30 protein-coding genes (1 of these 30 cut by a window edge) are annotated in these 57,671 nt (G+C 62.7%); 7 read left to right on the plus strand and 23 right to left on the minus strand.

Translation table 11 applies throughout. The features are described 5' to 3' along the window. Nucleotides 1-410 precede the first annotated feature (410 nt). Nucleotides 411-755 (plus strand): hypothetical protein, encoded by a 345-nt coding sequence (locus J3P88_RS29095; protein ID WP_434573112.1) that lies wholly within the window; start codon nucleotides 411-413, stop codon nucleotides 753-755. Between the two features lie 219 nt (nucleotides 756-974). Here the strand turns inward: J3P88_RS29095 and cadR are convergent, their stop codons facing one another. After that, entirely contained in the window at nucleotides 975-1,421 is a 447-nt protein-coding gene (cadR, locus tag J3P88_RS29100) for a Cd(II)/Pb(II)-responsive transcriptional regulator (protein WP_003196623.1), read from the minus strand. Between the two features lie 86 nt (nucleotides 1,422-1,507). On the opposite strand from cadR, the gene J3P88_RS29105 reads away from it, so the two are divergent. Next, nucleotides 1,508-3,727, plus strand: coding sequence for a heavy metal translocating P-type ATPase (locus J3P88_RS29105; protein ID WP_434573114.1), 2,220 nt, complete (start codon nucleotides 1,508-1,510; stop codon nucleotides 3,725-3,727). Between the two features lie 353 nt (nucleotides 3,728-4,080). Here J3P88_RS29105 and J3P88_RS29110 read toward each other — a convergent pair whose 3' ends face one another. Genes J3P88_RS29110 through J3P88_RS29120 form a run of 3 tightly spaced genes read right to left on the minus strand, consistent with a single transcriptional unit; the run spans nucleotide 4,081 to nucleotide 9,289 of the window. Continuing rightward, nucleotides 4,081-7,128, minus strand: a complete 3,048-nt coding sequence (locus J3P88_RS29110) for an efflux RND transporter permease subunit (RefSeq protein ID WP_186730351.1) — start codon at nucleotides 7,126-7,128, stop codon at nucleotides 4,081-4,083. Next, entirely contained in the window at nucleotides 7,125-8,189 is a 1,065-nt protein-coding gene (locus J3P88_RS29115; protein ID WP_434573117.1) for an efflux RND transporter periplasmic adaptor subunit, read from the minus strand. The genes J3P88_RS29110 and J3P88_RS29115 overlap by 4 nt, the downstream gene beginning before the upstream one ends. Next, nucleotides 8,186-9,289 (minus strand): efflux RND transporter periplasmic adaptor subunit, encoded by a 1,104-nt coding sequence (locus J3P88_RS29120; protein ID WP_186709441.1) that lies wholly within the window; start codon nucleotides 9,287-9,289, stop codon nucleotides 8,186-8,188. The genes J3P88_RS29115 and J3P88_RS29120 overlap by 4 nt, the downstream gene beginning before the upstream one ends. A 240-nt stretch (nucleotides 9,290-9,529) precedes the next feature. Between J3P88_RS29120 and J3P88_RS29125 the strand changes: the two genes are divergently transcribed. Beyond that, nucleotides 9,530-10,690 (plus strand): AAA family ATPase, encoded by a 1,161-nt coding sequence (locus J3P88_RS29125; RefSeq protein ID WP_434573120.1) that lies wholly within the window; start codon nucleotides 9,530-9,532, stop codon nucleotides 10,688-10,690. 501 nt (nucleotides 10,691-11,191) lie between these two features. Here the strand turns inward: J3P88_RS29125 and J3P88_RS29130 are convergent. From J3P88_RS29130 to J3P88_RS29170, 9 genes are all read right to left on the minus strand, one after another. Next, complete coding sequence (locus J3P88_RS29130; RefSeq protein ID WP_434573122.1) at nucleotides 11,192-11,974, minus strand: MetQ/NlpA family ABC transporter substrate-binding protein; 783 nt, start codon at nucleotides 11,972-11,974, stop codon at nucleotides 11,192-11,194. A gap of 278 nt (nucleotides 11,975-12,252) precedes the next feature. Next, nucleotides 12,253-13,188 carry a sigma 54-interacting transcriptional regulator gene (locus J3P88_RS29135; protein ID WP_434573124.1) on the minus strand — a complete coding sequence of 312 codons (936 nt, stop codon included), beginning with the start codon at nucleotides 13,186-13,188 and terminating at the stop codon, nucleotides 12,253-12,255. Between the two features lie 47 nt (nucleotides 13,189-13,235). Further along, nucleotides 13,236-13,817, minus strand: a complete 582-nt coding sequence (locus J3P88_RS29140) for an alpha/beta hydrolase (RefSeq protein ID WP_186709448.1) — start codon at nucleotides 13,815-13,817, stop codon at nucleotides 13,236-13,238. Nucleotides 13,818-14,026: 209 nt separating this feature from the next. Then, nucleotides 14,027-14,272 (minus strand): DUF2789 domain-containing protein, encoded by a 246-nt coding sequence (locus tag J3P88_RS29145; RefSeq protein WP_186709449.1) that lies wholly within the window; start codon nucleotides 14,270-14,272, stop codon nucleotides 14,027-14,029. 198 nt (nucleotides 14,273-14,470) lie between these two features. Continuing rightward, a complete protein-coding gene (locus tag J3P88_RS29150; RefSeq protein WP_434573127.1) occupies nucleotides 14,471-15,412 on the minus strand; it encodes a sulfotransferase family protein in 942 nt (313 codons plus the stop codon). Next, nucleotides 15,400-16,185: an aspartyl/asparaginyl beta-hydroxylase domain-containing protein gene (locus J3P88_RS29155; RefSeq protein WP_434576646.1), complete on the minus strand. Its 786-nt coding sequence runs from the start codon at nucleotides 16,183-16,185 to the stop codon at nucleotides 15,400-15,402. Before J3P88_RS29155 ends, J3P88_RS29150 begins: the two co-directional genes overlap by 13 nt. 15 nt (nucleotides 16,186-16,200) lie before the next feature. Then, nucleotides 16,201-17,715 carry a TolC family protein gene (locus J3P88_RS29160; RefSeq protein ID WP_434573129.1) on the minus strand — a complete coding sequence of 505 codons (1,515 nt, stop codon included), beginning with the start codon at nucleotides 17,713-17,715 and terminating at the stop codon, nucleotides 16,201-16,203. A gap of 40 nt (nucleotides 17,716-17,755) precedes the next feature. After that, on the minus strand, nucleotides 17,756-24,994 hold the full coding sequence (locus J3P88_RS29165) for an Ig-like domain-containing protein (protein WP_434573131.1): 7,239 nt from the start codon (nucleotides 24,992-24,994) through the stop codon (nucleotides 17,756-17,758). 51 nt (nucleotides 24,995-25,045) lie between these two features. Beyond that, nucleotides 25,046-25,891, minus strand: a complete 846-nt coding sequence (locus J3P88_RS29170; RefSeq protein ID WP_053117203.1) for a sulfotransferase family protein — start codon at nucleotides 25,889-25,891, stop codon at nucleotides 25,046-25,048. A gap of 304 nt (nucleotides 25,892-26,195) precedes the next feature. On the opposite strand from J3P88_RS29170, the gene J3P88_RS29175 reads away from it, so the two are divergent. Together J3P88_RS29175 and J3P88_RS29180 are read left to right on the plus strand one after the other, a co-directional pair. Continuing rightward, nucleotides 26,196-26,783: a phage tail protein gene (locus tag J3P88_RS29175; RefSeq protein ID WP_411386161.1), complete on the plus strand. Its 588-nt coding sequence runs from the start codon at nucleotides 26,196-26,198 to the stop codon at nucleotides 26,781-26,783. 46 nt (nucleotides 26,784-26,829) lie between these two features. Continuing rightward, nucleotides 26,830-27,141, plus strand: a complete 312-nt coding sequence (locus J3P88_RS29180) for a DUF6916 family protein (protein WP_250964233.1) — start codon at nucleotides 26,830-26,832, stop codon at nucleotides 27,139-27,141. 253 nt (nucleotides 27,142-27,394) lie between these two features. Here the strand turns inward: J3P88_RS29180 and J3P88_RS29185 are convergent, their stop codons facing one another. The 7 genes from J3P88_RS29185 to J3P88_RS29215 all read right to left on the minus strand — a co-directional run bounded on the left by J3P88_RS29185 (nucleotide 27,395) and on the right by J3P88_RS29215 (nucleotide 36,877). Continuing rightward, nucleotides 27,395-27,886 (minus strand): GNAT family N-acetyltransferase, encoded by a 492-nt coding sequence (locus J3P88_RS29185; RefSeq protein WP_434573134.1) that lies wholly within the window; start codon nucleotides 27,884-27,886, stop codon nucleotides 27,395-27,397. 15 nt (nucleotides 27,887-27,901) lie between these two features. After that, nucleotides 27,902-29,998 carry a biotin/lipoyl-binding protein gene (locus tag J3P88_RS29190; RefSeq protein ID WP_434573136.1) on the minus strand — a complete coding sequence of 699 codons (2,097 nt, stop codon included), beginning with the start codon at nucleotides 29,996-29,998 and terminating at the stop codon, nucleotides 27,902-27,904. A gap of 1 nt (nucleotide 29,999) precedes the next feature. Beyond that, on the minus strand, nucleotides 30,000-31,319 hold the full coding sequence (locus tag J3P88_RS29195) for an HlyD family efflux transporter periplasmic adaptor subunit (RefSeq protein ID WP_186709461.1): 1,320 nt from the start codon (nucleotides 31,317-31,319) through the stop codon (nucleotides 30,000-30,002). Beyond that, on the minus strand, nucleotides 31,316-32,092 hold the full coding sequence (locus J3P88_RS29200; RefSeq protein WP_434573139.1) for an efflux RND transporter periplasmic adaptor subunit: 777 nt from the start codon (nucleotides 32,090-32,092) through the stop codon (nucleotides 31,316-31,318). Before J3P88_RS29200 ends, J3P88_RS29195 begins: the two co-directional genes overlap by 4 nt. 416 nt (nucleotides 32,093-32,508) lie before the next feature. Continuing rightward, complete coding sequence (locus J3P88_RS29205) at nucleotides 32,509-34,944, minus strand: alpha/beta hydrolase (RefSeq protein WP_434573141.1); 2,436 nt, start codon at nucleotides 34,942-34,944, stop codon at nucleotides 32,509-32,511. 9 nt (nucleotides 34,945-34,953) lie between these two features. Then, nucleotides 34,954-36,396 carry a TIGR01777 family oxidoreductase gene (locus J3P88_RS29210; RefSeq protein WP_434573143.1) on the minus strand — a complete coding sequence of 481 codons (1,443 nt, stop codon included), beginning with the start codon at nucleotides 36,394-36,396 and terminating at the stop codon, nucleotides 34,954-34,956. Continuing rightward, nucleotides 36,389-36,877: a cell division protein gene (locus tag J3P88_RS29215; RefSeq protein ID WP_434573145.1), complete on the minus strand. Its 489-nt coding sequence runs from the start codon at nucleotides 36,875-36,877 to the stop codon at nucleotides 36,389-36,391. The genes J3P88_RS29210 and J3P88_RS29215 overlap by 8 nt, the downstream gene beginning before the upstream one ends. Nucleotides 36,878-37,645: 768 nt before the next feature. On the opposite strand from J3P88_RS29215, the gene J3P88_RS29220 reads away from it, so the two are divergent. Beyond that, complete coding sequence (locus tag J3P88_RS29220) at nucleotides 37,646-38,017, plus strand: DUF6124 family protein (RefSeq protein WP_434573147.1); 372 nt, start codon at nucleotides 37,646-37,648, stop codon at nucleotides 38,015-38,017. Nucleotides 38,018-38,360: 343 nt separating this feature from the next. On the opposite strand, the gene J3P88_RS29225 is transcribed toward J3P88_RS29220, so the two are convergent. Genes J3P88_RS29225 through J3P88_RS29235 form a run of 3 tightly spaced genes read right to left on the minus strand, consistent with a single transcriptional unit; the run spans nucleotide 38,361 to nucleotide 43,261 of the window. Continuing rightward, a complete protein-coding gene (locus tag J3P88_RS29225) occupies nucleotides 38,361-39,728 on the minus strand; it encodes an HlyD family type I secretion periplasmic adaptor subunit (RefSeq protein ID WP_186709498.1) in 1,368 nt (455 codons plus the stop codon). Further along, nucleotides 39,718-41,874 carry a type I secretion system permease/ATPase gene (locus J3P88_RS29230; RefSeq protein ID WP_186709500.1) on the minus strand — a complete coding sequence of 719 codons (2,157 nt, stop codon included), beginning with the start codon at nucleotides 41,872-41,874 and terminating at the stop codon, nucleotides 39,718-39,720. The genes J3P88_RS29225 and J3P88_RS29230 overlap by 11 nt, the downstream gene beginning before the upstream one ends. Nucleotides 41,875-41,911: 37 nt before the next feature. Continuing rightward, nucleotides 41,912-43,261 carry a TolC family outer membrane protein gene (locus tag J3P88_RS29235; RefSeq protein WP_186709501.1) on the minus strand — a complete coding sequence of 450 codons (1,350 nt, stop codon included), beginning with the start codon at nucleotides 43,259-43,261 and terminating at the stop codon, nucleotides 41,912-41,914. A 357-nt stretch (nucleotides 43,262-43,618) separates the two neighbouring features. On the opposite strand from J3P88_RS29235, the gene J3P88_RS29240 reads away from it, so the two are divergent. After that, nucleotides 43,619-57,671: the 5' portion of an immunoglobulin-like domain-containing protein gene (locus J3P88_RS29240; RefSeq protein WP_434573150.1), read on the plus strand. 203 nt of this gene lie beyond the right edge of the window; 14,053 of the gene's 14,256 nt are visible here — the first part of the coding sequence; its start codon is at nucleotides 43,619-43,621; its stop codon lies beyond the right edge, outside the window.

Raw genomic sequence — 57,671 nt, forward strand, 5'->3', positions numbered from 1 at the left:
GTGGAGGCGACCAGTCGGGCCGCGAAGTACATGAAGTCAGGCGGGTATATCGGCATTGGGATTGGTGGGGTTTCTTCGTTGCTGGCCGTTCAAGAGGTGTGTAACGGAGGTTCTGAGGCGGCTTGTGAGAGAGTCAAGTTTACCGAAGGAGGGAAGTTTGCTGGGTCGACCTTCGGCGGGGTGGCCGGCGGGATAGGCGCTTCGGCGGCTAGCGGTGCTGTTTGCCTGGCGCTTGGAGTCACTACAGGCATTGGGGGTGTTCTCTGCGTCGGGGCCGTGGTGGCGACTGGCGCGTGGGGAGGCACGGCCCTTGGAGCTATAGGAGGTGAGGGAATCGGAGAAGTACTATACGAGAAAACGCTGCAATGATACCGGAGGAGTTCTGGAAGTCTTGGCTGGCTTTTTGGCTTATGGCCGGCCCCACTCTGCTGAGCTTTGTAGGTGCGGTATTTAGCTTATACCTGAGCCACCGCCATCTGGATGCGATGAAGGAGGCTTTGAAGAACAGCCGCTATATTTATCTTTGGGGCCCGAACCTGGGGAGACGGGGTTTGATCTGGTCGTTCTTGGAGATAGGAAAAATTGCCGGGATGGTGTTGTGGCCTGGAGTATCAATCCGTATTGGTGAAGTAGACCCGGTCGATATCGAGAACTTCCCGCGTTATTTGAAACGGCTCCTATTAATTGAAATGACGATAATAATCGTCGCCCTCATCTGGATGGCACTTGCAGCCGTGCTAATCCAATTTAAATAACTCGATCAAAGCCAGCTGAACTGACGCTACTCGCGTGGTGATGATGCTCGTAGCGTCGATTGGGATACTGCTCGGAGCGGTACTGGTAAAGCTCCTATAAGGAGTCCTACGGCGGTTGCTCGCGATAGCGTCCTCACATTCAATACTTATGTGACTGACCCACCGCTATCGCGAGCAGGCTCGCTCCCACATTGGATCTGCATGTGCTCCAAGATCGGCTCAATGCCCGTGGCTACGCCCCACATGTGAATGCTCCACCTCCGGCGCCACCGCCCCGCTCACCTCCAACCGCTGCAAGATCCCGCATTGATCCAGATCCGGCCCTTCGCCACAGCGATGGCGCAGGTCGATCAGTTGCGTCTGCAGGGCCAGCAGGCCATCGATGCGAGCCTTGACGTGCTGGATGTGTTCATCGATCAGCGCATTGACGCTTTCGCATTGGTCCTGGGGGCTGTCGCGCAGGGCCAGGAGGCTGCGAATTTCCTCCAGGGTCATGTCCAGGGTGCGGCAGTTGCGGATGAACGTCAGCCGTTCGGCATGGGCCTGGGTGTAGACGCGGTAGTTGCCGTCGCTGCGGGCCGGTTCCGGCAGCAGGCCTTCGCGTTCGTAGTAGCGGATGGTTTCGACCTGACAGTCGGTGATTTTCGCCAGTTCTCCGATCTTCATGGTGCGATCTCCCAAATAGGTGCTTGACCCTATAGTGGCTACAGGGTCTTTACTGCGCAACAGGCACTTTTCACGGACGTCACCCGATGAGCGATTCCCTTCACATCCAAAAACCCGACCACGGCCATGACCACGGGCATTCCTGCTGCGCCTCGAAAGCGGCACCGGCGGTGGTCGATCTCGGCAAAACGCCGACGGACGGCGCGCGGCTGAGCAGTTTCCGCATCGAAGCCATGGACTGCCCCACCGAACAGACGCTGATCCAGAACAAGCTCGGCAAACTCGAAGGCGTGCAGCGACTGGAGTTCAACCTGATCAACCGCGTCCTGGGCGTGACCCACGATCTGCCCAGCGACGCGCCGATCATCAAGGCCATCGAATCCTTAGGCATGCAGGCCGACCCGCTGATTGCGGGCGAGAAACCGCAAAGCCACGACCTGCCCGCCCCGGCCAAGCCCTGGTGGCCGTTGGCGCTGTCCGGCGTGACGGCCCTGGGCGCCGAAGTGATCCACTTCACCAATGCCGCGCCAAACTGGGTGGTCGCGCTGGTGGCGTTGGTGTCGATCCTCAGCGGTGGCCTGGGTACCTACAAGAAGGGCTGGATCGCCCTGAAGAACCGCAACCTGAACATCAACGCGCTGATGAGCATCGCCGTGACCGGCGCCGTGCTGATTGGCCAATGGCCGGAAGCGGCAATGGTGATGTTCCTGTTCACCGTGGCCGAACTGATCGAAGCCAAATCCCTGGATCGGGCGCGCAACGCCATCAGCGGCCTGATGCAGATGGCCCCGGAACAGGCCACCGTGCAGCAGGCCGATGGCACCTGGCAGGTCCAGGAGGTCAAGGCCATTGCCCTCGGCGCGCGGGTGCGGGTGCGGCCCGGCGAGCGCGTCGGCCTGGACGGTGAGGTGATCACCGGCCGCTCGACCGTCGACCAGGCACCGATTACCGGTGAAAGCCTGCCGGTGGAAAAAATCGCCGGCGACAAGGTGTTCGCCGGCACCATCAACCAGGCTGGCGAACTGGAATATCGGGTGACGGCGGCGGCCGATCAATCGACCCTGGCGCGAATCATCCACGCCGTGGAACAGGCACAGGGCTCCCGGGCGCCGACCCAGCGCTTCGTCGACCGCTTTTCGACGATCTATACCCCAGCGGTGTTTGCCCTGGCCCTGGCGGTAGCAGTCATTCCACCGCTGTTCATGGGCGCCTTGTGGTTCGACTGGATCTACCGGGCCCTGGTGCTGCTGGTGGTCGCCTGCCCGTGCGCGCTGGTGATTTCCACCCCCGTGACCATCGTCAGCGGCCTCGCCGCCGCCGCGCGCAAAGGCATCCTGGTCAAGGGCGGCGTCTATCTGGAGGGCGGCTACAAGCTCGACTATCTGGCGTTGGACAAGACCGGCACGATCACCCACGGCAAACCGGTGCAAACCGACTATGTGGCCTTGGACCCTACTCTGGACAGCACAGCCCCGGCCCTGGCCGCCAGCCTCGCCGCCCGTTCCGACCACCCGGTGTCCCGGGCGATTGCCAACGCGGCTGTGGATAAGCAAGTGGTGCAGCAGGCTGTGGATAACTTCGCGGCGCTGGCCGGGCGCGGCGTGCGCGGCGACATCGACGGCCGGACCTATCACTTGGGCAACCACCGCCTGGTGGAAGACCTCGGCCTGTGCTCTCCCGAATTGGAAGAAAAACTCTTCGCCCTGGAAAAACAAGGCAAGTCGGTGGTGCTGCTGCTCGACGCTACAGGCCCCTTGGCGTTGTTTGCCGTGGCTGACACCGTGAAGGATTCCAGCCGCGAGGCCATCCGGCAACTGCATGAACTGGGCATCAGAACCCTGATGCTCACCGGCGACAACGCCCACACCGCCGAAGCGATTGCCGCACAGGTGGGCATGGATCAGGCGCGGGGCGACCTGTTGCCGGAAGACAAGCTGCAAGCCATCGAAGCGCTGTATGCCCAGGGTCACCGCGTCGGCATGGTGGGCGACGGCATCAACGACGCCCCGGCCCTGGCCCGCTCGGAAATCGGTTTCGCCATGGCGGCGGCCGGCACCGACACGGCCATCGAGACCGCCGACGTCGCCTTGATGGACGATGACCTGCGCAAGATCCCGGCCTTCATTCGCCTGTCGCGGCAGACGTCCAGCATTCTGAAACAGAACATTGCCTTGGCCTTGGTGATCAAGGCGATCTTTCTCGGGGTCACCTTCGCCGGGTTCGCCACCATGTGGATGGCGGTGTTTGCCGACATGGGGGTGAGTTTGCTGGTGGTGTTCAATGGGTTGCGGTTGTTGCGCAAATAAAAAAACGGGGTGATTGGGCTGGACCCATCGCGAGCAAGCTCGCTCCCACAGGGAGCTCCAGTGAACACATATTCTGTGGGCAACAGAGAACCACTGTGGGAGCGAGCTTGCTCGCGATAGCGGTATGTCAGCCAACGCGGTGCTGGAGCAGGTGCAAAGCCTGTTCCAGTAACCCAGAGTTCAAGTTTGCGACGTATCCCTGTGGCGAGGGAGCTTGCTCCCGCTGGGCTGCGAAGCAGCCCAAAACCCAGACAATGAGTAACTTCAGGCAGACCGAGTCCACCGGTTCACGACTGCTGCGCAGCCGAGCGGGAGCAAGCTCCCTCGCCACAAGGGCAGCGAAGGCGGCCGCGTCAATCACGCTTCGGCTCGCGGATCTTGTACCAGGCCACATACAGCGCCGGCAGGAACAGCAGCGTCAGCAACGTGGCGATGATAATCCCGCCGATCATCGCGTAGGCCATCGGCCCCCAGAACACTTCCCGGGCAATCGGGATCATCCCCAGGCTCGCCGCGGCGGCCGTGAGCAGGATCGGCCGGCGGCGGTGTTCGGTGGCCTCCACCACCGCGTCCCAGGGTTCGTAGCCGTCACGCTCGTACTCATCGATCTGAGTCACCAGGATCACCGAGTTACGGATAATGATGCCGATCAGCGCGAGAATCCCGAGGATCGCCACGAAGCCCATGGGCGTGCCCGTCGGCACCAGCGCCAGCACCACGCCGATCAACCCGAGGGGCGCGACGCTCGCCACCAGGAACAGTTTCTGCACGCTGTGCAACTGGATCATCAGGAAAGTCGCCATCAAAAACAGCATCAGCGGCACGACGCTGGCGATCGGCCCCTGGGCCTTGCTGCTCTCCTCCACCGTACCGCCCGTGGCGACCTTGTAACCCACCGGCAGGCCGGCGGCGAACTTGTCGATGTCCGGTTGCAACTGCTTGACCAGGTCGGTGGGCTGGATCTCGTCGCGCACCGCGGCCTTGATGGTGATGGTCGGCTTGCGGTCACGACGCCACACCAGCGGTTGCTCCAGTTCATAGCGCACCGTGGCAAACGCCAGCAACGGAATCGACGTGCCACTCGGGGTGACGATCTGCAGGTTCTGCAGGGTTTCCGGCGAACCGCGCTCGGCATCCTCGGCACGGCCGACCACGTTGATCAAGTAGATATCATCGTTGACCTGGGTCACCGGCGAGCCGCTGACAATGCTGTTCATCAGCCTCGCCACATCATCGGACGACAAGCCCAATTGCCGCGCCTTGTCCTGGGCGATGTCGATACGCAGCACTTTGCCCGGCTCGTTCCAGTCGTAGATGATTTCGCCAATGTGCGAGTTCTTGTCCAGTTCGGTGGCCAGTTCGATCGCATGCTTGCGCACCAGGTCGATGTCCTTGCCGCTGACCCGATATTGGATCGGCCGGCCCACCGGCGGGCCCATTTCCAAGGCCTGGACGTAGCTGCCAATCCCGACGAAATCCTCACGCAGACGCTTTTGCAGGCGTTCGGTCAGCGCCGTGCGCGACTCCAGGCCTTTGCTGACGATCACCAATTGCGCGTAGTACGGGTTCTGCAACTGCTGGTCCAGCGGCAGGTAGAAACGAATCGCGCCTTCGCCGATGTAGGTGCTCCAGCGCTCAATGTCCGGGTCGCCCTTGAGGGTCGCCTCCAGGCGGTCGACGGCTTTGCGGGTCTCGTCCATCGAAGCGTTTTGCGGCAGGTTGAGGTCCACCAGGATTTCTGGCCGGTCCGAGGACGGGAAGAACTGGTTCTGCACAAAACGCATGCAAAACACCGCCAGCACGAACAGCAGCACGGTGATGCCGATGGCCCACCAGCGATTGCGCATCGCCCACAACAGGCCGCCGTTGAATGCCCGGCCGATCCGCCCCGGCTCGGCGCTGTGGGGTTTCACGTCAGCGCTGAGGATATGCACGCCGATCACCGGGGCAAACAGCACCGCGACGATCCATGACACCAGCATCGCCACGGCGATGACCGCAAACAGGGTGAAGGTGTATTCACCGGCGGAGCTGGCGTTCAAGCCGATGGGCACGAAACCGGCCACGGTCACCAGGGTCCCGGTGAGCATGGGAAACGCCGTCGAGGTGTAGGCGAACGTCGCGGCCTGATCCTTGCTGTCGCCTTTTTCCAGGCGCGTGACCATCATTTCCACGGTGATCATCGCGTCGTCCACCAGCAGGCCGAGGGCGATGATCAACGCGCCGAGGGAAATCCGCTGCATGGTGATGCCGCTATATTCCATGAACAAGAAGACCATCGCCAGCACCAGCGGAATCGAACAGGCCACCACCAGCCCGGCCCGTACGCCGAGGCTGACGAAGCTGACGAGCAGGACGATGATCACCGCCTCGAACAGGGCACTGGTGAAGCCGCCGACCGCCTCCTCCACCACTTCGGCCTGGTCCGACACGGTGTGCACGCCAACGCCCACCGGCAGGTCGGCGGTCAGCTCGTTCATGCGCGCATGCAGCGCCTTGCCGAAGTCCTGGATGTTGCCACCCTTCTTCATCGCGATGGCAAGGCCGATGGCCGGCGTACCGTTGAAACGGAACATCGGTGTGGCGGGGTCGACATAGCCGCGACGGATGTCGGCGATGTCGGCCAGTCGATAGAAGCGGTCATTGAGTCGCAGGTTGACGTTGGCCAGGTCTTTTTCCGATTGGAACTGCCCGGACGTACGTACGGAAATCCGCTCCGGTCCCGCATCGATCACCCCGGCCGGGGTCACGGCATTCTGCGATTGCAGGCTCTGCACCACTTGGCGCTGGTCGATGCCCAGGGCGGCGAGTTTGCGCGTGGAGAAGTTCAGGTACAGCACTTCGTCCTGCTCGCCCACCATCTCGACCTTGCCCAGGCCCGGTACCTCGCGGATCTCGGCGCGCACCTGTTCCACGTAGTCGCGCAACTGGCGCATCGACAGGCCGTCGCCGGTGAAGGCGTACACCGAACCGTAGACATCGCCGAACTCATCATTGAACCCAGGCCCTTGCAAGCCTTCGGGGAAGTCGCCGCGAATGTCGTTGATCTTCTTGCGCACCTGGTACCAGATCTCGGGGATTTCCTTGGCCCCGGTGGTATCGCGCAGGTACACGAACACCGTCGACTCTCCCGGGCGGGTGTAGCTCTTGACGTAGTCGAGGGAGTCGAGCTCTTCGAGCTTCTTCTCGATGCGGTCGGTGACCTGCCTGAGGGTTTCTTCCTGGGTCGCGCCAGGCCAGCGGGTCTGGATGATCATGGTCTTGATGGTGAACGACGGGTCTTCCTCGCGACCCAGGTTCATGTACGAAAACACGCCCATCAACAGCGCCACGAACATCAGGTACCAGACGAACGACTGATGCCGCAGGGCCCATTCGGATAAGTTGAAAGGCCCTTTCATCGTGCGTCCTCGTCGAGTTTCACTTTCTGTCCTGGCTGGAGACTGTGCACGCCGGCGCTGACCACGCGGTCGCCGGCCTTGATGCCGTTGGCCACCAGCACCGAGTTGGCCGAACGCTCAATAATCCGTACCTCACGGGGTGAGACGGTCTGGGTTTGCGGGTCGATCAGCCAGATGCGCGCCTTGCCGTCGATCTCTTGCAGGGCGCTGAGCGGCAGTTCGATGCGCGGTTCGATGGTCGAACTCAGGGTCACGCTGATGGCCGTGCCCAGGCGAAAACCTGGCGGTGTGTCGGTCAGCGTCAGGCGCGCGCGGCGGGTGCGGGTCGCGCTCTGGGCCTGGGGCTCGATCTCGCGGACGATGGCGGTGGTGTGGATGCTCGGGTCCAATTGCGCGGCGACCTCGAATACCACGTCCGTGGGCAAGCGCTCGACCAGCCCGGCCGGCAGGTCGATCACTGCTTCCTTGATATCCGGGCGGGCCAGGGTCACCACTTGCTGGCCGGCGGTGACCACCTGCCCGGCTTCGGCGTTCCAGGCGGTGACGACGGCGTCGTGGTCCGCGTGCAATTGGCTGTAGTTGAGTTGGTCGCGGGCCTGCTCCACCGAAGCCCGGGCCTGTTCGAGGGACGCCCCGGTGGTTTTCAGGTCAGTCTGGGCGACGTCCAGTTGCGCCTGGGCACCGACACCACGGTCGAACAATTGCTGCTGGCGACGGGCATTGGCCTGGGCATTGATGTACTGCGCCTCGATCCGCGCCAGATCGCCCTGGGCGGCGCGGAGCTGGTTCTGCTGGTCGGTGGGATCGAGCGTGGCGAGCAGGTCGCCCTTCTTCACTTCGGCGCCAACATCGACGTTGCGGCTGGCAATGCGTCCGGGCACGCGGAAACCGACGTTGCTCTCGTAACGCGCCTGGATATTCCCGGCGAAACGCCCGAGGGCCTGTTGGTCGAGGGCCCGGACTTCAACGGACAACACCGGGCGTACCGGTTCGGGCGGTGCTTCCTCCTTGGAGCAGGCCGCCAGCAAGAGGCCAGCCGCGATCATCCACACACGCTTCATGGCTGGGCTCCCGGCGTGGATTTTTCATAAGTGTTTTCAGCGATCTCGACGCGTACGCCGGGGTGCAGCAACTGCCCACCGGCGGTGACGATTTTCTCTCCTCCCTTGAGGCCCGCACTGATGATGACCTTGCCGGTCAGGTAGCGGCCGACCGTCACCGTCTGCAACTGCGCCTTGCCGTCGCCGTCCACCAGCCACACGGCCGGCTCACTGAGGTTCTTGGTCAGGGCCGACCAAGGCAACTCGAAGGCGGTCTTGCCGGCGGATTTGGCCGTGGCGCTGACCACCGACCCCAAGCGCATGCCTTCGGGCAATTCATCGAGGGTCACCTTGACCTGCACGGTGCCGGTCTGGGCGGACACCGCCGGGGTGATCTCGCGCACCGTGCCGGTGGTCTTGATGGTGGGGTTATCCAACAGGCTGATGGTGATCGCAGGGTCAGACGGCGGTTCGCTCAACAGTGACTCGTAGATGTTGAACACCGCGTCGCGTTCGCCGTCCCGGGCCAGGCTGAAGATCGGCTCCGTGGCCTGCACCACTTGGCCGACTTCCGCCTGGCGCGCAGTGATGATGCCCGGCGCTTCGGCAATCAGCGCGGTGTAGCTCAGTTGTTCGCGAGCGTTGGCCAGTTGGGCCTGGGCAGCGGTCAGCGCACTCTGGCTGCTGCGCAGTTGGGCCTGGGCCGCGTCGTATTCGCTCTGGCTGGTGTAGCCCTTGGGCAGGAGCTTCTGTTGGCGCACGAACGCCGCCGCACTCTGCTTGACCCGCGCCTGCTCGGCGGCCACCTGGGCTTGGGCGGAGTCGACGTTGGTCTGCAGGTCCCGGGGATCGAGCCGGGCCAGCACTTGCCGGGCCGAGACCCGGTCGCCGACATCCACCTTGCGCTCGATGATCTTGCCACCCACGCGAAACGACAGGTCGGCCTGCACCCGCGCCTGGACATCGCCGGTCAGGGTCACCGAGGCCGCGTATTCGCTGGGCACGGCCTGCTGCACGAAAACCCGTGGCAGGGCCTTTTCTTCGGGCTTCTTGTCACCACACCCCGCCAACAACGCACACACGCCCAAGCCAACAATCAATTTGATTCCGGGACCAGCCATGCAGACTCCTTTGCGTTGTACGGACGTACCAGTGACGATACGACTGTGAGCTTAGAACAGGGTTCCACGAATACAACGGGTACGGCAAATCAGGCAAACTGATCGCCTCTTGTAGGAGCTGCCGAGCGCAGCGAGGCTGCGATCTTTTGATCTTTCACTTGGGACTCAACGGGGTTTGGAAAGATCGCAGCCTCGCTGCGCTCGACAGCTCCTACGAACCCACGCAGCAGGAGTCTGCCCATGCTCAAGACATTGGCGGTGGCCAACTATCGATCGATCAATAAACTGGTCATCCCCCTGGGTCGGCTGAACCTGATCACCGGGCCCAACGGCAGTGGCAAATCCAATCTGTATCGCGCCCTTCGGCTGCTGTCGGAAACGGCCCAGGGCGGGGTGGTCAACGCCCTGGCCCGGGAAGGCGGACTGGACTCGACCTTCTGGGCCGGGCCGGAGGAAATCAGCCGCCGCATGCGTAACGGTGAGGTGCCGGTCCAGGCGGTTGTGCGCCAGGGCACCAAGCGCCTGCGCCTGGGCTTCGCCGGCGAAGACTTCAGCTACTCCATCGCCCTCGGCCTGCCTGCACCCAGTCGCTCAGCGTTTTCCCTGGACCCGGAAATCAAGCGTGAATGCATCTGGGCCGGCCCGGTGTTTCGACCGGCCAGCCTGCTGGTGGACCGCAACGGGCCGATGATCCGTGCCCGCGAAGGCCGTTCATGGGATGTACTGGCCCAGCACACGCCCACCTTCGACAGCCTGTTCGACCAGGTCGGCAGCCTGCGCGCTTCGCCGGAGGTCCTGCAGATGCGCGAGTTCATTCGTCGCTGGCGCTTCTACGATCACTTTCGCAGCGACGCCGACGCCCCGGTGCGCCAACCACAACTGGGCACCCGCACGCCGGTGCTGCATCACGATGGGCGGGATCTGGCCGCCGCGCTGCAGACCATTCTTGAAATCGGTGACGTCGAGGCCTTGCATGCCGCCATCGGTGACGCGTTCCCCGGCGCCCGACTGCACATCGATAAGCTGCAAGGCGGACGTTTCGCCATCGCGTTCCAGCAGCACGGCCTGCTGCGACCGCTGTCCGCCGCCGAACTGTCGGACGGGACCTTGCGCTATCTGTTGCTGGTGGCCGCCCTGCTCACGCCCAGACCGCCTTCGCTGATGGTGCTCAACGAACCGGAAACCAGCCTGCACCCCGACCTGTTGCCGGCCCTGGCGCGGTTGATCATCCGCGCCTCGGCCAATTGCCAGGTCTGGGTGGTGTCCCATGCCTCGCGCCTGATTGCCGCGTTGGAGCAGGATGAACAGTGCAATTGCATCGTGCTGGAGAAAGACCTTGGACAGACCGGGATTGTCGGGCAGCGGGCGTTGGATGAGCCGGCGTGGCATTGGCCGGATTGAATGGCGCCTGATCAACTGAATCGCGAGCAAGCTCGCTCCCACCGTAGGCCTTCAGCGAGCACAGAACTGTTCCCGGATTTGCCGGCTAGGACAAAGACGACTATTTTCCTTGCGCCGCAGGGAGGATCTTTTCGACATCCCCTCACCATTACAAGGAAGAAAAAAATGGCTGACGTGAAAGTGCCGCAGCGACTGGAACCGCAGGAAATAGTGAAATTATTGGTGGCGTTGCGCCGGGCATTGAAGACCAGGGTGGCCTGATTTGCGCGTTTGATCTTGTGGCGAGGGAGCTTGCTCCCGCTGGCCTGCGTAGCAGGCCCCCAGCAGTCCTTCACGAAGATCGCATTAGCGGGTTTTGCGACTGCTGCGCAGCCGAGCGGGAGCAAGCTCCCTCGCCACAGGTAATCCTGTCCCTGACCCAAGCAATCTTTCGAGCATAAAAAACGCCGACGCTGTATCAGCCGTCGGCGTTTGAAACCGTAACAGGGTTTACCGCGCGAATCAGAACGCCGGCAGCACCGCGCCGCTGTATTTCTTCTCGATGAACGCCTTCACTTCAGGGCTGGTCAGGGCCTTGGCCAGTTTCTGGATGGCCGGGCTGTCCTTGTTGTCCGGACGGGCCACCAGGAAGTTCACGTAAGGCGAATCCGCACCTTCGATCACCAAGGCGTCCTTGGCCGGGTTAAGACCTGCTTCCAAGGCGTAATTGGTGTTGATCATGTCCAGGTCGACCTGATCCAACACACGCGGCAGCATGGCCGATTCCAGTTCCTTGAACTTGAAGTTCTTAGGGTTCTCGGCAATGTCCTTCGGCGTCGCCAGGGCGTTTTTCGGATCCTTGAGTGTGATCAGGCCAGCCTTCTGCAGCAGGATCAGCGCACGGCCGCTGTTGCTGCCTTCGTTAGGGATGGCGATGGTTGCGCCGTCCTTCAGCTCAGCCAGGCTCTTGACCTTTTTCGAGTAGCCGCCAAACGGTTCGACGTGCACGCCGATGACCGTCACCAGGTGGGTGCCTTTGCCTTCGTTGAAGCTCTTGAGGTAGGGCAAGGTCTGGAAGTAGTTGGCGTCCAGGCGTTTCTGGTCGACCTGTACGTTGGGCTGGACGTAGTCAGTGAAAACCTTGATCTGCAAATCCACGCCTTCTTTAGCCAGGGCCGGCTTGATCAGCTCGAGGATTTCCGCGTGGGGTACTGGCGTGGCGGCCACGACCAGCTTCTCCGCGGCCTGGGCCAGGCTCGAGGCCAGGGCTGCCGCCAATGCGGTGAACAACAGAACCTTTTTCATGCAGTGTCCTTATCGAAAATCACGGTCGTCATGGACGACGGCTAAATGTGGATGTGCCAGTGAAGTGCTATCGCTGGCGTGATGCGGACAATACCGATATTTTTTATTCCTTAACAATATCTTTTATTCAAGTTCATATTCATTTTATTCATATACAAGGCGACGCTTTTGTGGCGAGGGAGCTTGCTCCCGCTGGGCCGCGTAGCGGACCCAAGATTTTTGCGGTCGCTGCGCAACCGAGCGGGAGCAAGCTCCCTCGCCACAGGTGGGTATCCGGTCTAGAGCGTTTGGCTCAATTGATTGAGCAACGCCTTGAGAGCTAAGCGCTCGGCGTCCGACCCCTGGGCAATGACCTGCGCCACCTGCTGATCAATCAGCTCCAAGGCTGAAGGCTGGGACGGCAGATTCAAATGCTCCGGCAAAATCTCCTCCCCCGTGCTCACCAGCAACGCGAAATGAATGACGTTTTCCAGTTCGCGGGTATTGCCCGGCCAACTGTGCTGTTCGAGGGCATGTTGCGCGGCTTCACTGATCAGCGGCACGGCCAGGCCGAGTCGCTGGCTGTAGATGCCCAGGAAGTATTCGGCCAGGGACAGGATATCGCCCACCCGTTCGCGCAGGGCCGGCAGTTCGAGCCGGCCTTCGCCCAGATAGTGGTAGAGCCGTTCGTGGAATTTCCCGGCCGCCACCGCTTGCGCCAAGTCGATGCTGGTGGCCGCGACCAGGCGGACATCCACCGGACTGGGCTGATGAGCGCCGACACGGGTGACTTCATGGTTCTCCAAGGCCGCCAGCAGCTTGATCTGGATCGGCAGCGGCAAGTCGCCGATTTCATCCAGGTAAAGAGTGCCGCCGTTGGCCGAACCAAACCAGCCGGCCCGGCTGCTGGCCGAACCACTGTAGCTACCGGCGGCATAGCCGAACAGTTCGGCGTCGGCGTAGGTCGGGCTGATGGCGCCGCAATTGACCGATACAAACAATCCGCCGCGATCGCTTTCGCGATGGATATGCCGGGCCAGCAGTTCCTTGCCGCTACCGGTTTCGCCGCGTATCAGCACTGAAATCGCCCGGGGCGCCAGTTGCTCCAATTCCTGGCGCAACTGCCGTGAACGGGGATCGACGAACACCAGCGCCTTGGCGCGAATGCTCAGGGGGCTTTTTTCCGCATCGGGAAAGGTCAGCAAGGGCTGACCGAAGGTTTCATGCAAACTCATGGCAGGCTCCCGCCCCAGGCCGCCGGGAGACGGGGGGCGCTAAAAATTCAGGCGCGACGCAGGGCGTGATGCTCCATGCGGTTTTGCAGACGGTAGAGGTAAGCGAAACCCTGCTCCCAACGCTGGTGGCCAGACTTCACATTGATATGCCCAGCCCCTGACAGGATCCCGGCCTCGGCACCCCAGTTGCGGGCCAGCTCCAAGGCGCGCGGGGCGCTCACGGCGGCGTCGTTGTCGGAGCTGACCACTTGGCTTGGGAACGGCAGCAGATCATTGGGAATCGGCGCGAAGTTGCGCAGCGCCGGGACGCAGGCCGGCCGCTCGACATCCGCCGGCGCCACCAGCAACGCCCCCCGCACCTGCCGCAGGAAGTGCACCGGTGCGGTGGCGGCCCAATGGGCCACCGTGATGCAGCCCAGGCTATGGGCAATCAGGATCACCGGCGTGCTGTCGGCGGCCACGGCCTCGGCCAGCGCCGCGACCCAGTCCTCACGCCGGGGCGTGACCCAGTCGGCCTGCTCGACCCGGGCGCTGTTGGGCAGGCTGTTCTGCCAGTGGGTTTGCCAATGATTCTCCGGCGATCCTTGCCAGCCCGGCACAATCAGGTAGCGAATCGACTCGTTGCGCATGGGTGCTCTCCTGCGTGTCTGTTCCCGGACGAGTATAGGGAGGAGAGGTATATTACTTAAGGAATAAGAAGCTATTTGTTAATAACAATAAAGAATAATCGTGTATCTCTGTGGGAGCGGGCTTGCTCGCGAAAGCGGTGGGTCAGTTGACGCTGATGTTGCCTGACACGACGCATTGGCGAGCAAGCCCGCTCCCACAGGTTCGTGCATCACTCACTGCGGCCCTTGCGCAACAGCACGTCGAGTTGATCCACCACCACCGCCCAGTCCGCATCCTCGAGGATTTCGTCGCGCAGGAGTTGCCGCTGGCTCTCGCTCCAGAAAAACGCATCGGCAAGCCGCAGGTCGGGTTTAAGCGGCGAATGACTGGCAATGAATTGATCGATGCTGACGGCGTCGTCAGGCAAGCCGAGTTGTTTGAACAGGGCGGGAAGTGTATGGATCGGGGTTTCCATGCGGGACTCCTGGGCATGAATGGATGGCTGGGCGCTATTCCTGCAGTCTAGTCCCTTGGAGCTGAGCACACCGTGGCGAGGGAGCTTGCTTCCGCTGGGCCGGTCCGACGCTTCGGGCGAAGCGGCCCCACGACTTTGCGGTTGCTGCGCAACCGAGCGGGAGCAAGCTCCCTCGCCACAAAAGCGGGTTTGAATCCGCTACGGAGAGAGTGACTTCAACGCCTCGTAAGGCCCCTGCGCCCAGCGCAGGACCCGCTCACGCAACAGCGCCGAAGCCTCCCGGCGCTTGTCCTCGCTGTCGCCAACAAACACCTGCGCCGGCTGCTTGGCATGTTGCCCGACCGCTGCGAACACTTGTTTGCACTGCCCTTCATCGAGGCCGAAAAACGCCGCCAGCCTGCCCGTCATCGCCTCAGGCAGTTCGGTGTAGTTGACCGCCATCCCAGCCAATGCCTGGCAGTGGTCCAAGCCCGTCGCCAATAACCGTCCCACCCGGCGCGGGATGAAATCTTCCTGGCCGGCGAACGGCAATCCATCGTCCAGGACCGTCGCCCCGATCATCCCCGGCACCATGTGCATGCCGGGACGGCGCAGGTGGGAGACCGAGATTTCCAAGGGGTCGCGGTACACGAACAACCAGGGCGTGTCGGGAAAGCACTCACGCAACAACGGCAGTTCACCGATGTTCCAGGCGTCGAGCTTGACCACCAGCCGTTGCTCCACGCCTCGGCGGCGCTGCCCATAGGCCGACATCAAGCCCTTGAGCGCCACGCACCGCTCGGGCAACGGCAAATCACTGCGCAGCAGCGTATCCAGGGGCGGTGGTTCCGAAATGACGATGTGATGGTCCAATTGGGCAAGCATCTGGCTGATCAATGTCGAGCCGCAACGGGAGGCATGGAAAATGAACGCATTGGGCGCCAGGCCCGGGCTTTGTCGTTGCCACTGACCGAGCACCTCCAAGGGTGTCTGGCGGCGGAACGCCTGGTTGAAGGGCAGGCGCAGGGCGTCTTCCACCGCATCTCCAAAGAACGGCTGTGACAGTCGCATGTCGCCGAACCAGCACCAATCGACCCGCCACTGCCCGGCCTCTTGCCATACGCGGATCGGCAACCAGCCGTGCAGATTCAGGTCTTCCACTGGTTTCTCCACTGCTGGCGACCGGTGCGCATCGCAGCCCGCAATTCCTCCCGGGTGAAGTGAAGCCCTTGTTCGGCCCCCAGTGCCAGGGCAGAGTCAAAAAAAGCGTCCAGCTCATGCAAGTTCTGCAAGGTTCGCGCGAGATGAGGATCCGTTTCCACGCGCTGCTGAAAACGGACAAAGTCGCCTGGCCCGACGCCCGCGGCGGGTGTGGTGGGTAGCCCATCGGCAATCTGCTGGGCCAGCCACGGCCCGGGGCGACAATCGAGCACCAGGTGAACCCGCGAATGAGCACTTCGATTCATAACGCGATGGGGCCGCGCCAGGTCGAGAAACCAGCACTCGCCGGCCGTCATCGGAATAATGTGTCCATCCAGGAAAAAATCCACGTCAGGTGGGCTGAGCAGCGGCACGTGCAGGCGCAGATCAGCATCCGGCCCGCCCAGATCATAGTCGCGATGCTCGTGGATGCGCCCACCGGGGCCCAACCGCAGCAGCCGGGCCGAGACGATCTCCAGGGGCCAGTCATGCAATGCCTCTTGCCAGCGACTGTCCGCTGTCCAAGGCGCGCGATGCACGGGCTGACCGTGCCCGGGCGACAGTTCGGTAGCGGCATCGGCCGCCGATATCAGCGCCACGCCGCTCCAATCGCCGCTGTGATAGGCACTGTTGAAGTGCCCCTGCCAACGTGTGTCGTCAATGGCCGCCAGTGCGTGCAACAGCAACGGCAGGTTCACCGCCACCGGCAGCCGGGAAAACGCCGGGCGCATCATCATGGCTGCGCCCGGTTATTGAGTCACCGTGGCAGGCTTCGGCAGCGTGATATCACCCTGGGCCCAGGCCGCTTCGCGGTTGGCCAGCGCCGTGGCAATCGACTGGACCTCGGTCGATTGCACTTCGTTCGGCAGTGGATCGAGGCCGGCGCTGGCAAAGATCTGCCCGTAGGCGTTGCGCAGGTCGGCATAAGCCAAGTCCCGACGCAGGTCGGCCTGCAAGGTGTTCAGTTCACCCTGGATCAGGTCCAATTCGCCAATGCCGGCAGCCTGGTGACGGCTACGCAATTGACCGACAATCTGCCCATCGATGTCCGACAGTTGCTGGCTGGTCTTGAACTGGCGCAGGGCTTCACGATAGTTGGCATTGGCCACGTACAGCTGCGCCAGCACGGCGATTGACATCGCCTGACGCCGTGCCGACGCCACTTCTTCACCGGCCTTGGCCACGTCGATGGCCGCCGGGGCGGAGATCACGTTGAACAGGTTCCAGGTGATTTTCACGCCATAGTCGGCCCAGCCTTGTTCCACCAAAAACGAGTTGCTGTCGTAGTGCCCGCCGGCGGAAAACTCCAGCCCCGGCAGCAGGCGCAACATGGCCTTACGGGTTTCGGCGGCGGTGATGCGGGTCTGGTAATCCTGCTCGCGCAATTCCGGACGACTGGCCAGGGCTTCCTGTTCGAGACGAGCCAGGTCGACCTTGAGTTCCGGGATGGTGTATTCATCCTGGGTCGCCAGGGTCAGCTCGGTGCCCAGGGGCAAGTTGATCAGCGTCGCCAGTTCGGTCTTGGCCAGGGACAGCGCCCGGCGTTGCTCTTCCAGTTGGCGGGTGGCCTGGATCAGCGAACGCTGGTAACCCAGGGCTTGCACCGGGTCGCCGATGCGCTGTTCACTCATGCTCTGGCTGTTGTCACGTGCCGCCTCGACCCGGACCATCAGGCTGTCGATCTGCTTGAGCAGGCGCTCGGCGGCCATGGCGCGCCAGTAGGCCGAACGCACGTCCTGGAAGATGGTGTTGATCACCTTGCGCCGACGTTCCTGCACGATCAGCCGCTGGTCCCCGGCTTGCTTGGCACTGATGTAGCTGACACCGAAATCGAGCACGTTCCAGACCATGGTCAGGTCCGCCACTTCACGGTCACGGTCTTGGGAGGTCGACGGCTCCAGGGACTGGGTACCGGTTTCCACGCTCTGGCTGCTGGAGGCACTGACGTTGTTACGGCCCACGTACCCGGCGTCCAGGGCCATGCGCGGCAGCATGTCGAAACTGGCCAGGTCCAGCTGACGCTTGGCCAGGGCTTCCTCCATGATCTTCAAGCGACCTTCGAGGTTGTACTTCACCGCACGGGCCATGGCCTGGTGCAGGGTCAGGGGGCCGCTCAGCGGCTCCTGGTCCTTGTACATGTTCTGCAGGTCGGTTCGAGCGCGCTGTTCGCTGACGCTACGCTCGATCGGATCGCTGGTGACCGCACAGCCACTCACCACCAACGCCAGCACACTCATACCGAATAACTTCTGACTTCTATTCATTCCCTGGATTGCCCCTGGCTGCCCCAATATTTTTTAGAATTCAGGCCTGCACTTGGCTGATGCCGACCTGTCGTAACGCGGTTGCCAGGCTGTCGACCTGATGTTGTTCAGTGTCCTTGAGCTGTTGCAGTTGCTGACCCAGGGTGGGCGCCCCGAACACCCCGCGCACCCCTTGGGACACATCGCCGCCCTGCATCGACTGGCTACCGAAGGCCTCCATCGATTCGCCCTCGGACGCGGAGTCCTGGCCGAACAGGGTGGAAAGCGTACTGCTGCCGAACACCCCGCCATCACCCCCACCAAAGCCCAGGAACCCCTGGCCGCTACCGTCGCCGGCGGCGTCAGTGCTGAACACCTGGGCGATATAGCTCGGCGCCAGGGCGCCATGGTTGATGAAAATATCCCCGATCGGCCGCAGGCCCCCACCCACGTCCCGTTGCTCGAACAGCGGCGGGAAGCCCAGCGGCGAACCCAGGTTGCCGGTCGGCGGGGTAAAGACGATCGGTTGCAGCGGCACCTCGGACGGCGGGATCACCGTGACCGGGTCGGACGTCAGGAACTCCGGTGGCGGCTTCACGTCGTTGGGCACCACGGTGTCGATCGCATAGTTGTTGGACACCGCCACGCTGGCCCCGGCGTTGCCCGTCAGGTCGCTGACGTTGCTGGTGTCCAGGGCGATGAAGTTGCTCGGGTCGGTGAGGTTCACCGTTGGCGTGAATGTCGCCGTCCAGATCTTGCCGCCGTCGCTGGTGGTCAGGTTGGTCAGTTCACCGTTGGTGACGCTGAGGTCCGACAGGTCGAAATCCGTCACCGCTTCGCTGAAGGTGAAGGTCACTTGGGTCGTCTCGCCCACCGTCAGGTCCGGATCGGCGACGACGATGGTCGCCGTCGGCCGGGTGGCGTCGAGTGCATAGTTGCTGGAAATCGCGATGCCCACCCCGGCGTTGCCGGCCAGGTCCTGCACAGTGCTGGCGTCGAGCAGAATCAGGTTGGTGGCATCGTTGACGCCCGCAGTCGGCGTCAGTGTCGCCGTCCAGGTCAGGCCGCCGTTACTGCTGGCGAGGTTGGACAACACGCCATTGGCGACGCTGAGGTCCGACAGGTCGAAACCGGACACCGCCTCGCTGAAGCTGATGGTCACGGTGGTGCTCTGGCCAATGCCCAAGGTGGTATCGCCGACGGTGATGGTCGCGCCTGGACGAACCGTGTCGATCGCGTAGTTGTTGGAGTTCACCACGTCGACACCACTGTTGCCCGAGGCGTTGACCACGCCGCTGGTGTCCAGGCTGATCAGGTTGCTGGTGTCGGTGATGCTGGTGGTCGGGGTGAAGGTGGCCGTCCAGGTGACGCCGCCGTCGGAAGAGGAGACGTTGCTCAGCGTGCCGTTGCTGATGGTCAGGTCGCTGTTGTCGAAACCGCTGACCGCTTCCGAGAAGGTGATGGTGACCTGCGAGGTTTCCCCTATCCGCAGCGCACTGTCAGCCACCACGATGGTGGCCGTCGGGACGCGTGTCTCGACCGCGTAGTTGGCCGAATCAGTCGTGCCTGTCCCGGCGTTGCCGGCCGCATCGCTCACACCGGTATTGTCCAGGGTGATCAGGTTGGTGGCGTCGGTCACGCCCAGGGTCGGCGTGAACGTCGCGGTCCAGGTCAGGCCGCCGTCGCTGCTGCTGACGGCGCTCAGGGTGCCGTTGGCCACGCTCAGGTCAGCGTTGCTGAAACCCGTCACCGCCTCGCTGAAGGTGATGGTCACCTGGGCAGTTTCGCCCGGTTTCAACACCGAATCGCTCAGCACAATGGTGGCAGTCGGACGCTGGCTGTCGACGCTGTAGTTGTTCGAATCGGTGGTGCCGCTGCCGGCGTTGCCCGCCAGGTCGGCGACGCCGCTGTTGGCGAGGGTGATGAGATTGCTGGTGTCAGCGATGCCGGCGGCAGGCGTGAAGGTCGCGGTCCAGGTGATGCCGCCGTCGCTGCTGCTCAACCCGCTTAGCGTACCGTTGGCGACGCTCAGGTCGGCATCGGTGAAGCCCGTCACGGCCTCGTTGAAGGTGATGGTCACCAACGACGTCTCGCCGGCGGCAATGGCGGTGTCGGCGACGACAATGGTCGCCGTCGGGCGCACGGTGTCGATGGCGTAGTTGTTCGAATCGGTGGTGCCGACGCCGGCGTTGCCCGAGACGTTGACGACACCTGTATTGTCCAGGGTGATCAGGTTGCTGGTGTCGGCAATGCTCGCGCTCGGCGTGAACGTGGCCGTCCAGGTAACGCCGCCGTCGGAGGACGACACGTTGCTCAGCGTGCCGTTGCTGATGGTCAGGTCGCTGTTGTCGAAACCGCTCACTGCTTCGTTGAAGGTGATGGTTACCTGGCTGGTTTCACCGATGCTCAGGGACGTATCGGCCACCACGATGGTCGCCGTCGGCACCTGGGTGTCGATGGCGTAGTTGGCCGAGTTGGTCGTGCCGGTGCCGGTGTTGCCCGCCGCGTCACTCACGCCGCTGTTGTTCAGGACGATCAGGTTGGTCGCGTCCCGCACGCCGAGGGTCGGCGTGAAAGTCGCGGTCCAGGTCAGGCCGCCATCGCTGCTGCTGACAGCGCTGAGTGTGCCGTTGGCAACGCTCAGGTCCGAATTGTCGAAACCGCTGACCGCCTCGGAGAAGGTGATGGTCACCAACGAGGTCTCACCGACACTGAGGTTGGAATCGGCCAGCACGATCGTTGCGGTGGGACGTTCAGTGTCCAGTGCGTAGTTGTTGGAGTCGGTGCCGCCGACGTTGACGTTGCCGGCCAGGTCGACGATGCCGCCACTGTTGAGCGAGATGACGTTACTGGTGTCCGTGACGCCAGCGGTCGGCGTGAAGGTCGCGGTCCAGGTGATGCCGCCGTCGCTGCTGCTCAACCCTGAGATCACGCCGTTGGCGACCGTCAGGTCGGCACTGGTGAACGCCGTCACGGCCTCGCTGAAGGTGATGGTCACCAGCGAAGTCTCGCCAGCGGCAACGGCCGTGTCGGCCACGACGATGGTCGCGGTTGGACGCACCGTGTCGACCGCGTAGTTGTTCGAGTCGGTAGTCCCCACACCGGCATTGCCCGCGCCGTTGATCAAGCCAGTGTTGTCCAGGGTAATGACGTTGCTGGTATCGGAAATGCTCGCGCTCGGCGTGAACGTGGCCGTCCAGGTGACGCCGCCGTCGGTGCTGCTCATGGTGCTCAGGGTGCCGTTGCTGACGGTCAGGTCCGCATTGTCGAACCCGCTGACCGCCGAGTTGAAGGTCACGGTGACCACGGTGGTTTCACCGATGCTCAGGGACGAATCGGCCACCACCACCGTGGCGGTCGGCACGTTGGTGTCGATGGCGTAGTTGTTGGAACTGGTCGTGCCGGTGCCGGTGTTGCCCGCCCCATCGTTGATCCCGGTGTTGTTCAGGACAATGAGGTTGGAGACGTCGGTGACCCCGAGGCTGGGCGTGAACGTCGCGGTCCAGGTGATGCCGCCATCGCTGCTGCTGACCGCACTCAGCGTGCCGTTGGCTACGCTCAGGTCCGAATTGTCGAAACCGCTGACCGCCTCGCTGAAGGTAATGGTCACCAGCGACGTTTCGCCGACGCTCAGCGCCGTGTCGGCCACCACGATGGTAGCGGTCGGACGCTGGGTATCGACGGCGTAGTTGTTGGAGTCGGTGGTGCCGCTGCCGGTATTGCCCGCGCCGTCCACCACCCCCGTGTTATTGAGGGTGATCAGGTTGGAGGCATCGCTGACGCCCGCGCTCGGCGTAAAAGTCGCGGTGTAGGTAATGTTGTCGCTGGTGCTCAGGCCGCTCAGGCTGCCGTTGGTGACACTCAGGTCCGCCAGGGTGAAACCGGTCACCGCCTCGCTGAAGGTGATGGTCACCACCGAGGTTTCGCCCACGGCGATGGCCGTGTCGGCGACCACGACGGTGGCGGTCGGACGCGCGGTGTCGACGGCGTAGTTGTTGGAGTCGGTGGTGCCGCTGCCAGCATTGCCCGCCGCGTCGCTCACGCCGGTGTTATCCAGGGTGATGAGGTTGCTGGTGTCGCTGGTGCTGGCGCTTGGCGTGAGCGTCCCGGTCCAGGTAATGCCGCCGTCGCCGCTGCTCAGGCCGGTGACCGTGCCGTTGGCGACCGTCAGGTCGGCGGTGGTAAAGCCGGTCACCGCTTCGTTGAAAGTAATGGTCACCAGGGAGGTTTCGCCGACGCTCAGGGAGGTGTCGGCTACAACGATGCTAGCAGTGGGCCGCTGCGTGTCGACCGCGTAGTTGTTGGAGCTGGTTGTGCCGCTGCCATTGTTCCCTGCCGCATCGGCCACGCCGGTATTGGCCAGGATGATCAGGTTGGTGGCGTCGGTGACGCTGGCGCTCGGGGTGAGCGTCGCGGTCCAGGTGATGCCGCCGTCGCTGCTGCTCAGCCCGCTCAAGGAGCCGTTGGCAACGGTCAGGTCCGCCAGGGTGAAACCGGTGACGGCCTCGCTGAAGGTGATCGTGACCAGGGACGTTTCGCCGATGTTCAGCGCGTTATCGGCCACCACGATGGAAGCGGTCGGACGCTGGGTATCGACGGCGTAGTTGTTTGAGTCGGTGGTGCCGCTGCCGGCGTTTCCAGACAGGTCGGCAATGCCGGTGTTATCCAGGGTGATCAGGTTGCTGGTGTCAGTGATGCTGGCGCTCGGGGTCAGCGTCCCGGTCCAGGTGATGCCGCCGTCACTGCTGCTCAGGCCGGTGACCGTGCCATTGGCGACCGTCAGGTCGGCGGTGGTAAAACCACTCACGGCCTCGCTGAAGGTGATGGTCACCACGGAGGTTTCCCCAGCACGCAGCGCGGTGTCGGCTACCACGATGGTGGCAGTCGGGCGTTGCGTGTCGATGGCGTAGTTGTTGGAGTTGGTCGTGCCCACGCCGGCGTTGCCATTGAGGTCCGCCACGCCCGTGTTGTTCAGGACAATGAGATTGGACGTATCGGTGACTGGCGCGTCCGGCGTCAGCGTGGCCGTCCAGGTGATACCGCCGTCGCTGGTGCTCAGGCCGCTGAGCGTGCCGTTGGCGACGGTGAGGTCGGCGGCTGTGAAACCGCTGACGGCCTCGGAGAAAGTAATGGTGACTGTCGAGGTCTCGCCAATCCTGAGGGCCGTGTCACTCACCACGATGGACGCCGTAGGCGCCACGGTGTCGTTGACGATGTAATTGTTCGAATCGGTGGTGCCCACCCCGGCATTGCCAGCCAGGTCGGCCACGCCGGTATTGTTCAGGGTGATGATGTTGGTGGTGTCGGCGATGTTGCTGGCCGCGGTCAACGTACCGGTCCAGGTGATGCCGCCGTCGCCAGTGGTCAAGGTGCCGACGGTGCCGTTCTGCACCGTCAGGTCCGCCGCGGTGAGGCCGGTCACGGCTTCGGAGAAGGTGATGGTCACCGTCGACGTGCCGCCGGAGTTCAGGTTGGTATTGGCCACCACGACGGTCGCGGTGGGCGGCGTCTCGTCCGGCACATAGTTGGTATTGATGGTGCCGCCATCGCCGTAGACGTTGGCCACCGACGCTGGCGAAACACCTGCGGTGCCCGCACTCGTCCCACCCACGCCGCTGCCGCCGACGTTGCCGGCCAGGGCGGCGAAGTTGGCGGCAGTGATCAGGATCGAGCCCTTGTTCCAGATGGCGCCGACACCGACACCGCCCGCACCACCTGCCTGGAGATAGCTACCGCCCGCCCCGCCGCCACCACCGCCACCGCCGGCGCCGACGTTGTTGGAAATGGTCGAGTTGCCGATGATCCGCAGGGTCGCGCCGGTGTCGTTATAGATACCACCGACCGCACCGCCGCCGTCGCCGCCGAAGTTGTCATACCCGTCACCGCCGCCGCCACCGCCGATGGACAAGCCACCGCTGCTGGCCGTGCCGCCGGCCGAACCGGTGCTGTAGCCCGGGTAAGCCGCACCGCCGGCGCCACCCGTGGTGGAACCACCACGCCCGCCAATGTTGAAGAAGCCGCCACCCGCGCCGCCCTGCCCGGCCGAGCCATTGGAACCCGTGGAGTTGAGCGTGTCGCCGCCCTTGCCGCCGATACCGCTACCGACCGCGCCACCGCCACCACCGCCGCCACCGGCGTACTGCGGCGTCACACCGCCGCCGCCACCGCCGCCCGACGCGGCGTTCGCAGTCACCGTAACGTTGCGCAGGGTCAAGGTGCCGGCGTTATAGATGCCGCCGCCCTGGGACACCAGCGCATCGTCGCCGCCGTTACCACCGTTGCCTGCCACCATGCCTCGGGTAATCACCAGGCCATCGAGGGTGGCCGTGGTGCCGGACGTCACTTGCAGTATCTGGGTGCGGTTCTGACCGTCGAGAGTCACGTCGGCGACGTTGTCGTTATTGAGGTCGCCATCAATGGTGATGTTCTCGTCGACCACCAGCACCTGGGTCAGGGCGACGGTCATGCTGGTATTGAAAGTGACGATGTCGCCGCTCTGTGCAGACAACAAGGCGGCGCGCAGAGAGCCCACGCCGCTATTGAGGTTGTTTGTAGCGGTCCAGGTGGCCAGGCCCCATTGATACTCGCTCATGGCATTGGCCGAGAGCACGTTGGCGCTTTCGATGCTGCCGGTGGCGATTTCCAGGTCCCAGTCGCCGCCCAGGCCGGTGCGGTCGTTGGACGCCGCCACGTCGCGGCCGGTCAACTGCGCCAGTGAATCCACCAGGCTCAGGCCCCGCTCGCCTTCGGCGGTGTAGCAGCCATAGATCAGGATATCGCCGCCAGCGTTCATGTCCTGGCCGATCTGCGCGAGCACTTCGCTGCGGGCCTGGACGTTGTCCGCCGACAGGTAGCTATCGCCCAGCCACAAATCACCGGCGTTACCGTGGGCGATGATCTGCACCGAGCTGACGCCCTGGTGGGTGTCCAAGTAATCGGCAATCTGCTGCAAGCCGTCCTTGGTGGCATCCAGTTGCACCACCTGGGTACCGGGCGCCACGCCTTCGAGCAGGCTGGCGGCATCCTTGACCCGGGAATCGACGAACACCACAGACTTGCCTGGGACGGCAGCCTCGGTGGCGTCAGTCTGACCTTGAGGCGCATGGTTGTCGGAAGGCTGGTCGGCCGTCGGCGCCTTCGCGGCATCAGCGGTCGGCTGCGTGTCCGGTTGCGCGGCATCGGCCACGGTGGCCGCCACCGCGCCGTCGAACAGCATTCGCGGTTCCAGGGACATGATCATTGGCGATGCCAGGGTCTGTGTGCCCTCGGTTACCCGCGATTTGCCTTTGCTCCACCACATGACGATCACCTGGACTCGAACTTTCTGAAACGCAAATGAAAAAAACCGCAGTCAGCTGACGGCGGCGTCGGTTTTCATACGAATGACATTGGCGGCGCTTGCTGACCCATCGCGCCAGAACGACAACTCGGCATACTTTTCAAACAGGTCCGGCGGCAACAAGGTCCGCCGGGCTTGCGGCGCGACCTTGGGCTTGACCTTATGCAGGCCGGCCACGCCCAAGGCCTGGTCGAAGGCCGGTGCGTCGTAGGTCAAGTGATTGAAATCGTGTTCGAACCAGGGCTCGCCGATGAATTCGTACACCAGGCGCATCACCCGCTCAGGGGCCTGGCTCAACAAATCGTAGTCAACGATCAGCAGCGACTCGGCGTTCTCGCCGTAATAGGCCTCTTTGAGCGCCGTCCAGGCGAACCCCACCAGGCGGTTGCGCTGGGCCAGGGTTTCACAGCGGCTGTAGACGGTGTTGCGCTCATCATCGTCGTTGAACAGCTTGGTGTTCTCGAACGGGTTGGCGCGGTAGAGCCGCTCCAGGCTGTCGAGCACCCAGGCCACGTTGCGCACGCAAGCGATGGTCTTGGCTTGGGGGAACAGGTCCTGCAGGGCTGGCAGGCGAGCACACCATTGGCGGTTGGTGTCGAAGATGACCGGCTTGTCGGCTTTGTCGGCGTAGTAGGAATCGAAGAGGCCGCGCAAGAGGCGGCGGCGCAGGTCGGTGTCGATCACCGAGCCGAACTCACTGCCGGCGCTGCATTGCTGCAGGACGCTGCTGAACAGCGTGCCGACGGGACTGGTCATGCCGGCATGAAAGCGCGGGTTCTGCAACAAAATGGCAGAAAGCAGGGTCGAGCCTGAGCGCGGCAAACCGGAAATGAAGTGAAACTGCGGCAATCCATTCACCTTTGTTTGTAGTCCCTTTGTAGCCGAAGCGTAGCCGAGGAAACGATCTTCGCCTAGTAGTACTTTGATATCAGATTCATCCCAAGCCGTAAAAAAGGATGGACGGTAGCGTCGCTCGGGAACCTGAATCGATTAAGCCGTGTCGCGACATTTTTCCGCCCGCTTCGCTCGGCAAAATCAAACATCCCGGTCTACGCTCAGCCGTGCGTGACCAGGCCAGGGAATCAAGGAGTCGGGCTGATCGCACTCTTGTCCTTCACGTCCGGGCACTGCAAGACCCAATCACCTGCAGGATGAGGAATCTATGGAAGTATTCATCGGCACTATCCAGTCGTTTGCCTTTAACTTTGCACCCAGGGATTGGGCGCTGTGCAACGGGCAGACGCTTGCCCTTTCCCAGTACCAGACCTTGTTCGCCCTGATCGGCGTGACCTACGGAGGCAACGGCCAGACCACCTTCATGCTGCCCAACCTGCAAGGTCGCCTGCCCATGGGCCAAGGCAGTGGCCTGGGCCTGACCCCGCGGGTCATCGGAGAGATATCCGGCACCGAAAACGTCACGGCAACGCTCAACAACCTGCCCAACCACACCCATGCCCTCACCGGCATCACCGCTTCCACTACCCTGCAGTTGGCCAACCCGGCCAGCAACCCGGTGAATACGCCCACGGCCACCAACTCGTTCATCGGCACCTCGGGCACCGGGCCGGGCTCGGCGGCGATCTATTCCGACCAGATAGGCGCTTCGCCAGTGCCGCTGCAAGGCGTGACCACCACGGTCAACGGCACGGTCGCCCCCACGGGCGGCAACACGCCGATGACGGTCATGAACCCGTTCCTGGCCATCAACTTCAGCATCGCCCTTCAAGGCTACTTCCCGTCCCGTAACTGATGAGCCGCCGGAGGGCTGCGGTCCTCCGGCCCTTTGGAGTGTCGACATGCTGCAACAGGTTCATAGCCGCCATTTCCAACCGCTGCTGGGCCAGACCGGCAGCCTGACCCTCCCCGACGGCAGCTGCCTGCCGGTGCGCTTCGAAACCCTTGAAGAAAGCCCACGGGCAAAGATGCCGAACACCGCGCGGATGCCGTTCAGCGTGGAATTCAACAGCCTGGAAGGTACTGAATTCGTCGACGGACTCTGCGCTCTGGAAGTGCCGGAACTGGGCAAGATCGAGGGGGTGTTTGTATCACGGATACCGCCCATGGGGCGGGATCCGACGCTGGGGTATTTCTATATTGCGTTTAACTGACTGGACTCATTTCAAACTGTGGTAGCGAGCTTGCTCGCGATGGCGTCAGCCCAGACGACCCGGAACCTGTGGCGAGGGAGCTTGCTCCCGCTCGGCTGCGAAGCAGTCGCAAAACCTGCAAAACTGTCCGACTGGAGAAAGACAGAGGGCCTGCTTCGCAGGCCAGCGGGAGCAAGCTCCCTCGCCACGGGTTCCGGATGGATGGAAGATCGCCTTCGCGAGCAAGCTCGCTCCCACAGGGGTACGGCGTCATTCAGTCGCCTTTCGGATACCAGACCAACCGCTCCGCCGCCGGGTTGCGCTCTTGCACTTCGAAGCCCAGCGCCAGGTAGTGCCGACGGGCGTGGGGGTTGCTGGCCCAGACCACGGTCGCCACCGGGCAGCGGATCTGTTGCGCGGCTTTCTGCACCCCTTGCAACACCGCCCGGCCATAGCCCTGGCCACGGGCCTGCGGGATGAAGGCCAGATACAGCACGCGAATCTCATTGGGGCCAAAATCCGTGCTCAGGGCGCCAATCGCAGTGCCGAGTTTTTCCACGACGTAATGCATGGCGTTGGGGAAGTTCTCGCCCAACCCTTGCTCCTGCACCTGGAACTGCTGGGCAATCACCTGCTGTACCTGTTCATGTTCGCCGTCGATCCATTGCAGGTCCGGCCGCGCCGCCTGGTACAGGCCCTGCAGGAACGGACCATCGCTGATCCGCGATGGACGCACCACCAACCCCTCTGCCGCCACCGAATCCATGCTTGCCCCCTAGGCCTAGAACCCGCTTTCCCTGACACCCAACGCCGCCAACCGACGCCAGGCCGCTCCCAACACCGACTCGCCCTCGCCCTGCAACACCGCCACGCCACGCAGCGGTTGCACCGGAGCGGACGTGGCGTCCACCGTACTCAGGCGCACGCCGTATTGCGCCTGCACCGGCTCGGCCCGTTGTTGCGAGTCGCGGCGCACCGCAATCGGCCCGTGATGGTCGGACGTCAACGCTTGCTGTTCGACCCAGGCCACGCCGTTGGTGTCGATTTCATTCAACCGCACGGCCATCGACGTGTGCATCGGGTCGTCAGCGATGAACCGGCCCGTGGCACCCGGCCCGACCCGCCAAAGCTCGGCTTCGGTGAGGTAGCCGCGCAACCGCGAATCGGTCTGCACCACCCGCGCCAGCGCCTGTGTGGGTGACAACCAGCGCCCTATCGACAGTTGCGGCAACACATCGCGCACCTGACCGGCATGGGGCGCACGCAACAACAGCCGTTCGCGCTGGGCCACCAGGCCGCGGTACTCGGCCACCGCTTCGGCCAGTTGCTGTTCGACGATGCCGGCATCGGCGGCGGTTTCGCTGCGCCCGGCCTGACGGCGCATCTGCAACTGCTGGATCTCGATTTCCCGGCGCACAATGGCCAGGCGCGACGCCATGTCCGGCGACTCCAACTCAATCAGCACATCGCCCTGGGCCACGGTCTGGCCGTCGTGCACATTCACCTGCTTGACCCGCGCCGCCACCGGCGCATGCAAGGCACTGGCGCGCCCGGCCTCGAGCATGGCCGGCACTTCCACCGCGCTGCGCCAGGGGAGCAGCAACACCAGCAGCAGCGCCAGCAACACCAGGCCACTCAGGAGCATCCGCCCGCCGTGGGCTTGCTCACGACGACTCCACCATTGCCGCCACTCATTCACGATGGGCATGAAAATGAACCACACCAATTCCACCATCATTAGAAAAATGCCCAGCACCTTGAAGAACAGGTGATAGACCGCCAAGGCAATCCCGAAAAACAACAATGCCCGCCACAGCCACGAGCCATAACCCCACACCAGCAAACGCCGACGCATCTTCGGCGACCAGGGTTCCGGCGCCGCCGCGCCATACCCGAACAAGGCTTCGCGCAGGCGCCAGCGACACAGGGCAAACGCCCGCCCCTGAAGGTTATCCACCGCCCAGAAATCACTGAGCAGGAAATACCCGTCGAAGCGCATGAAGGGGTTCAGGTTGATGATCAACGTGGTGATCCAGGTGGCGCTGGCCAACATGAACGCCGCGGTACGTGCCGGCCCGTCGGGCAACAGCGACCAGGCCAGCAGCGCGATGCACGCCAGCAGCAATTCGGCCAGCACCCCACCGGCACCGATCAGCAACCGTGCGCGGCGATCCCTGATCCGCCAGGCGTCGCTGACGTCGGTATAGAACATCGGCAACAGCACCATGAACGCCACGCCCATGCTCTGTACCCGGCAACCGGCGCGCTTGGCCATGAAGGCATGGCCGAACTCGTGGCACAGCTTGGCGAAGAGCAACGCCGCCCCGAACGCCAGCGCACCGCCCAGGCTGAACAGGTGTGGAAATGTCGCGACGAATCGCTGCCAGTCCCGCGACACCAGGAAGATGCCGAGACCCAGGGTCAGCGGCAGGCCATAACGCAGGATCCCAGGGCCGAACCGCGCCAACCAGGGCCAGGCCCGATTGAGAAAGACGTCCGGGCGCCACAGCGGAATGCGAAAAAACAGGTATTGATGCAGCAGGATCTGCCACACGCTCTGGCGTTGCGCGGCGGTCTTGAACAGATAACTGTCACGCTGTTGCGGGTCCATCGCGCTGATCAGGTCATGACCACGCAAGAAGCCCAGCAACTGCTCCAGCGATTCGCCATTGAGCGGCAGGCCCGGCTCGCGGTTCGCGGCCTGCAGTACCTGTTCCGGATCGCCCAGGGACCAGTGCCGCAACATGCGCATCGCCGCCGCGCCCAGCTTGAAGTAGCGTCCACGCACCGGATCGGCCAAGGTCCACTGCGGCGAACCGTCCGGGTCTGAGGCCGCCGGGGACAGTTGCAGGTCCGGCCGCAGGCTTGGCAAGTCCATGCTACAGGCCTACGCTCTGGCGCAGGCCGGCCAGCGGCCGCCGCAGCAGGTACAACGCCAGCGGGGCACGGTCGCCGAAGACCTTCGCCGTGCCTCGCAGGCCAATGCGCGGCGCCGTGGCATCGAAACGCGCATCCAATCGATACGCCAGTTGGCCGGCGGCGGTAGGCTGCGCTTCATAGGCCGAACGTTCGAGCCGGGCCAGGTGCCGCTGCAACGGGTCGCTGTCGAGAAACAACGCCACTTGCGCACCGGGCTCCAAGGCAATCGCGTCACCCACCGCCAATTCAATGCGTAACTCGGCCTGGTTTGGATCGGCGATTTCCATCAGCCGTTCACCGGTCTGCACGGGCTTGCCGAGCCAGCGCTCAGCGTCGGCAAACACCGCGATGCCATCCCGCTCGGCGCGCACTTCGCTGCGCTTGAGCAGTTCAAGTGCGTAGTTGCGCTCGGCGCGCTTCTGCTCGACGCGGGCAGCCAGCAGGTCAATCTTGGAACTGGATTCAGCGTCGGCAAACGAGCGCTGGGAATTGGCCTTGAGTTCGGCCTCGGCCACGCCCAACGCCCGCTCGGCCACATCGGCCTGGGCCTTGAGACTGGTACTTTCGAAACGCAACAACAGGTCGCCGTTCTTGACGCTCTGGTTGGGCTTGACCAGGAACTCGGCGATCACCCCATCCAACGGCGCCGCCACCACTTGCCCGCCCAGCGGCACCACTTCGGCCGGGGCCAACACGGACTGGCGCACCGGGATCAGCAAGCCCAGCAGCAACAGCGCCACCAGCGCCACCTGGCGCTTGCGTGTCCAGCGCAGGCGCCATGGCTTGCGCGGTTGCAACGCCAACCACGCATGGCTGTAGGTGTCGCCCAGTTGCGACAACAGCACTTGCTCCGGCGGAGTCCATGGCAGGTCGCGGGCCAACCACAAACCGCCGAACACCTGGCCCTGATGATCGATCAACGGCAGCCAGAACACTTGCCCGGCCGACAGGCTGCGCCAGTCTGCCCGGATGGATTCGCTCACCCCATCGGCGGCGATCACCCGGGCCTGGTTCAACAGGCCCAGCTTGAACAACTGCGCCACCGCCTGCTCGACAAACGCCACGAACGGCGCGTTCGGTTCCACGGTACTGACCCCGGTCACGGCCTGGACCTTGCCGGCGATCAACAACGCGGCGTGGCGAAAGCCGAACAGCGCCTGGCCGTCGTTGACCAGGCTGTAACTCAGCTGCTCCGGTGTACGCGCAGCCCTCGTCTGGCGCTCCAGATCGAGGAAGCGGGCGAACACCTGCTCGGTACTGCCCGTCACTGGCGCGTTCACTTCGACTCCGAGAAACGCGCCGTGCCGCTCATGCCGGACAGCAGGCCGCTGGCATCCGGCACGTTCGCCACCAGCAGCAGCGTCTGGCTGCCCTCGTCGATGCGCGCGCCCAGGCGCTTGACCGTCGCTTGCAACGGCTTGCCGGTTTCATCGGGGACGAAGGTAAAGGGCTGGCCGGGCTTGAGCCGGTCCATCCAGCGTGAAGGCACCAGCAGGTGAATCTCCAGGGTGCGGTTATCGACCACATCCAGCAATGGCGCGCCGGCCGCGACGCTTTCATAACGCTGGACCTTGCGCGCCACCACCTGTCCATCGAACGGCGCGATCACGCTGCAACGCTTGACCTGCACCTGGTAGACCTGGGATTGCGCCTGGGCCTCGCTGAGGCGCGCCTCGGCCCGCGACACCTCGAAACGCCCAACGGATTTCAACGCCGCCAACTGCCGGTTATGGGCCAGCTCTTCACCGGCACCACGGCTGGCCGCCTGGGCCGCATTGAGCTGGGCCTGATAGGCCGAACAATCGAAACGCGCCAGGGTGTCACCCTTCTTGAACGACTCGCCCTCGCTGAACGGCAACTCGACAATCCGCCCGGCCAACTCGCTGGCCAACACTGCCTGGTCCCGCGCCCGAAGCACGCCACGCGCCTCGTTTCCCGACACACTGGCCGAGACGTTGCTCTCCAGCAACGGATCGTCGGAAGCCGGCGTTTGCGCCTGGACCCCGCACGTTATGAAGGCCAATCCCACAACCCAACTGCTCAAACGTCGCATGACCGTTACTCCCTGACGGATGGGCGGAGTCTACGACAGCGGTGGGGGGCGTCAAGGGAGTAGCGGTGAAGAGGGGGAAATCTCTGTGGCAACGGTGGTGTTGATCTCGCGATTTCTTCAACTTAGGATTCGCTCACTGCTCAACCCTGTACGCAGAGATTAAGTTCTCTGGCCGTTGGGGTGAAAACACCGGCTTCGGCCGGTTTTTTCGTTTCTGGGGATTGAGAACAGCTCCAGAGTTGAACGCACTCCTTGTGGCGAGGGAGCTTGCTCCCGCTGGACTGCGCAGCAGTCCCAAACCCTAACGCCTCGGTGTATCAGGCAGATCGCATTCAAATTGCTTGGGGTTGCTGCGCAACCCAGCGGGAGCAAGCTCCCTCGCCACAGGTTCTGTGATCGACGGATCATCGCGCTGCCTACTCCACCAACCTCAACACCCCATCGCAATACACCACCTCGCGCCCCAACCACCCCACATCAACCTGAGGCAATACCGCCGAAGGTTTGCGCAATTCACGCAGCAGCGTCGAGCCGTGGGACAGGCGGCCACCCATGCGCGCGATCACCGCACGGGCGCTTTGATAGTGGGCGTGGCGACCAGGGTCCAGGGTGTCCTCCAACAGGATGTCCTCGCCCAAAATACCTTGAGCCTGCCCCGGGTAAATCAAGAAACCACTCGCCTGCTCGGTGCCTTCACGACCGTCCTGCCAGAAGCTGCCGTCACGGCTGCGGATATCCGGGTGCGGGGCGAACCAATGCGCCTGGTCAGCGGCGGGCATGGCGTGATGCAAGCGAAAGAAAATCCGCATCAGGTTGTCGCGATACCACTCGCGCACTTGCAAGTAATAACCGCGCAGCCCCGGCAGGCCGGCGCCATGGGCCAAGCGAATCGCCAGGGGCCATTGTGGATAGGCCTGCAACGGTAGCGCGATCGGCGCCGGGCGTGGTGTCGCCGGATCGGTTTCCCACGGCAGCCGATGAGGGCTGTGTTCAAGGTTGTCATAGGCGGTCGGTGGCCGCCCCAGCCAGTCGCCGCCACTGCTGGCCAAGGCGCTGGCGATGCACAGGTTGCCCTGCACTACGAACACGTAAAAGCGGGTAAACCAGTCGGCCAGTTGCTGGCCGTCGGCGCCTTGTTCGGTCAGTTCGCGCAGCTCTCGGTCAAAACGTCGCAAGCCGTTTTCCAGCGTCAACAAGTGCCCGCGGGCGATGCGTTGCATGCGCAGGAACAACGGCAGCGAACGCATCAGGCGCAGTGGCCGCCAAGGCAGGTGCGGTGTCGCGCCGCCGACCTCGCCGGCGTAGCTGCTGGCGCTGATGCCCCAGTCGACCAGCCGGGCGAGAAACAGGTCATTGTTGATGTACGAAGCGCCGCCAAACACTGCCGTGAAGGGCTCGTTGTCCTGCAGTACCCGCGAATCCCAACGCGCCATGATCGCCGGAATGCTTGCCGCCGCGCGACGCTGGGCGTACTCCACCAACACACTGGGTCGGGGCGGCAGGATCTCGGCGATGTTGGCAGCGGTCAGGTGGCGGCGCCAGCCGTAGTCGCTGATCGGCCGATATTGCAGCAGCCACAGTTGGCTGCCGTCCCAGGCCCATTCGACGTCGCCGGGCACGTAGTGAAAGACCCGTAGTACGCCTTGCAGAAAGCGCCATAGCGCCTCGGGGGTCAGGCCGTGGACTGGCTTGAACGTGCCACTGTTCCATGCCTCGCCGAGGCGGGAAATAACCGCCCGCTCGGGGCTCACTTGGCCATCGGCCAACGACTCCAGGTGCCCCTCGACCCATTCCAGCTCAACGGACAGGTGACGCACGAACGCGATCCCCGACAGCCGTGGCGCGATGAAACGCTGCACCACCACTTCCTCGACACCCGCCGTACTCAGCTCGGCAATGCGCGCCGGCACGTTGTGCGTCGGCTCGCGCAGGAACGTGGTGCTCAAGCCGGCGTTGGCCGCATCGGCCTGGTCCTCGCGGTAACTGGAGGAGCGCACCGCCCAGGTAGCGTCCGGCTGGCCGTCCAAAAAACCCCGCAGGCGCGGATCATCGCAGTGGTTGAGCGACAGCGCCGCCGGCACCGGCTGCCCCGCCAGCGCCGCGAGACGCAAGCGGCCGCCTTTGGTATGCGCGACAAAACCACGCTCGCCAGACTCCAGCCATGCCGTGAATTCAGCGGGCGAGTCGATCCACGGGTAGTGGCCCCAACCGGGCTTCAGGCTGATGGTCAAGTCGGCACGGGCCAGAATGGCCGACCAGGCCGCCGCCTGCGCAATGCCCAATACCTTGTCCTGATCGCCCCACACCAGTTCGACCGGGTCGGTGATCCATTCCAGCAATGGCAACGCGGTGTCGGCACGCACCAGGTCCCAGTGCGGCACAAAGGCTCGGCAACGAGCGTAGCCGGCGCCCATGCGCTGGTATTGCGCGGGCGTCCAGGCCTGGCTGGAGAACTTGTGGGCAAACAGCGTCGGCTTGTTCGCCAGCAGCCAATGAATGGTCTTTCGAATCGGCAGCGGCGACATCAATGCCGGCAGTCGCCGCTGCCACAAAAACGCGCCCACCGGCGCCAGCAACACGCTGCGGCAAAAGTGTCCCGGTTGCCGTTGCAAGGCGTGCAGCACCAGCAAGGCGTTGACCCCGACCGCCATGATCGCGCTGCCCTTGTCCGTTGCCGCCAGCAACGCCTGCGCGTAGGCCGCCAGGTCTTCGCAAGGAGCGTGGGGGTTGTTGCCAAAACCGGGCAGTTCCAGCGGCACGACGTCGTGGTGTTGAAAATGCGGCAACGCGTCGTCCCACCAATCGGCGGCGCTGCCGTTGCCGGCCAGCAGGTACATCCGGGGCTTGCTCATGGGCGCTCCTCAGGCCAAGTCGCGCAGGGCGGCGTCGAGCGTCGGGTAACGGAACGTATAGCCGGCCTCGACGAGACGATTGGGCACCACCCGCTGGCCGTCGAAAAACAATTGCGCCATCTCGCCGGCCAAGGCGCGCACTGGCGCGGCAGGAATGTGGAACCACACCGGACGCTTGAGCACCTTGCCGACACTTTCGGCAAACAACGCCTGGCTGACCGTCTCCGGTGCCACCAGGTTGTAGGTGCCGCACAGGCTTTCATCATCGAAGGCTCGGGCGATCACTTGGATCACGTCATCGCGATGCACCCAACTCATGATTTGCCGACCGTCGCCCATGCGCCCGCCGAACCCCAGGCGAAACGGAATCAGCAACGGCAGCAACGCACCGCCCGGACCGAACACCACGCCCAGGCGCATCACCACCTGACGCACGCCCAACTCAGTGGCAGGCCGGGCGGAGGCTTCCCAACGCACACAGAGTTCAGCCATGAAGCCATCGCCCTGGGCGGCGCTTTCATCGAGGCTTTCGGTGGCGTCACGCACGCCGTAAAAACCCACGGCTGAGGCCTGTATCCACAACGCCGGTTTGTGCCGGGCGTTTTTCAACCAGGCCATCAAGGCTTCGGTGGTGTTGACCCGGCTGGCAATGAGTTGCGCCTGGCGCTTGGGACTCCAACGCGGCCCGGCCACCGGGGCACCCGCCAGGTTGATCACCACATCGAACATTTCGTCATGGCCCAGCTTGCCCAGCGAACGCAGGCAGCGGGCGCGGCCGTCAAACAGATAGGCCGCTTTCAACGGATCGCGAGCCAGCACGCTGACCGTGTGCCCGGCGTCGAGCAATTGATTGACCAGGGTCTCGCCGATAAACCCGGTGCCCCCCGTGACCAGCACGCGCTTGTAGGCGCCGCCGGCAAATGGGTTGGCCGGCTTGCCGGCGCGTTGCATGCGCAAGGCCGCCAAGCCGTCGCGAATCCCCGAGGCCGTGACCCCGATGGCGAACAAGGTCAGCAGCCAGCCGCGCCAACCGAGGTCGATCGCGCTCAGGCCGGTGGGCAAACTCGCCCACTGGGCCAATTGCACGCCGTACAACGCGAAGAAGGCCCCGCCGTTGACCGCCAGCACCGTGTGCATGATGCGCTCGATGGGCGGCAGCTTGCGGCTGCGGTCCTCGACCACGAAGTCCCAGAGCGTCAGGCAAATCTCCAGGGCGAACAGCAGCGCGATGACAATCGCCCACGTTCCCTCGAAGGCCAGATGCGCCATGCCCAGGAACAGGATCCCGTAGAAGCACGAGCGCAGGGCGTGGATCGACAGCTCCAGCCGCGCACTGTGGCGATAGGGCAAGGCGACGGTGAGTTCGTGGTGATACAGGGTGTCCAGCGCACCGAGGATGGCTTGGGCGATCAGCAGGGCGATGGCCCAGTCCAGCAGTGAAAAATCAGCCATGGTTGGAATCACTCGACGCGTTGTCAGTCAGGGAGGTACGGCGGTCGTGGCGATAGAGCCAGAACAGCGGCGGCAATAAAACGAGCAGTGCGAAGCTGTCGAACCACAGGTGCGACCAGACCTGTGCCTGGGCGGAAATCCACATGTCCTGGGGTGCCCACAGCAGGATGCCGGCGATCAGCCAACCCCAGGGCATGGCGCGCTTCAATCGATGACCGATGTGGACAAGGGCGAGCATGTACAGCCCATAGCTCTGCAATGTGGCGCCGAACAAGGCCAGCCACCAGACCTGTTGTGCGTGGGCCGTGGCGGGCACGGCATTGGTGCCCCAGAAAGCCTGTTCAATGGTGTTCAGATAGTGATCGAGCAAGCCGGAGTGACCCGCCCACGTCAGCATGACGCCGGCGAGCAGGTGCATCAGGGCCGCCGCGTACAACCAAACGACCAGGGCGTTGCGAAGGGGGCTGTGAGGGGTTGGCATTCCATGTCCTGAAGGCTTGCTTGAGGGCGGCCAGTCTAAAGGAAATGGGAGGGGCTTTACTGGGCTGATGGGCTGGCAGCGATAATTAAATCTCGCCAACGAGACCTGCTTCGCAGGCCAGCGGGAGCAAGCTCTCTCGCCACAGGGATTTAAGTGTCAGGTTAGCGGTGAATTGAAGATTGTCATCGCGAGCAAGCTCGCTCCCACAGGGGTTTTGTGTCGAACCCTATATCGAGACCACCCCCGTCCCACTGTGGGAGCGAGCCTGCTCGCGATGGCGTCAGCCCAGACAACCCACCGTGGCGAGGGAGCTTGCTCCCGCTGGCCTGCGAAGCAGGCCCCAGCATTCCTTCAGGCACACCGCATTGCCCGGTTTTACGACTGCTGCGCAGCCGAGCGGGAGCAAGCTCCCTCGCCACAGGTTCTGTGTACCGCTTACCTACAGTTGAGTCCTAGGAGATTTCCTTCAAGTTGCGGCGATGTTGGTGAACTTGTCCGCCTTTGGGCTCACCGCTAGTCTGGGTTTGTCACTGAAAAAACGGTGACACGGACGTGCAAGTCCGGGTAAAAGAACGCCAAATAATGCCACCAGCCATTTAATGAGCATTCGTGCCCGTGTTTTATGGCGGCTGTGTGTGGGGAGACCTTCGGGTCTGCCGAGGTTTTTTTGGTGGTTCCTACTCGGTCTTGCACCCCCTCACATAGCTGCCACCCTTATATCGCGTGCAAGCGAGCTAGGGCGGCTCTGATTGAATAGGAAGCCAAAACATGTTCAAGGTAACTCCGAATCCGCCAGGAAACCCTGGCAACACGTCCGACAAATCCTCGAAATCCAAAAAACTCGACGAAGCCGCCGAGCGCGCCCTCGACTACTACCTCAACCCCAAACCCACCGCTGAAGCCTCGGGCAAAACCCAAGCATCCCAACTTTTCATGGTCGCCCCTGATATCGACACCGAAACCCTGCTGGCCAATGCTTCCGAAGACCTGCTGTCCATCAGCGCCATCGCCGCCGACCTGGCCGATGATGTCGACGGTTCGCGCCGCAGCGTGATCCTGGCGATCAGCCGGATGGCCGATGGGGTGCATTTGTTGGTGGAGCGGGCGATGGATCGGCTGGAGGTTCAAGCGGCGGGCTGACATACCTGTGGTGAATTGAAAACCGCCTTCGCGAGCAAGCCCGCTCCCACAGTTGATCGGTGTTGATTTCAGTATTTCGGTTCAACACAAATCCAGTGTGGGAGCGGGCTTGCTCGCGAATGCGTCGGGTCAGCTACATATACATTGACTGACAAACCGCCTTCGCGAGCAAGCCCGCTCCCACAGGGGTTTAAGGGTTAGCCCCACACTGTGGCGAGGGAGCTTGCTCCCGCTGGGGCGCGCAGCGGCCCCAAAAAAAGCGATGAGTGCTGCGCACTCAAGCGGGAGCAAGCTCCCTCGCCACAAAAGCTACCAAGCCACAGAATGATCAACTACCCGGCCCTTACCGCTCGTGCAACGCCTCGGACCGGGCCTTGATGATTGGCTTGAGCAGGTAGCTGAGCACGGTTTTCTTGCCGGTGATGATGTCCACCGACGCCACCATCCCAGGGATGATCAGCAAGGGCTTTTCAGGCGTGCCCAGATGGCTGCGTTCGGTGCGCAGCTTGATGATGTAGTAGGTGGTCTTCTTGTCTTCATCGGTGATGGTGTCGGCACCGATCTGTTCCAGCTTGGCTTTCATCCCACCGTAGATGGTGTAGTCGTACGCCGTGAATTTCACCGTGGCGTCCTGGCCGGGGTGCAGGAAGGCGATGTCCTGGGGACGGATTTTCGCTTCCACCAGGAGGGTGTCGTCCAGCGGCACGATTTCCACCAGGTCGCTGCCGGGCTGGATCACGCCGCCGATGGTGTTCACCAGCAGTTTATTGACAATGCCGCGCACCGGCGAGGTCACCAGGGTACGGCTCACGCGGTCTTCCAAGGCCTTGCCGGTGGCTTGGGCCTTGTTCAGGTCGGTGCGTGCTTCGTTGAGTTGGGTCAGGGCTTCGCTGCGGAACTTGCCGCGGGTCTCGTCGATCTTGCGCTGCACTTCCTTGATCGCCGATTCGGCGCGAGGAATCGCCAGCGTCGTGGCGTCCAGTTGCCCACGGGTCTCGACTTCGGCGCGCTTGAGCCGCAGCACTTCCACCGGCGACACCGCGCCTTGGGCCACCAGCGGCTCGGACATGTTGATTTCCTGGCGTTGCAGCGCCAGGCCGGAGCGGTACTGCGCCTGCTTGGAGACGAACTCACGCAGTTCCTGCTGGCGCTGGATCAACTGCTCCTGCAAGCCACCGATTTCATCGTGCAATTGCTGGCGACGGCTGATGTACAGCGACTCTTCGCTGGCGGCCTGGCCCGGCACCGCCTTGAGCACATCGGCCGGGAAGTTCAGTGGCCGGTCATCAACCTCGGCACTCAGGCGTTCGACCCGCAACAGCATCGACAGGCGATCCGCTTCGGTTTCGCCGACGTTGGAGACGAACCGCGTGTCGTCCAGGCGAATCAACGACGCGCCGGCCTCGACGATCTGCCCTTCCTTGACGAACAGCTCTGCGACGATGCCGCCTTCCAGGTTCTGGATCTTCTGGATCTTGGACGAGGGGATCGCCTTGCCGTCGCCCTTGGTCACTTCGTCGATCTCGGCGAAGTTGGCCCACAGCGCCAGGAACACAAAGAAGCCGATGATGCCCCAGATTGTCAGGCGCACCACCCGGGGAGCGTCCTCGATCAGGGCTTTGTTGACCTCGGGCAGCGGTTGGCCATGCAGTGAGTCGGAACCTTTGAAGTAACGACCCACAGCGCCCTTGAAACCTGATTTAAGCAACACTGATCTGCCCCTTCTTCAACGCTTCCATGACGGCGGCTTTCGGGCCATCGGCGAGGATCTGTCCACGGTCGATCACCAGCAGGCGGTCCACCAGGGACAGCAAGGAGGCCCGGTGCGTCACCAGCAGCACGGTCTTGTTTTCCACCACGGCGGCCAGGCGCTGTTTCAAGCGTTCTTCACCGGTGTTGTCCATGGCGCTGGTGGGTTCGTCCAGCAGCAGGATCGGCGGGTTGAGCAACAACGCACGGGCCAGGGCGACATTCTGGCGTTGGCCACCAGACAGGTTCTGCCCGCGCTCGCCAACTTGCAGTTCATAGCCTTGCGGATGCAGGCGGGCGAACTCATGCACGCCGGCCAGCTCAGCGGCCTGGAGCACCAGTTCGTCTTCGACGTAACGGGCACCGGAGGTCAGGTTGTCCCGCAGGGTCCCGGCCAGCAATTGGATGTCCTGGGGCACGTAGCCAATGTTGTAGCGCAGCTCGCTGACGTCGATCTGGCGGATGTCCACGCCGTCCACCAGCAAGGCGCCGTCATCGGGCTGATAAAGGCCCACCAGCAACTTGGCCAGGGAACTCTTGCCCGAGCCGCTGCGGCCGATGATGCCAATCTTCTCGCCCGGCTTGATCACCAGGTTGATGTTCTTCAGCGCGGGGTTCTGCTGGTTCGGGTAGGTGAAGTTCAACTGCCGGCATTCAACGGCGCCCTGCAACACCTTGCGACTCAGCGGGCGCTCGTCGAAATTGCGCTCCTGAGGCAGCTCCATCATCTGGTCGACCGAGGTCATGGTCACCCGTGCCTGCTGGTAACGGGTCAGCAGGCCCGACAGCGAGGCCAACGGGCTGAGGGCGCGGCCGCTGAGCATGTAGCAGGCCACCAGCCCACCCATGCTCAGGTTGCCGGCGATGATCAGGTAAACCCCGAAGACGATCATGATCACCCCGGCCAATTGCTGGATCAGCAAGGTGATGTTCATCGCCAGGCCGGACAGCATCTTCACCCGCAGTTCGAGGCGACTGAGGGTGCCGATGGTCTGTTCCCATTGGTACTGGCGCTCGCTCTCGGCGTTGTTGACCTTCACCGCGTCCAGGCCGGCCAGGGTTTCGATCAGGCTCGACTGGCGCTCGGCGCCCAGGGCCATGGTGCGCTCCATGGTCGCGACCAACGGCTTCTGCAAGGCATAGCCGATCAGCAGGGCAATCGGGAACGCCAGCACCGGAATCCACACCAGGTGCCCACCGATAATCGCGATGACCATGAAGATCAGCAGGGTGAACGGCAAATCGATCAGGCTGGTGAGGGTTAGCGAGGCGAGGAAGTCCCGCAGGCTCTGGAACTCATGAATGTTCTGGGCAAAGCTGCCGACCCGCGCCGGGCGGTGTTTCATGGCCATGCCGACGATGCGCTCGAACAGCGTCGCCGAAATGATCAAGTCGGTTTTCTTGCCCGCCAGGTCCAGGCACAGGCTGCGCAGCATCTTGAGGATCAGGTCGAACACATAGGCGCCGGTGATGCCGACGGCCAATACCCACAGGGTCGACTCGGCCTGGTTCGGCACGACGCGGTCGTAGACGTTCATCACGAACAGCGGCGCGGCCATGGCGATGATGTTGATCAGCAGGCTGGCGGCGATGGCATCGGCGTACAGCCAACGGGAGCGCTTGAGGGTGTCGCGAAACCACGAACGCGCCCGGGGAATGAGCGTGCCGTGGTTAACGTCAAATTTATGCTGCGGTTGGGCGAAGAACACCTTGCCGCTGTAGTCATCGGCCAGCAGCTCGCGGCTGACGGTCACCTCACCGCCGTCGCTTTCGCTGAGCAGCAATCGCGCCTGGTCGTCACCGACCCAGCCCAGCAGCACGGCGCTGCGGCCGTCTTTAAGCAGCAGCAGCGCCGGCATGGCGATGGTCGGAATTTGCTCGAGCTTGCGTTGCAACACCCGCCCTTGCAGACCGGCACGGGCTGCCGCGCGCGACAATAATTCGACGCTCAGCCGTTGCTTGGGCAGCGGCAGGCCGGTGGTGAGCATCGCCGCGCTGGCCGGCTTCTGATGCAGCATGCAGAGCGCCAGCAGACCGTCCAGCAGCGGGTCGTCGTGCAGCGTGCGCGGGTCATGAACTAGTTCGACTGGACTGACTTCTGATTCCACGCTCGGCACTCTGACTGATTAAAACGGCTGGTAGGACTCAATTCATCCCAGGCAACTGGACCTTGGGTTTCACGTCGTTCTGCACAACCGATGCCAACGGCGCGACCACACCCTGGCTTTTCAACAACTGGCCCATGGTTGCCTTGATCCGGTACTGGGTGAACAGCTGCACATTCTTGATTTCCGCCAGGCGACGGGAAGCGCTGAACAGCTCGTTTTCACTGTCGAGCAAGTCGAGCAGCGTGCGTTCGCCGAGGCTGAATTGTTTCTGGTAGGCGGTGCGCACGTTGGCACTGCGGTCTACGTATTGCTGGGCGACCGGCACCTGGGCGTTGGCGTTGTTCAAGGCGTTCCAGGCCAGGCCCAGTTCTTCGTTCAACTGGCGCAGCGCGTTGTTGCGGATGTCCAGGGCCTGGTTGGACAGGTACGACTTGGATTCCAGGTCGGCCTTGTTGCTGCCACCGGCATACAGGTTGAAACGCATGCGCAGCATGGCTTGCCATTCATTGTTGTGACCGTTCTGGCCGTCCAGGTCGTTGTCGGCGGTGCGACCCAACTCAGCATCGAAGCGTGGGTAGAAGCTCGACTTGGCGGCTTCATACTGTTGCTCGGCGGCAGCGATGTCGGCTTCGGCCGAACGCAGCACCGGGCTGTTTTCCAGCATCTGGGCGCGGGCTTCGGTCAGGTTGGCCGGCAGCAATGCCAGAAAATCGGCAGGACGCTCCAGTTGGTCGGGCAGTTGGCCGACGGCGCTGAGGTAGTTGGTCTCGGCATCGGCCAGGTTGGTTTGTTCGGTGATCAAGTTGTTGCGGGCCTGGGCCATGCGCGCTTCGGCCTGGTCCAGGTCTGCGCCGCTGCCCACGCCACGGGAAGTGCGCAGCTTGATCTGGTCGAAAATGCGTTCGTGGCTCTTGAGGTTTTCCTCGGCCAGGCGCACGAACTCACGACGGGTCAGCACGTCCAGGTAAACCTGGGCCACGGTCAAACCGGTGCGCTCGGAGGCGTCCAGCAACGAATAGGCACGGGCATTGACGGTGGCTTGTTGACGCCCGACTTCGCTGGACGTCGCAAAACCGTCAAAAACCATTTGCGACAAGCGCAGGCTCGATTCGCTGCGGTTCAGGGTTTCCCAATGGTTATTACCGCCCGAACGGGTGGTGACGCTGTCGGTGCCTTCGCGGCCATATCCGGCTGCAAGGTCCACTCTAGGCAGGTAGCCGCCCTTGGCCGCCTTGAGTTGGTAATCCGCCGCAAGACGGCTGTTCACGCCGGCCTGGATTTCAGGATGGACATCCAAAGCCTGTTGCATGGCCTGCGGCAAGGTTTGTGCTTGTACGAAACTGGCGGCGAGGACGAAGGGTAAAGCCTTGAGCAGGTGCGAACGCATGGTTGGATTATTCCCAGAACTCTTGTCTTGAATCACAGCGAAACGTGGCGCTGCATCGGATGATGGCAACCGGAATGACCGTATGTCGGAAAGTTCAAAACAGGAGCAGGAACACGCACTGAAAGAACAGGTCGCCGCTTAAATATCAATGTGACATTACGTTGGCAATTGTTTAGGATGGCCAGCAGAAGGTCAATAGTTTGGCACAAACAAAAATGATCGGAAAAACAGCCAAAATATTGACAAAGAAAAGCGTCAAATAACCTTACCTTGTACACATGAACGTCCAGACCGCTGCTGCCTAAAAGCCGCCGGGTCCATGGAAGTCTACTGAGCGTGGCACCCGGAGAGTCTTCAATGAGCAGTGTTATTGCCGTTGTCAAAAGCATTGTTGGTCAGGTTTTCGTCGTATCCCCAGAGGGCATCCGGCGCGTACTCATTGAAGGCGATCGCCTGAACGTAGGCGACCAGTTGGACACCGGCCCTGCCGGCGCCGTCACATTGGAGCTGGCCGATGGCCGCACCCTGGACCTGGGCCGCGACACCCAGTGGAGCGCCAATGCTCCGGACTCGTCCACTGACCTGGCACAAGCCACCGCCCAGGCCGCGCCGTCGGTAGAAGAGCTGCAACAAGCCATCGCCGCGGGCGTCGACCCGACGACCGCCCTGGAAGCCACCGCCGCCGGCGCCACTGCCGCGGGTACAGGAGGCGCCGCCGGTGGCGGCCACAGCTTTGTGGTGCTGGATGCCACCGCCGGCAGCGTCGACCCTACCGTCGGTTTCCCAACCGAAGGCCTCGCTGCGGCTGCGGCCACCGATGACAACATCCTGGGTGGCGATACCACGGCCGATACGACCGCCAACGCCGTGCTCAATGCGACCATGACCCTGAGCGCCACGCCGACCCTGACCGAGGCCGGCGGCGTGCTGGTGTACACCGCGACCGTGACCCAGGCCCCGCAGACCAACCTGACCGTAACCTTGTCCAACGGCGCGGTCATCGTGATCCCGGCTGGCCAACTGACTGGCAGCGTCAACGTACCGCTGGCACCGAACGACACGGTCTACAACGACCCAAGCCAGATCAGCGTGACCGTCACCGGCACCACCGGCGGCACCGGCATTGCCGTGACCGTGCCCACTACGCCGGCCGTGACTCAGATCACCGACACCGTCGACACCACCACCGTCACCCTGAGCGCGGGCAATACGGTCACCGAAGGCGGGCAAATCACCTACACCGCCACCCTGACCAACCCGGCCCAGACGCCGGTGACTGTGACCTTGAGCAATGGCTCGGTCATTACCATTGCTGCAGGCCAGACGACCGGCACGGTTGCCGTGGATACCCCGGCCAATGACGCCTACAACAACGGCAGCACCGTCAGCACCACCATTACCGGCGCGACAGGTGGCAATTTTGAAAATCTGGTGCCAAGCACGGCGCCTGCGGTCACCACGATTACTGATTCGGCGGATACCACCAGCCTGACCTTGACCGCCAGCAACACCATCACCGAAGGCGGCCAGATCACCTACACGGCGACGCTGAGCAACCCGGCCCAGACCCCGGTGACCGTGACCTTGAGCAATGGCTCGGTGATCACCATTGCTGCTGGCCAAACGACCGGCACGGTTGCCGTGGATACCCCGGCCAACGACGTCTACAGCAACGGCAGCACCGTCAGCACCACCATTACCGGTGCGACGGGTGGCAACTTCGAAAACCTGGTACCGAGCACCACGCCAGCGGTTACGACGATTACCGATTCGGTTGACACCACCGGCTTGACCTTGACCGCCAGCAACACCATCACCGAAGGCGGCCAGATTACCTACACCGCCACCCTGACCAACCCGGCCCAGACTCCGGTGACCGTGACCTTGAGCAACGGCTCGGTCATCACCATTGCTGCTGGCCAAACCACTGGCACTGTCGCCGTTGATACGCCAGCCAATGACGTCTACAACAACGGCAGCACCGTCAGCACCACCATTACCGGTGCGACCGGTGGCAACTTTGAAAACCTGGTACCGAGCACTGCGCCTGCGGTCACCACCATCACTGACTCGGCCGACACCACTGGCCTGACGCTGACGGCCAGCAATACCATCACCGAAGGTGGCCAGATCACCTACACCGCCACCTTGACCAACCCGGCCCAGACGCCGGTGACCGTGACCTTGAGCAATGGCTCGGTTATCACCATTGCTGCTGGACAGACGACCGGCACTGTCAACGTTGATACGCCTGCCAATGACGTCTACAACAACGGCAGCACCGTCACCACCACGATTACCGGTGCGACCGGTGGCAACTTTGAAAACCTGGTGCCGAGCACTGCGCCTGCGGTCACCACGATTACCGATTCGGCCGACACCACCGGCCTGACGCTGAGCGCCAGCAACACCATCACCGAAGGCGGCCAAATCACCTACACCGCGACGCTGAGCAACCCGGCCCAGACTCCGGTAACCGTGACCTTGAGCAATGGCTCGGTCATCACCATTGCTGCTGGCCAAACCACTGGCACTGTCAACGTTGATACGCCTGCCAATGACGTCTACAACAACGGCAGCACCGTCAGCACCACCATCACCGGTGCGACCGGTGGCAACTTCGAGAACCTGGTGCCGAGCACTGCGCCTGCGGTCACCACGATTACTGATTCGGCGGATACCACCGGCCTGACCTTGACCGCCAGCAACACCATCACCGAAGGCGGCCAGATCACCTACACCGCAACGCTGACCAACCCGGCCCAGACTCCGGTGACCGTGACCTTAAGCAACGGCGCGGTGATCAACATCGCTGCCGGCCAGACGACCGGAACCGTCAACGTCGAGACACCGGCTAATGACGTCTATAACAACGGCAGCACGGTCAGCACCACGATTACCGGCACAACCGGCGGTAACTTCGAGAATCTAGTGCCGAGCACGACGCCTGCCGTTACTACGATCACCGATTCGGCCGATACAACCGGCCTGACGCTGAGCGCCAGCGAAACCATCACCGAAGGCGGCCAGATCACCTACACGGCGACGCTGAGCAACCCGGCCCAGACCCCGGTGACCGTGACCTTGAGCAACGGCGCGGTGATCAACATTGCTGCCGGTGCGACCACCGGCACCGTCGCCGTGGATACACCCGCCAACGACGTCTACAACAACGGCAGTACCGTCAGTACCACCATCACCGGCGCAACCGGCGGCAACTTCGAAAATCTTGTGCCGAGCACTGTGCCTGCGGTCACTACGATTACCGACTCGGTAGACACTACTACCGTGACGTTGACTGCCACACCAACCGTGAATGAAAACGGAACCATCACTTACACCGCGACCCTGACCGATGCCAATGGCAATCCGGTCACCGCGCAGAACGGTCCGGTGACGGTCACGCTCGACAGCGGCAAGACGATCACTATTGCAGCCGGCGCAAGTTCGGGGGCGTTGGATGTCGCTGTCGGAAACGATGTTTACCAAGGCCCAACCACCGTCACCGAATCGATTGCCTCGGCATCGGGCGGTAACTTGGAAGCCATCGCGCCTAACACCGCGCCAGTCAGCACTGTCGTTAGCGATGTTGACGACACCACCACCGTGACGTTGACCGCTACGCCAACCGTGAACGAAAACGGCACCATCACTTACACCGCGACCCTGACCGATGCCAATGGCAATCCGGTCACCGCGCAGAACGGTCCGGTGACGGTCACGCTCGACAGCGGCAAGACGATCACTATTGCAGCCGGCGCAAGTTCGGGGGCGTTGGATGTCGCTGTCGGAAACGATGTTTACCAAGGCCCAACCACCGTCACCGAATCGATTGCCTCGGCATCGGGCGGTAACTTGGAAGCCATCGCGCCTAACACCGCGCCAGTCAGCACTGTCGTTAGCGATGTTGACGACACCACCACCGTGACGTTGACCGCTACGCCAACCGTGAACGAAAACGGCACCATCACTTACACCGCGACCCTGACCGGTGCCGATGGCAAGCCTGTTACTGCGCAAAACGGTCCGGTCACCGTGACGCTGGAAAGCGGCAAGACCATCACCATTGCAGCGGGCGCTAGCTCGGGTGCGTTGGATGTCGCGGTTGGCAACGATGTGTACCAAGGCCCAACCACCGTCACCGAATCGATTGCCTCGGCATCGGGCGGTAACCTCGAAGCCATTGCTCCAAACACCGCGCCAGTCAGCACCGTGGTCAGCGACGTCAACGACACCACCACCGTGACGTTGACCGCTACACCAACCGTGAACGAAAACGGCACGATCACCTACACCGCCACCTTGACCGGTGCCGACGGCAAACCCGTCACCGCGCAAAACGGTCCTGTGACCGTCACGCTCGACAGCGGCAAAACCATCACCATCGCCGCTGGCGCAAGCTCGGGTACGCTCGATGTCGCTGTGGGTAATGACGTTTACCAAGGCCCAACCACCGTCACCGAGTCGATCAAAGATGCATCCGGTGGCAACTTGGAAGCTATCGCTCCAAACACCGCGCCAGTCAGCACTGTCGTCAGCGACGTCAACGACACCACTACCGTGACGCTGACCGCCACTCCGACTGTGAATGAAAACGGTACGATCACTTACACCGCGACCCTGACCGGCGCCGACGGCAAGCCCGTTACCGCGCAGAACGGTCCGGTCACCGTGACGTTGGAAAGCGGCAAAACCATCACCATCGCAGCCGGCGCAAGCTCGGGCACACTCGATGTCGCTGTGGGTAACGACGTTTACCAAGGTCCGACCACCGTCACCGAAAGCATCAGCACCGCTACTGGCGGCAACCTGGAAGCCATCGCGCCAAACACCGCGCCAGTCAGCATTGTGGTTAGTGATGTCGATGACACCACCACCGTGACATTGACCGCCACACCAACCGTGAATGAAAACGGCACGATCACCTACACCGCCACCCTGACCGGTGCCGACGGCAAGCCCGTCACCGCGCAGAACGGTCCGGTGACCGTGACTCTGGAAAGCGGCAAGACCATCACCATCGCCGCCGGTGCAAGCTCGGGTGCGCTGGATGTTGCAGTCGGCAACGACGTCTACCAAGGCCCAACCACCGTCACCGAAAGCATCAGCACCGCTACTGGCGGCAACCTCGAAGCCATCGCGCCTAACACCGCTCCGGTTAGCACCGTGGTCAGCGATGTTAACGACACCACCACCGTGACGTTGACCGCTACTCCGACCGTGAATGAAAACGGCACCATCACTTACACCGCGACCCTGACCGGTGCCGACGGCAAGCCAGTTATCGCGCAAAACGGTCCGGTGACCGTGACGTTGGAAAGCGGCAAGACCATCACCATTGCAGCGGGCGCAAGCTCGGGTGCGTTGGATGTAGCCGTTGGCAACGATGTGTACCAAGGCCCAACTACCGTCACCGAAAGCATCAGCACCGCCACTGGCGGCAACCTCGAAGCTATCGCTCCGAACACGACTCCAGTCAGTACTGGCGTTAGCGATGTCAACGACACCACCACCGTGACGTTGACTGCTACGCCAACCGTGAACGAAAACGGCACCATCACTTACACCGCTACCCTGACCGGTGCAGACGGCAAACCCGTCACCGCGCAGAACGGTCCGGTGACCGTGACTTTGGAAAGTGGCAAAACCATCACCATCGCCGCCGGTGCAAGCTCGGGTGCGCTGGATGTTGCAGTCGGCAACGACGTCTACCAAGGCCCAACCACCGTCACCGAAAGCATCAGCACCGCTACTGGCGGCAACCTCGAAGCCATCGCGCCTAACACCGCTCCGGTTAGCACCGTGGTCAGCGATTTCGACGACACCACCACCGTGACGTTGACCGCCACGCCGACCGTGAACGAAAACGGCACGATCACCTACACCGCCACCCTGACCGGTGCCGACGGCAAACCCGTCACCGCACAAAACGGTCCGGTGACCGTGACGCTGGAAAGCGGCAAGACCATCACCATCGCCGCCGGTGCAAGTTCGGGTACGCTCGATGTCGCTGTGGGTAACGACGTTTATCAAGGTCCAACGACCGTCACCGAATCGATTGACTCGGCATCGGGCGGTAACCTGGAAGCCATCGCGCCTAACACCGCGCCAGTCAGCACTGTGGTCAGCGATGTCAACGACACCACCACCGTGACGTTGACCGCTACACCGACCGTGAACGAAAACGGCACCATCACTTACACCGCCACCCTCACCGGTGCCGACGGCAAACCCGTCACCGCACAAAACGGTCCGGTCACCGTGACGCTGGAAAGCGGCAAGACCATCACCATTGCAGCGGGCGCTAGCTCGGGTGAGTTGGATGTCGCGGTCGGAAACGACGTGTACCAAGGCCCAACTACCGTCACCGAAAGCATCAGTACCGCCACTGGCGGCAACCTCGAAGCTATCGCTCCGAACACGACTCCGGTCAGCACCGTGGTCAGTGATGTCGATGACACCACCACCGTGACGTTGACCGCCACGCCGACCGTGAACGAAAACGGCACGATCACCTACACCGCCACCCTGACCGGTGCCGATGGCAAGCCTGTTACTGCGCAAAACGGTCCGGTCACCGTGACGCTGGAAAGCGGCAAGACCATCACCATTGCAGCGGGCGCTAGCTCGGGTGCGTTGGATGTCGCGGTTGGCAACGATGTGTACCAAGGCCCAACCACCGTCACCGAATCGATTGCCTCGGCATCGGGCGGTAACCTCGAAGCCATTGCTCCAAACACCGCTCCAGTCAGCACCGTGGTCAGCGACGTCAACGACACCACCACCGTGACGTTGACCGCTACACCAACCGTGAACGAAAACGGCACGATCACCTACACCGCCACCTTGACCGGTGCCGACGGCAAACCCGTCACCGCGCAAAACGGTCCGGTCACCGTGACGTTGGAAAGCGGCAAAACCATCACCATCGCAGCCGGTGCAAGTTCGGGTACGCTCGATGTCGCTGTGGGTAACGACGTTTATCAAGGTCCGACCACCGTCACCGAAAGCATCAGCACCGCTACTGGCGGCAACCTCGAAGCCATCGCGCCTAACACCGCTCCGGTTAGCACCGTGGTCAGCGATGTCGACGACACCACCACCGTGACGTTGACCGCCACGCCGACCGTGAACGAAAACGGCACGATCACCTACACCGCCACCCTGACCGGTGCAGACGGCAAACCCGTCACCGCGCAGAACGGTCCGGTGACCGTGACGCTGGAAAGCGGCAAGACCATCACCATCGCCGCCGGTGCAAGCTCGGGTGCGCTGGATGTTGCCGTCGGCAACGACGTCTACCAAGGCCCAACCACCGTCACCGAAAGCATTAGCACCGCTACTGGCGGCAACCTCGAAGCCATCGCGCCTAACACCGCTCCGGTTAGCACCGTGGTCAGCGATGTTAACGACACCACCACCGTGACGTTGACCGCTACTCCGACCGTGAATGAAAACGGCACCATCACCTACACCGCCACCCTCACCGGTGCCGACGGCAAACCGGTTACTGCGCAAAACGGTCCGGTCACCGTGACGCTGGAAAGCGGCAAGACCATCACCATCGCCGCCGGCGCAAGCTCGGGTACGCTCGATGTCGCTGTGGGTAACGACGTTTACCAAGGTCCGACCACCGTCACCGAATCGATTGACTCGGCATCGGGCGGTAACCTGGAAGCCATCGCTCCAAACACCACGCCAGTTAGCACTGTGGTCAGCGACGTCAACGACACCACCACCGTGACGTTGACCGCTACTCCGACCGTGAATGAAAACGGCACCATCACTTACACCGCGACCCTCACCGGTGCCGACGGCAAGCCTGTTACTGCGCAAAACGGTCCGGTGACAGTCACGCTGGAAAGCGGCAAGACCATCACCATCGCAGCCGGCGCTAGCTCGGGTGCGTTGGATGTAGCCGTTGGCAACGATGTGTACCAAGGCCCAACGACAGTTACTGAGTCGATCAAAGATGCATCCGGCGGCAACCTCGAAGCCATCGCGCCTAACACCGCGCCAGTCAGCACCGTGGTCAGCGATGTCAACGACACCACTACCGTGACGCTGACCGCTACGCCAACTGTGAATGAAAACGGCACCATCACCTATACCGCCACCCTGACCGGTGCCGATGGCAAACCGGTTACTGCGCAGAACGGTCCTGTGACGGTCACACTCGAAAGCGGCAAGACGATCACCATCGCCGCCGGTGCAAGTTCCGGTACGCTCGATGTCGCCGTGGGTAATGACGTTTACCAAGGTCCGACCACCGTCACCGAAAGCATCAGTACCGCCACTGGAGGCAACCTCGAAGCCATCGCTCCAAACACCGCGCCAGTCAGCACTGTGGTTAGCGATGTCAACGACACCACCACCGTGACGTTGACCGCTAATCCGACCGTGAACGAAAACGGCACGATCACCTATACCGCCACCCTGACCGGCGCCGACGGCAAACCCGTCACCGCACAAAACGGTCCTGTCACCGTGACGTTGGAAAGCGGCAAGACCATCACCATCGCCGCCGGTGCAAGTTCGGGCACACTCGATGTCGCTGTGGGTAATGACGTTTACCAAGGTCCGACCACCGTCACCGAAAGCATCAGTACCGCCACTGGCGGCAATCTCGAAGCTATCGCTCCAAACACCGCGCCAGTCAGCACTGTCGTCAGCGACGTCAACGACACCACTACCGTGACGCTGACCGCCACACCAACCGTGAACGAAAACGGCACGATCACCTATACCGCCACCCTGACCGGTGCCGATGGCAAGCCAGTTACCGCGCAGAACGGTCCGGTGACGGTCACGCTCGACAGCGGCAAAACCATCACCATCGCTGCCGGCGCGAGCTCGGGTGCGTTGGATGTAGCCGTTGGCAACGATGTGTACCAAGGCCCAACGACAGTTACTGAGTCGATCAAAGATGCATCCGGTGGCAACTTGGAAGCCATTGCTCCAAACACCGCCCCAGTTAGCACCGTCGTTAGCGATGTCGACGACACCACCACCGTGACGCTGACCGCTACGCCAACTGTGAATGAAAACGGCACCATCACCTATACCGCCACCCTGACCGGTGCCGATGGCAAACCGGTTACTGCGCAGAACGGTCCTGTGACGGTCACACTCGAAAGCGGCAAGACGATCACCATCGCCGCCGGTGCAAGTTCCGGTACGCTCGATGTCGCCGTGGGTAATGACGTTTACCAAGGTCCGACCACCGTCACCGAAAGCATCAGTACCGCCACTGGAGGCAACCTCGAAGCCATCGCTCCAAACACCGCGCCAGTCAGCACTGTGGTTAGCGATGTCAACGACACCACCACCGTGACGTTGACCGCTAATCCGACCGTGAACGAAAACGGCACGATCACCTATACCGCCACCCTGACCGGCGCCGACGGCAAACCCGTCACCGCACAAAACGGTCCTGTCACCGTGACGTTGGAAAGCGGCAAGACCATCACCATCGCCGCCGGTGCAAGTTCGGGCACGCTCGATGTCGCTGTGGGTAATGACGTTTACCAAGGTCCGACCACCGTCACCGAAAGCATCAGTACCGCCACTGGCGGCAATCTCGAAGCTATCGCTCCAAACACCGCGCCAGTCAGCACTGTCGTCAGCGACGTCAACGACACCACTACCGTGACGCTGACCGCCACACCAACCGTGAACGAAAACGGCACGATCACCTATACCGCCACCCTGACCGGTGCCGATGGCAAGCCAGTTACCGCGCAGAACGGTCCGGTGACGGTCACGCTCGACAGCGGCAAAACCATCACCATCGCTGCCGGCGCGAGCTCGGGTGCGTTGGATGTAGCCGTTGGCAACGATGTGTACCAAGGCCCAACGACAGTTACTGAGTCGATCAAAGATGCATCCGGTGGCAACTTGGAAGCCATTGCTCCAAACACCGCCCCAGTTAGCACCGTCGTTAGCGATGTCGACGACACCACCACCGTGACGTTGACCGCTACGCCAACCGTGAATGAAAACGGCACCATCACTTACACCGCCACCCTGACCGGTGCCGACGGCAAACCCGTCACGGCACAAAATGGTCCGGTGACCGTGACGCTCGACAGCGGCAAAACCATCACCATCGCCGCCGGTGCAAGTTCCGGTACGCTCGATGTCGCCGTGGGTAATGACGTTTACCAAGGTCCGACCACCGTCACCGAAAGCATCAGTACCGCCACTGGAGGCAACCTCGAAGCCGTCGCTCCAAACACCGCGCCAGTCAGCACTGTGGTTAGCGATGTCAACGACACCACCACCGTGACGTTGACCGCTAATCCGACCGTGAGCGAAAACGGTACGATCACCTACACCGCCACCCTGACCGGTGCCGACGGCAAACCCGTCACCGCGCAAAACGGTCCGGTCACCGTGACGTTGGAAAGCGGCAAGACCATCACCATCGCAGCCGGCGCAAGTTCGGGCATCTTGGACGTGGCGGTCGGCAACGATGTGTACCAAGGCCCAACCACCGTCACCGAGTCGATCAAAGATGCATCCGGTGGCAACTTGGAAGCTATCGCTCCAAACACCGCGCCAGTCAGCACTGTCGTCAGCGACGTCAACGACACCACCACCGTGACGTTGACCGCCACACCGACTGTCAATGAAAACGGCACGATCACTTACACCGCCACCCTGACCGGCCCTGACGGCAAACCCGTCACCGCACAGAACGGTCCGGTGACAGTCACGCTCGACAGCGGCAAGACCATCACCATCGCCGCTGGCGCAAGCTCGGGCATCTTGGGCGTAGCCGTTGGCAACGATGTCTACACCGGCGCGCCGTCCATCTCCGAGACGATCAAATCGGCCTCCGGCGGCAACCTCGAAGCCATCGCAGTCGATAAGACCGGCGCGTCGACGGCCGTGGGCGACACTGTCGACAACACCAGCGTCAGCATCACCGGCAGCACATCGGTCACCGAAGGCCAAGCAGCGACATACACCGTCAGCCTGACGAACCCGGCGCAAACCGAAGTGACGCTCAAGATCGTCTACAGCGGCACCGCCGCCGACGGCACGGACTTCACCGGTGTCTACACCGTGAAGATCCCGGCCAACAGCACCAGCGCGACCTTCAACGTGGCGACGCTGGATGACAAGATCACCGAAGGCACCGAAAACTTCGTGGTCAGGATCGACTCGGCCACCGGTGGCAACTTCGAGCACCTGGCGGTCAGCGGCACCAATGGCAGCGTCAGCACCTCGATCATCGACAACGATGCACCGCCGGTACTCGACCTGGACGCCAACAACTCCAGCGGCAAGACCGGTGCCGATTATCAGGTGACCTTTACCGAAGGCACCACCGGCCCGGGCGTGTCGATTGGCGACACCGACCTGAAAATCACCGACCCGGACAGCACCATGCTGACCGGCGCCACCATCGTGCTGACCAACCGTCAGCCTGGCGATCATCTGAACCTGGGCAATAGCGTCAACGGCATCAGCATCAACGCCAACAGCACCGACGGCAAAGTTGTCCTGACGCTGACAGGCAATGCAACGCTGGCCGACTACATGCAGCAGATCAAGAACATCAGCTTCATCAACAACAGCGAAGATCCGAGCACCGTACCGCGCGTCATCACCGTGACGGTGACCGACGGCACGAGTTATTCCAACACGGCGACCACCACCGTGAACGTGGTCGGGGTCAACGACGCACCCGTAGCCACCGGTGGCGCGGTGACCGGTACCGAAGACACTTCACTGGTCCTCGGCTGGTCGACGTTCGGCATCAGCGACGTGGACAGCGCCGCCGCCAGCCAAGGTGTGAAAATCACCGGGCTGCCGGGTGACGGCAAGTTGCAGTACCTGGACGGCGCAACCTGGAAGGACGTGGCCAACAACCAGACCTTCACCAAGGCGGACATCGACGCTGGCAAGCTGCGCTTCACCCCCGATGCCAACGAATCCGGTGCCAATGGCAACCCGGCCGGCGTGGGCAATCAAAAGGCCGACTACGCGCAAATCAGCTTCCAGCCAACCGACGGCCAGACGCTGGGCAATACCGGCACCGTGAAGATCGACATCACGCCGGTCGCCGACGCACCGAGCCTCAACGTGGCCGGCAACAACGTGACCTCCACCGGTTTGATCAAGGAAGTCTGGACCGGCCTGTCGGGCCTGGGCACCGATGGCAGCGGCGCGCCGTCCGGCACGCTCAAGTCGGTGATCGATGCCGCCGGCACGCCGAACAGCAGCACCAATGTGAGCAACGTTCAGAACGACGGCAACGTCAATCCGGGCACCGCGTCGAAAACTTCAGGGCTGATTTTCCTCGAGGCCGGCAAGACCTACACCTTCAGCGGCACGGGCGATGACAGCCTGCTGGTGACCATCGGCGGCAAGACCGCCGCGGCAACCACGTGGGGTGCGGGCGGTCAGTTGAACGGTTCGTTCACGCCAACCGCCAGCGGCTACTACACCCTGGACATCTACCACCACAACCAGACCGGCCCGGGCAGCTACGACGTGAACCTGTCGGTCAACGGCAGCACGCCAGTGGACCTGAGCAATGCCGGCGTGCCGCTCTACACCGGTGTGACCGACCTGGCGAACGCGGGCGTGACCGTCTCCGACCTGCACGGCACCAACGGCGAAGGCTACTACGACGGCTTCAAGCTCAACGAAGGCGCCGAAGGCACCAGCGTGCACCTGTCGAAGATCACCACCGCCCTGACCGACACCGACGGCTCCGAAAGCCTGAGCGTGAAGATCGGTGGCATTCCGGAAGGCAGCGTGCTGACCGACGGCGCCGGCCATACCGCGACCGTGGGCAGCAACGGCGAAGCCTCGGTCACCGGCTGGAACCTGGGCAGCCTCACCCTGACCCCACCGACCTACTACCACGGCCAGTTCAACCTGACCGTAACCTCGACGTCCACCGAAGCCCTTGGCGGCTCGGCGGTCAGCACGGCGCAGATTCCTGTCACCGTGTACCCGGCCACCTACAACGCGGTCACCGCCACGTCCGGCAGCGACAACGTCACCGGCACCGACGGCAACGACATCGTGGTCGCCGACATCGGTGGGCTGACCGTCGTGCCAGGGGTCAACTACAACATCGCCTTCATGGTCGACAGCTCCGGCAGCATGAGCGACTCCTCCGTCGCCGCCGCGAAGAACTCGTTGACCCAAGTGTTCAACACTCTCAAGCAGAGCCTGGGCAGCAACTCAGGGACTGTGAACATTTTCCTGGCGGACTTCGATAACCAGGTCAACAAAAACGTTGCGGTCAACCTCAACGATCCGAACGCGCTGACACTGCTCAAGAACGTGCTCGACTCGATGGTATCCGGCGGCAATACCAACTATGAAGACGTGTTCAAGACCACCGCAAACTTCTTCAACAGCACCCAGGCCCTGAGCAATACCGGGGCGAAGAACCTGACGTATTTCATCACCGACGGTGAGCCAACGCGCTACCAGTCCGGCGAACAGCCGAACCCAGTGTTGTACGGCACCGTCAAGCTCGACGACGTCCTGAGCGCGGCCAACTACACCGTCGGCAAGTACTACACCCAGACGATCGACAGCACACACAAATTCATCATCGAAGAAAATGGGGACATGTACCTATCCATCAAGAACGGCAAGAATTGGAACGAAAACTACGTCGGCACGGTGCATGCCGAGGGTAATGGCACGTTCGAGTTCTCCAACCAGGCCGGCGGCTGGTGGGGCGACTCCTCGGCAGCAGACGGCTCAACGGCCAGCTTCACGCTGCTCAAAGGTCTGAGTAACGTTGAAGCCATCGGCCTGAACAACGGCGTCACCCTGTCCGATCTCGCCCCCTACGACTCGGATGGCAAGCCGCAAACCAACATCGACCCGAGCAACCTGGCCAACTCCATCATCGGCCACACCGAAGCGACCCTGCCGGGCGCCGATACGGTCAACGGAGGCGAAGGCAACGACATCCTGTTCGGCGACCTGGTGAGCTTCAATGGTGTTGCGGGTGAGGGCTACCAGGCCATCCAGGCCTTCGTCGCCAAACAGAGCGGCGTGGACGCCAGCAAGGTCAGCACCAGCAATGTGCACCAGTACATCACCGAGCACTACACCGCGTTCGATGTGTCCGGTGCCCACGATGGCAACGACACCCTGCTGGGCGGCGCCGGCAACGACATCATCTTCGGCCAGGGCGGCAACGACACGCTCAACGGTGGCAAGGGCAACGACATCCTGTTGGGTGGCACGGGTAACGACACTCTGATCGGCGGCCAGGGCAATGACACCCTGATCGGTGGCCTGGGCGGCGATACCTTTGTCTGGAAGTCCGGCGACACTGGCAATGATGTGATCAAGGACTTCAAGGTCGCCGACGGTGACCGGATTGACCTGCGGGACCTGTTGCAGGGCGAAACCGGCAGCACCA

This window comes from Pseudomonas sp. Z3-6, assembly GCF_051131985.1.
Lineage (GTDB): Bacteria > Pseudomonadota > Gammaproteobacteria > Pseudomonadales > Pseudomonadaceae > Aquipseudomonas > Aquipseudomonas zanjanensis.

What these genes read in the sequence shown, in the direction of transcription:
- J3P88_RS29095 (WP_434573112.1), top strand. Translation starts at nt 411, where the DNA reads ATGGCCGGCCCCACTCTGCTGAGCTTTGTAGGTGCGGTATTTAGCTTA.
- cadR (WP_003196623.1), bottom strand. Translation starts at nt 1,421, where the DNA reads ATGAAGATCGGAGAACTGGCGAAAATCACCGACTGTCAGGTCGAAACC.
- J3P88_RS29105 (WP_434573114.1), top strand. Translation starts at nt 1,508, where the DNA reads ATGAGCGATTCCCTTCACATCCAAAAACCCGACCACGGCCATGACCAC.
- J3P88_RS29110 (WP_186730351.1), bottom strand. Translation starts at nt 7,128, where the DNA reads ATGAAAGGGCCTTTCAACTTATCCGAATGGGCCCTGCGGCATCAGTCG.
- J3P88_RS29115 (WP_434573117.1), bottom strand. Translation starts at nt 8,189, where the DNA reads ATGAAGCGTGTGTGGATGATCGCGGCTGGCCTCTTGCTGGCGGCCTGC.
- J3P88_RS29120 (WP_186709441.1), bottom strand. Translation starts at nt 9,289, where the DNA reads ATGGCTGGTCCCGGAATCAAATTGATTGTTGGCTTGGGCGTGTGTGCG.
- J3P88_RS29125 (WP_434573120.1), top strand. Translation starts at nt 9,530, where the DNA reads ATGCTCAAGACATTGGCGGTGGCCAACTATCGATCGATCAATAAACTG.
- J3P88_RS29130 (WP_434573122.1), bottom strand. Translation starts at nt 11,974, where the DNA reads ATGAAAAAGGTTCTGTTGTTCACCGCATTGGCGGCAGCCCTGGCCTCG.
- J3P88_RS29135 (WP_434573124.1), bottom strand. Translation starts at nt 13,188, where the DNA reads ATGAGTTTGCATGAAACCTTCGGTCAGCCCTTGCTGACCTTTCCCGAT.
- J3P88_RS29140 (WP_186709448.1), bottom strand. Translation starts at nt 13,817, where the DNA reads ATGCGCAACGAGTCGATTCGCTACCTGATTGTGCCGGGCTGGCAAGGA.
- J3P88_RS29145 (WP_186709449.1), bottom strand. Translation starts at nt 14,272, where the DNA reads ATGGAAACCCCGATCCATACACTTCCCGCCCTGTTCAAACAACTCGGC.
- J3P88_RS29155 (WP_434576646.1), bottom strand. Translation starts at nt 16,185, where the DNA reads ATGATGCGCCCGGCGTTTTCCCGGCTGCCGGTGGCGGTGAACCTGCCG.
- J3P88_RS29160 (WP_434573129.1), bottom strand. Translation starts at nt 17,715, where the DNA reads ATGAATAGAAGTCAGAAGTTATTCGGTATGAGTGTGCTGGCGTTGGTG.
- J3P88_RS29165 (WP_434573131.1), bottom strand. Translation starts at nt 24,994, where the DNA reads ATGTGGTGGAGCAAAGGCAAATCGCGGGTAACCGAGGGCACACAGACC.
- J3P88_RS29175 (WP_411386161.1), top strand. Translation starts at nt 26,196, where the DNA reads ATGGAAGTATTCATCGGCACTATCCAGTCGTTTGCCTTTAACTTTGCA.
- J3P88_RS29180 (WP_250964233.1), top strand. Translation starts at nt 26,830, where the DNA reads ATGCTGCAACAGGTTCATAGCCGCCATTTCCAACCGCTGCTGGGCCAG.
- J3P88_RS29185 (WP_434573134.1), bottom strand. Translation starts at nt 27,886, where the DNA reads ATGGATTCGGTGGCGGCAGAGGGGTTGGTGGTGCGTCCATCGCGGATC.
- J3P88_RS29190 (WP_434573136.1), bottom strand. Translation starts at nt 29,998, where the DNA reads ATGGACTTGCCAAGCCTGCGGCCGGACCTGCAACTGTCCCCGGCGGCC.
- J3P88_RS29200 (WP_434573139.1), bottom strand. Translation starts at nt 32,092, where the DNA reads ATGCGACGTTTGAGCAGTTGGGTTGTGGGATTGGCCTTCATAACGTGC.
- J3P88_RS29205 (WP_434573141.1), bottom strand. Translation starts at nt 34,944, where the DNA reads ATGAGCAAGCCCCGGATGTACCTGCTGGCCGGCAACGGCAGCGCCGCC.
- J3P88_RS29210 (WP_434573143.1), bottom strand. Translation starts at nt 36,396, where the DNA reads ATGGCTGATTTTTCACTGCTGGACTGGGCCATCGCCCTGCTGATCGCC.
- J3P88_RS29215 (WP_434573145.1), bottom strand. Translation starts at nt 36,877, where the DNA reads ATGCCAACCCCTCACAGCCCCCTTCGCAACGCCCTGGTCGTTTGGTTG.
- J3P88_RS29220 (WP_434573147.1), top strand. Translation starts at nt 37,646, where the DNA reads ATGTTCAAGGTAACTCCGAATCCGCCAGGAAACCCTGGCAACACGTCC.
- J3P88_RS29235 (WP_186709501.1), bottom strand. Translation starts at nt 43,261, where the DNA reads ATGCGTTCGCACCTGCTCAAGGCTTTACCCTTCGTCCTCGCCGCCAGT.